The 54,260-nt window shown below is 62.7% G+C and carries 57 protein-coding genes (1 of these 57 running past the window's edge); 29 read left to right on the top strand and 28 right to left on the bottom strand.

Annotation, left to right across the window (positions count from 1 at the left end; all coding sequences use genetic code 11):
• A protein-coding gene (locus tag J2045_RS21110) for an alpha/beta fold hydrolase (RefSeq protein ID WP_307376806.1) crosses the window boundary here: on the top strand, nucleotides 1–365 show its 3' portion. The gene continues 412 nt to the left of window position 1, outside the view; 365 of the gene's 777 nt are visible here — the last part of the coding sequence; the start codon falls outside the window, past its left edge; its stop codon occupies nucleotides 363–365.
• A 2-nt stretch (nucleotides 366–367) separates the two neighbouring features.
• Here the strand turns inward: J2045_RS21110 and J2045_RS21105 are convergent, their stop codons facing one another.
• Entirely contained in the window at nucleotides 368–1,279 is a 912-nt protein-coding gene (locus J2045_RS21105; protein WP_307376803.1) for a metallophosphoesterase family protein, read from the bottom strand.
• Nucleotides 1,280–1,320: 41 nt separating this feature from the next.
• On the opposite strand from J2045_RS21105, the gene J2045_RS21100 reads away from it, so the two are divergent.
• Nucleotides 1,321–1,827 (top strand): NUDIX domain-containing protein, encoded by a 507-nt coding sequence (locus J2045_RS21100; protein ID WP_307376800.1) that lies wholly within the window; start codon nucleotides 1,321–1,323, stop codon nucleotides 1,825–1,827.
• Nucleotides 1,828–1,830: 3 nt separating this feature from the next.
• Here J2045_RS21100 and J2045_RS21095 read toward each other — a convergent pair whose 3' ends face one another.
• Nucleotides 1,831–2,814 carry a glutathione S-transferase family protein gene (locus J2045_RS21095; protein ID WP_307376797.1) on the bottom strand — a complete coding sequence of 328 codons (984 nt, stop codon included), beginning with the start codon at nucleotides 2,812–2,814 and terminating at the stop codon, nucleotides 1,831–1,833.
• 249 nt (nucleotides 2,815–3,063) lie between these two features.
• Here J2045_RS21095 and J2045_RS21090 point away from each other — a divergent pair, with 249 nt between their 5' ends.
• Nucleotides 3,064–3,633, top strand: coding sequence for a GNAT family N-acetyltransferase (locus tag J2045_RS21090; protein WP_307376792.1), 570 nt, complete (start codon nucleotides 3,064–3,066; stop codon nucleotides 3,631–3,633).
• Here J2045_RS21090 and J2045_RS21085 read toward each other — a convergent pair.
• From J2045_RS21085 to J2045_RS21045, 9 genes are all read right to left on the bottom strand, one after another.
• A complete protein-coding gene (locus J2045_RS21085) occupies nucleotides 3,618–4,073 on the bottom strand; it encodes a GNAT family N-acetyltransferase (protein ID WP_307376788.1) in 456 nt (151 codons plus the stop codon). The two genes, J2045_RS21090 and J2045_RS21085, sit on opposite strands and share 16 nt — an antisense overlap.
• A 71-nt stretch (nucleotides 4,074–4,144) precedes the next feature.
• Nucleotides 4,145–4,948, bottom strand: a complete 804-nt coding sequence (locus tag J2045_RS21080) for an endonuclease/exonuclease/phosphatase family protein (RefSeq protein WP_307376865.1) — start codon at nucleotides 4,946–4,948, stop codon at nucleotides 4,145–4,147.
• A gap of 20 nt (nucleotides 4,949–4,968) precedes the next feature.
• Nucleotides 4,969–5,178 (bottom strand): transcriptional regulator, encoded by a 210-nt coding sequence (locus J2045_RS21075; protein ID WP_307376785.1) that lies wholly within the window; start codon nucleotides 5,176–5,178, stop codon nucleotides 4,969–4,971.
• A gap of 58 nt (nucleotides 5,179–5,236) precedes the next feature.
• Entirely contained in the window at nucleotides 5,237–5,668 is a 432-nt protein-coding gene (locus tag J2045_RS21070) for a type II toxin-antitoxin system VapC family toxin (protein WP_307376782.1), read from the bottom strand.
• Between the two features lie 8 nt (nucleotides 5,669–5,676).
• Nucleotides 5,677–5,874, bottom strand: a complete 198-nt coding sequence (locus J2045_RS21065; RefSeq protein WP_307376779.1) for a hypothetical protein — start codon at nucleotides 5,872–5,874, stop codon at nucleotides 5,677–5,679.
• Between the two features lie 55 nt (nucleotides 5,875–5,929).
• The gene (locus tag J2045_RS21060; protein WP_307376775.1) at nucleotides 5,930–7,999 is read right to left on the bottom strand and encodes a hypothetical protein; all 2,070 of its coding nucleotides are present in this window, start codon (nucleotides 7,997–7,999) and stop codon (nucleotides 5,930–5,932) included.
• Nucleotides 8,000–8,003: 4 nt separating this feature from the next.
• Complete coding sequence (locus tag J2045_RS21055) at nucleotides 8,004–10,826, bottom strand: DUF4159 domain-containing protein (protein WP_307376773.1); 2,823 nt, start codon at nucleotides 10,824–10,826, stop codon at nucleotides 8,004–8,006.
• The gene (locus J2045_RS21050; RefSeq protein ID WP_307376770.1) at nucleotides 10,826–11,743 is read right to left on the bottom strand and encodes a DUF58 domain-containing protein; all 918 of its coding nucleotides are present in this window, start codon (nucleotides 11,741–11,743) and stop codon (nucleotides 10,826–10,828) included. Before J2045_RS21050 ends, J2045_RS21055 begins: the two co-directional genes overlap by 1 nt.
• A 16-nt stretch (nucleotides 11,744–11,759) precedes the next feature.
• Nucleotides 11,760–12,773, bottom strand: coding sequence for an AAA family ATPase (locus J2045_RS21045; protein WP_307376767.1), 1,014 nt, complete (start codon nucleotides 12,771–12,773; stop codon nucleotides 11,760–11,762).
• A gap of 160 nt (nucleotides 12,774–12,933) precedes the next feature.
• On the opposite strand from J2045_RS21045, the gene J2045_RS21040 reads away from it, so the two are divergent.
• The 4 genes from J2045_RS21040 to J2045_RS21025 all read left to right on the top strand — a co-directional run bounded on the left by J2045_RS21040 (nucleotide 12,934) and on the right by J2045_RS21025 (nucleotide 16,098).
• A complete protein-coding gene (locus J2045_RS21040; protein ID WP_307376764.1) occupies nucleotides 12,934–13,557 on the top strand; it encodes a DUF1285 domain-containing protein in 624 nt (207 codons plus the stop codon).
• Nucleotides 13,554–14,186, top strand: a complete 633-nt coding sequence (locus tag J2045_RS21035; RefSeq protein WP_307376762.1) for a CoA pyrophosphatase — start codon at nucleotides 13,554–13,556, stop codon at nucleotides 14,184–14,186. The genes J2045_RS21040 and J2045_RS21035 overlap by 4 nt, the downstream gene beginning before the upstream one ends.
• On the top strand, nucleotides 14,183–15,439 hold the full coding sequence (locus J2045_RS21030; RefSeq protein ID WP_307376760.1) for a CCA tRNA nucleotidyltransferase: 1,257 nt from the start codon (nucleotides 14,183–14,185) through the stop codon (nucleotides 15,437–15,439). Before J2045_RS21035 ends, J2045_RS21030 begins: the two co-directional genes overlap by 4 nt.
• 170 nt (nucleotides 15,440–15,609) lie before the next feature.
• A complete protein-coding gene (locus J2045_RS21025) occupies nucleotides 15,610–16,098 on the top strand; it encodes a fasciclin domain-containing protein (RefSeq protein WP_307376758.1) in 489 nt (162 codons plus the stop codon).
• Nucleotides 16,099–16,173: 75 nt separating this feature from the next.
• On the opposite strand, the gene J2045_RS21020 is transcribed toward J2045_RS21025, so the two are convergent.
• The 3 genes from J2045_RS21020 to hemF form a co-directional block, all read right to left on the bottom strand.
• Nucleotides 16,174–16,362, bottom strand: a complete 189-nt coding sequence (locus J2045_RS21020; RefSeq protein ID WP_307376756.1) for a DUF1059 domain-containing protein — start codon at nucleotides 16,360–16,362, stop codon at nucleotides 16,174–16,176.
• Between the two features lie 131 nt (nucleotides 16,363–16,493).
• Nucleotides 16,494–16,769 carry a hypothetical protein gene (locus J2045_RS21015; protein WP_166603255.1) on the bottom strand — a complete coding sequence of 92 codons (276 nt, stop codon included), beginning with the start codon at nucleotides 16,767–16,769 and terminating at the stop codon, nucleotides 16,494–16,496.
• A 171-nt stretch (nucleotides 16,770–16,940) separates the two neighbouring features.
• Nucleotides 16,941–17,855: an oxygen-dependent coproporphyrinogen oxidase gene (gene hemF / locus J2045_RS21010; RefSeq protein WP_307376752.1), complete on the bottom strand. Its 915-nt coding sequence runs from the start codon at nucleotides 17,853–17,855 to the stop codon at nucleotides 16,941–16,943.
• Between the two features lie 141 nt (nucleotides 17,856–17,996).
• On the opposite strand from hemF, the gene J2045_RS21005 reads away from it, so the two are divergent.
• Both J2045_RS21005 and J2045_RS21000 read left to right on the top strand, forming a co-directional pair.
• Nucleotides 17,997–18,257 carry a hypothetical protein gene (locus tag J2045_RS21005; RefSeq protein WP_307376749.1) on the top strand — a complete coding sequence of 87 codons (261 nt, stop codon included), beginning with the start codon at nucleotides 17,997–17,999 and terminating at the stop codon, nucleotides 18,255–18,257.
• Between the two features lie 187 nt (nucleotides 18,258–18,444).
• Nucleotides 18,445–19,398 (top strand): flagellin N-terminal helical domain-containing protein, encoded by a 954-nt coding sequence (locus tag J2045_RS21000; protein WP_307376746.1) that lies wholly within the window; start codon nucleotides 18,445–18,447, stop codon nucleotides 19,396–19,398.
• A 67-nt stretch (nucleotides 19,399–19,465) separates the two neighbouring features.
• On the opposite strand, the gene J2045_RS20995 is transcribed toward J2045_RS21000, so the two are convergent.
• The gene (locus tag J2045_RS20995; RefSeq protein ID WP_307376743.1) at nucleotides 19,466–20,785 is read right to left on the bottom strand and encodes a cell envelope biogenesis protein OmpA; all 1,320 of its coding nucleotides are present in this window, start codon (nucleotides 20,783–20,785) and stop codon (nucleotides 19,466–19,468) included.
• A 189-nt stretch (nucleotides 20,786–20,974) separates the two neighbouring features.
• A complete protein-coding gene (locus J2045_RS20990; RefSeq protein ID WP_307376740.1) occupies nucleotides 20,975–21,439 on the bottom strand; it encodes a tRNA (cytidine(34)-2'-O)-methyltransferase in 465 nt (154 codons plus the stop codon).
• 63 nt (nucleotides 21,440–21,502) lie between these two features.
• Between J2045_RS20990 and J2045_RS20985 the strand changes: the two genes are divergently transcribed.
• The 11 genes from J2045_RS20985 to J2045_RS20935 all read left to right on the top strand — a co-directional run bounded on the left by J2045_RS20985 (nucleotide 21,503) and on the right by J2045_RS20935 (nucleotide 33,740).
• Nucleotides 21,503–21,745 (top strand): hypothetical protein, encoded by a 243-nt coding sequence (locus J2045_RS20985; protein WP_307376737.1) that lies wholly within the window; start codon nucleotides 21,503–21,505, stop codon nucleotides 21,743–21,745.
• A gap of 62 nt (nucleotides 21,746–21,807) precedes the next feature.
• Nucleotides 21,808–23,676: an ABC transporter ATP-binding protein gene (locus J2045_RS20980; protein ID WP_307376734.1), complete on the top strand. Its 1,869-nt coding sequence runs from the start codon at nucleotides 21,808–21,810 to the stop codon at nucleotides 23,674–23,676.
• A 241-nt stretch (nucleotides 23,677–23,917) separates the two neighbouring features.
• Nucleotides 23,918–25,837, top strand: coding sequence for a HAMP domain-containing methyl-accepting chemotaxis protein (locus tag J2045_RS20975; RefSeq protein ID WP_307376731.1), 1,920 nt, complete (start codon nucleotides 23,918–23,920; stop codon nucleotides 25,835–25,837).
• A 196-nt stretch (nucleotides 25,838–26,033) separates the two neighbouring features.
• Complete coding sequence (locus J2045_RS20970; RefSeq protein ID WP_166603263.1) at nucleotides 26,034–26,498, top strand: DMT family transporter; 465 nt, start codon at nucleotides 26,034–26,036, stop codon at nucleotides 26,496–26,498.
• Nucleotides 26,499–26,500: 2 nt separating this feature from the next.
• Nucleotides 26,501–26,923, top strand: a complete 423-nt coding sequence (locus tag J2045_RS20965; protein ID WP_307376727.1) for a DMT family transporter — start codon at nucleotides 26,501–26,503, stop codon at nucleotides 26,921–26,923.
• Between the two features lie 127 nt (nucleotides 26,924–27,050).
• Nucleotides 27,051–28,067 (top strand): nucleotidyl cyclase domain-containing protein, encoded by a 1,017-nt coding sequence (locus J2045_RS20960; RefSeq protein WP_307376724.1) that lies wholly within the window; start codon nucleotides 27,051–27,053, stop codon nucleotides 28,065–28,067.
• A gap of 107 nt (nucleotides 28,068–28,174) precedes the next feature.
• Nucleotides 28,175–30,046: an ABC transporter ATP-binding protein gene (locus J2045_RS20955; protein WP_307376721.1), complete on the top strand. Its 1,872-nt coding sequence runs from the start codon at nucleotides 28,175–28,177 to the stop codon at nucleotides 30,044–30,046.
• 271 nt (nucleotides 30,047–30,317) lie between these two features.
• Entirely contained in the window at nucleotides 30,318–30,896 is a 579-nt protein-coding gene (petA, locus tag J2045_RS20950) for a ubiquinol-cytochrome c reductase iron-sulfur subunit (protein WP_166603267.1), read from the top strand.
• 14 nt (nucleotides 30,897–30,910) lie between these two features.
• A complete protein-coding gene (locus J2045_RS20945; RefSeq protein ID WP_307376718.1) occupies nucleotides 30,911–32,179 on the top strand; it encodes a cytochrome b in 1,269 nt (422 codons plus the stop codon).
• 20 nt (nucleotides 32,180–32,199) lie between these two features.
• Nucleotides 32,200–33,075 carry a cytochrome c1 gene (locus tag J2045_RS20940; protein WP_307376715.1) on the top strand — a complete coding sequence of 292 codons (876 nt, stop codon included), beginning with the start codon at nucleotides 32,200–32,202 and terminating at the stop codon, nucleotides 33,073–33,075.
• 119 nt (nucleotides 33,076–33,194) lie between these two features.
• Nucleotides 33,195–33,740 (top strand): adenine phosphoribosyltransferase, encoded by a 546-nt coding sequence (locus tag J2045_RS20935; RefSeq protein WP_166603270.1) that lies wholly within the window; start codon nucleotides 33,195–33,197, stop codon nucleotides 33,738–33,740.
• Nucleotides 33,741–33,790: 50 nt separating this feature from the next.
• Here the strand turns inward: J2045_RS20935 and J2045_RS20930 are convergent, their stop codons facing one another.
• From J2045_RS20930 to J2045_RS20910, 5 genes are read right to left on the bottom strand one after another with little or no spacing between them, the layout of a single operon-like run.
• Nucleotides 33,791–34,399 carry a LysE family translocator gene (locus J2045_RS20930; RefSeq protein ID WP_307376712.1) on the bottom strand — a complete coding sequence of 203 codons (609 nt, stop codon included), beginning with the start codon at nucleotides 34,397–34,399 and terminating at the stop codon, nucleotides 33,791–33,793.
• Between the two features lie 40 nt (nucleotides 34,400–34,439).
• Nucleotides 34,440–35,267 (bottom strand): AraC family transcriptional regulator, encoded by an 828-nt coding sequence (locus tag J2045_RS20925; protein WP_307376709.1) that lies wholly within the window; start codon nucleotides 35,265–35,267, stop codon nucleotides 34,440–34,442.
• 6 nt (nucleotides 35,268–35,273) lie between these two features.
• Nucleotides 35,274–35,750: a glutathione peroxidase gene (locus J2045_RS20920; RefSeq protein WP_307376706.1), complete on the bottom strand. Its 477-nt coding sequence runs from the start codon at nucleotides 35,748–35,750 to the stop codon at nucleotides 35,274–35,276.
• Nucleotides 35,747–36,235 carry a MaoC/PaaZ C-terminal domain-containing protein gene (locus tag J2045_RS20915; RefSeq protein WP_307376703.1) on the bottom strand — a complete coding sequence of 163 codons (489 nt, stop codon included), beginning with the start codon at nucleotides 36,233–36,235 and terminating at the stop codon, nucleotides 35,747–35,749. Before J2045_RS20915 ends, J2045_RS20920 begins: the two co-directional genes overlap by 4 nt.
• Nucleotides 36,232–36,702: a MaoC family dehydratase gene (locus J2045_RS20910; RefSeq protein WP_307376700.1), complete on the bottom strand. Its 471-nt coding sequence runs from the start codon at nucleotides 36,700–36,702 to the stop codon at nucleotides 36,232–36,234. The genes J2045_RS20915 and J2045_RS20910 overlap by 4 nt, the downstream gene beginning before the upstream one ends.
• Nucleotides 36,703–36,767: 65 nt before the next feature.
• Here J2045_RS20910 and J2045_RS20905 point away from each other — a divergent pair, with 65 nt between their 5' ends.
• Both J2045_RS20905 and J2045_RS20900 read left to right on the top strand, forming a co-directional pair.
• A complete protein-coding gene (locus tag J2045_RS20905; RefSeq protein WP_307376697.1) occupies nucleotides 36,768–37,430 on the top strand; it encodes a Crp/Fnr family transcriptional regulator in 663 nt (220 codons plus the stop codon).
• 90 nt (nucleotides 37,431–37,520) lie between these two features.
• Nucleotides 37,521–37,727 (top strand): YgaP family membrane protein, encoded by a 207-nt coding sequence (locus tag J2045_RS20900; RefSeq protein WP_307376694.1) that lies wholly within the window; start codon nucleotides 37,521–37,523, stop codon nucleotides 37,725–37,727.
• A 70-nt stretch (nucleotides 37,728–37,797) separates the two neighbouring features.
• Here the strand turns inward: J2045_RS20900 and J2045_RS20895 are convergent, their stop codons facing one another.
• Nucleotides 37,798–39,246: a hypothetical protein gene (locus J2045_RS20895; protein WP_307376691.1), complete on the bottom strand. Its 1,449-nt coding sequence runs from the start codon at nucleotides 39,244–39,246 to the stop codon at nucleotides 37,798–37,800.
• Between the two features lie 316 nt (nucleotides 39,247–39,562).
• On the opposite strand from J2045_RS20895, the gene J2045_RS20890 reads away from it, so the two are divergent.
• Nucleotides 39,563–40,555 (top strand): SLAC1 anion channel family protein, encoded by a 993-nt coding sequence (locus J2045_RS20890; RefSeq protein WP_307376688.1) that lies wholly within the window; start codon nucleotides 39,563–39,565, stop codon nucleotides 40,553–40,555.
• Between the two features lie 67 nt (nucleotides 40,556–40,622).
• Here the strand turns inward: J2045_RS20890 and ychF are convergent, their stop codons facing one another.
• The gene (gene ychF / locus J2045_RS20885; protein WP_307376686.1) at nucleotides 40,623–41,726 is read right to left on the bottom strand and encodes a redox-regulated ATPase YchF; all 1,104 of its coding nucleotides are present in this window, start codon (nucleotides 41,724–41,726) and stop codon (nucleotides 40,623–40,625) included.
• Between the two features lie 109 nt (nucleotides 41,727–41,835).
• On the opposite strand from ychF, the gene clpS reads away from it, so the two are divergent.
• The 3 genes from clpS (at nucleotide 41,836) to J2045_RS20870 (ending at nucleotide 43,077) form a co-directional block, all read left to right on the top strand.
• Nucleotides 41,836–42,144, top strand: coding sequence for an ATP-dependent Clp protease adapter ClpS (clpS, locus tag J2045_RS20880; protein ID WP_307376684.1), 309 nt, complete (start codon nucleotides 41,836–41,838; stop codon nucleotides 42,142–42,144).
• A gap of 5 nt (nucleotides 42,145–42,149) precedes the next feature.
• The gene (locus J2045_RS20875) at nucleotides 42,150–42,557 is read left to right on the top strand and encodes a hypothetical protein (RefSeq protein WP_307376681.1); all 408 of its coding nucleotides are present in this window, start codon (nucleotides 42,150–42,152) and stop codon (nucleotides 42,555–42,557) included.
• 121 nt (nucleotides 42,558–42,678) lie between these two features.
• Nucleotides 42,679–43,077 carry a hypothetical protein gene (locus J2045_RS20870; RefSeq protein WP_307376678.1) on the top strand — a complete coding sequence of 133 codons (399 nt, stop codon included), beginning with the start codon at nucleotides 42,679–42,681 and terminating at the stop codon, nucleotides 43,075–43,077.
• A 10-nt stretch (nucleotides 43,078–43,087) separates the two neighbouring features.
• Here the strand turns inward: J2045_RS20870 and prmB are convergent, their stop codons facing one another.
• The 5 genes from prmB to J2045_RS20845 all read right to left on the bottom strand — a co-directional run bounded on the left by prmB (nucleotide 43,088) and on the right by J2045_RS20845 (nucleotide 48,837).
• Nucleotides 43,088–44,017 (bottom strand): 50S ribosomal protein L3 N(5)-glutamine methyltransferase, encoded by a 930-nt coding sequence (prmB, locus tag J2045_RS20865; protein WP_307376675.1) that lies wholly within the window; start codon nucleotides 44,015–44,017, stop codon nucleotides 43,088–43,090.
• A gap of 68 nt (nucleotides 44,018–44,085) precedes the next feature.
• Entirely contained in the window at nucleotides 44,086–44,811 is a 726-nt protein-coding gene (gene pth / locus J2045_RS20860) for an aminoacyl-tRNA hydrolase (protein WP_307376672.1), read from the bottom strand.
• Nucleotides 44,812–44,889: 78 nt separating this feature from the next.
• Complete coding sequence (locus J2045_RS20855) at nucleotides 44,890–45,630, bottom strand: substrate-binding periplasmic protein (RefSeq protein ID WP_307376668.1); 741 nt, start codon at nucleotides 45,628–45,630, stop codon at nucleotides 44,890–44,892.
• Nucleotides 45,631–45,654: 24 nt separating this feature from the next.
• Nucleotides 45,655–48,033, bottom strand: coding sequence for an EAL domain-containing protein (locus J2045_RS20850; protein ID WP_307376666.1), 2,379 nt, complete (start codon nucleotides 48,031–48,033; stop codon nucleotides 45,655–45,657).
• A gap of 207 nt (nucleotides 48,034–48,240) precedes the next feature.
• Entirely contained in the window at nucleotides 48,241–48,837 is a 597-nt protein-coding gene (locus tag J2045_RS20845) for a 50S ribosomal protein L25/general stress protein Ctc (RefSeq protein WP_307376664.1), read from the bottom strand.
• 296 nt (nucleotides 48,838–49,133) lie between these two features.
• On the opposite strand from J2045_RS20845, the gene J2045_RS20840 reads away from it, so the two are divergent.
• The 3 genes from J2045_RS20840 (at nucleotide 49,134) to adh (ending at nucleotide 53,985) form a co-directional block, all read left to right on the top strand.
• Nucleotides 49,134–51,230: a putative bifunctional diguanylate cyclase/phosphodiesterase gene (locus J2045_RS20840; protein ID WP_307376661.1), complete on the top strand. Its 2,097-nt coding sequence runs from the start codon at nucleotides 49,134–49,136 to the stop codon at nucleotides 51,228–51,230.
• A 148-nt stretch (nucleotides 51,231–51,378) separates the two neighbouring features.
• Nucleotides 51,379–52,335 (top strand): helix-turn-helix domain-containing protein, encoded by a 957-nt coding sequence (locus J2045_RS20835; RefSeq protein ID WP_307376659.1) that lies wholly within the window; start codon nucleotides 51,379–51,381, stop codon nucleotides 52,333–52,335.
• Nucleotides 52,336–52,470: 135 nt separating this feature from the next.
• Nucleotides 52,471–53,985, top strand: coding sequence for an aldehyde dehydrogenase (adh, locus tag J2045_RS20830; RefSeq protein WP_307376657.1), 1,515 nt, complete (start codon nucleotides 52,471–52,473; stop codon nucleotides 53,983–53,985).
• Nucleotides 53,986–54,260: the final 275 nt, after the last annotated feature.

The following is a 54,260-nucleotide window of genomic DNA, read 5'->3' as shown; positions in this document are numbered from 1 at the left end:
CGCTGGGCTTGGCTGCGATGTCTGCTCCAGGCAGCATAGTAGATGCGGCGGTTCTCGAACGGCTTGCAGATGCTCGTCGTCTTCCCGGCGCGACTGTGCGGTTGATGGAGATCCTCAACTCATTCCTTGTGGAAACCAATGGCCGGATCGGGCAGGGGAGGCTGCCGCTTTCCTCGTTCGAGGGGTTTGGTGTGGAAACACGGCTACTCTGGGGGGCGGAAGATCCGATCCTGCCGGTCACGCAAGCCAGTTCCATCTGGAAGGCTGCCGAGGTGACCTTGATCGAAGGTGTCGGGCACATGCTGATCGACGAGGCGCCGGAGGCGGTGGCTTCAGCGATGGCAGCTGCCGTTGAGGCAGGCTGAACTCAGCCGCCGAGCAGGCGCTCGCTGTGGTCGAGCTTCAGGGGCGTGTCTTCGCTCTCGATCTTGTAGCGCTGCCAGTCGAGGCGCCAGTTGCCGGCTTCGCCATCCACCGAGAAGAGATTGTAGCCGGCAGCCGGTTTCTTGGCGCCGGGGCCCTGGCTCGCCGAGGCAATGCCGACGACGGGGACCTTCTTTTCGCGGTCTGCCAGCCAGTAGAGCGTGTTGAGATGCGTGTGGCCATGCAGCACGAGTTCGGCGCCGCCGGTGCGGATGGCGGCCGCAAAACGGCGGATGCCGATCATGCGCTTGTGCTGGGGGGCCGCACCCCGGATCGGCGGGTGGTGGATCATAACAACCCGGAAGAGACCCTCTTCGCCGGCGGCCTTCAGAAGCGCTGCGGTTTCGCGGGCCTGGCGGCCGCTGAAATAGCCCTGGGCGGAGAAGGGCGGTGTGGCGATCGAGGTGGAGCAGCCGATCAGGGCGACCGGCCCGCGGCGGCGTATATAGGGAAAGAGCTTGTGGTCGTCCTGGAAGATCAACGGATCGTCGTCGCCGCGCATGTAGTCGTACCAGGCCTGGACCACACGTTCATGGGCGCCGGGCACATAGGCGTCGTGGTTGCCGGGCACAACGGATGTGTCGAGCGGCGCGCCGGCTTCCTTCAGCCATTCGGAAACAAGGCGGATTTCGAGCTTCGAGGCGAGGTTGACGAGATCGCCGGTGATTGCGAGATGGTCCGGATTTTCGCCGCGAAGTGCCTCCAGGACCATGTCCAGCGCATTGGGGAAAAGATGCTTGCGGCGATTGCGATGCCAGTTCACATAGCCCGTAATCCGTTTCGAGGCCAGTTCCCGGATTGTCAGGTTCGGCAGCGGTCCGAGATGCACGTCGGAGATGTGGGCGAGCTTGAACATGGCGCTTCTCATAGCGGCGCTGAAACCGAGGGGCAAGGAAAATGAAGCCAGCGGATGGTGCCGGACCCGGCGCCGATAGCGAAAGGCTCGGATGGCCGAAGAGGTTCCTTGTTCGCCTTCTGCATGTCTATTTCGCCGTCAGCCGCGGCATGACGCTCGGCGTGCGGGCGGCCTGTTTCGATGAAGCGGGGCGTATCTTTCTCGTGCGCCACACTTATGTGCCGGGCTGGCATATGCCCGGCGGCGGGGTCGAGCGCGGCGAGACGGCGATCGATGCGCTGATCAAGGAGATGCGGGAAGAGGGCAACCTGGAACCGGTCGATACGCCGGAACTCTTCCATGTCTATTTCAACGCCCGGATCAGCCGGCGCGACCATGTGCTGCTCTACCGCGTCACGGTGCGGCAGACGGCGGAGCGGCCGGCAGATCGGGAGATTGCCGAGGCCGGCTTTTTCGATCTGGACAGGCTTCCCGACGGTGCGACCCAGGCGACGCTGCGGCGGATCGCGGAGCTGCGCGGGGAAATGGCCCCCGCACATCACTGGTGAGATTCAACCGCCGAGCTTTTCTCGGCCATGCGGCGCCATCAGGTCCTCATCAGGACCGACAGGAACGACACCGGTCGGATTGATCATGGTGTGGCTGCGATAATAGTGATGCTTGATGTGGCGCATCTCGACCGTCTCGGCGATATCAGGCGTCTGGTAGAGGTCGCGCAGGTAGCCTGATAGAGCCGGATAATCGGCGATGCGGCGGATGTTGCATTTGAAATGGCCGACATAGACCGGATCGAAGCGCACCAGAGTGGTGAACAGACGCCAGTCGGCTTCCGTCATACGTGTGCCGAAGAGGTAGCGCTGATCTGTCAGTCGCTCCTCCAGCCAGTCGAGGGTTTCAAACAGCGGGTAAACCGCGCTTTCATAGGCGTCCTGGGTGGTGGCGAAGCCGGCCTTGTAGACGCCGTTGTTGACGGTGTCGTAGATGCGCCTGTTGACCTCGTCGATCTCGGAATGCAGATTCTCCGGGTGCATGTCGAGCGTCGAGCCGGTCAGGTGATCAAAGGCCGAGTTGAACATGCGGATGATCTCCGAGCTCTCGTTCGAGACGATCGTGCCTTGTTGCTTGTCCCAGAGCGCCGGGACCGTCACGCGGCCGGAAAAGCTCGGGTCCGCCTTCACATAGACCTGCCAGAGATAGTCGGAGCCGAAGAGATGGTCGGCTGTCGCGCCGTCGCGGTCGTGGAATTCCCAGCCGTTCGACAGCATCAGCGGATCGACAACAGAAACCGAGATCAGGTCTTCGAGGCCCTTCAAGGCTCGGAAGATTAGGGTGCGATGCGCCCAGGGGCAGGCATAGGAGACGTAGAGGTGGTAGCGGCCGGCCTCGGCCTTGAAGTCGCCCTTGCCCGAAGGGCCGGGGGAGCCGTCTGCTGTCACCCAGTTGCGGAAGTTTGAATCGGCGCGCTTGAAGTGCCCGGAGGTCGATTTCGTATCGTACCAGACGTCCTGCCAGACGCCATCCACCAGTCTGCCCATGGTCGCTTCCTTCTCGTTTGAACTTGGTCCGGAAAATACGGTTGTTGGCTGGGATTGCGAGGGGCTGACGATTGAACAGTGCGTTTTCCGTTGGACGAGCGGAAAATTTGCTGCTATCCGAACAAAACTCAAGATTTGAAGGCCCCGATGACCATCGCACGGAACCCACGACGACGCTGAAGCTCTCGAACGCACGATACCCGTGCGCGTGAACCCTATTGCTGTCTGTCTTTTTGGTTTCTGTCATCCATGTTTCACTCTGGCCTTGTCTACCTCACTGAGGATGCGTCGCACGACGCTGTCATCGAACTCATCAATGAAGAAGCTTTCGGTCCCGGCCGGCACACGCGTGCGGCAGCCCGCATTCGCGAGCAGGGGCCGCATGACCGGTCGCTGTCTTTCATCGCAGCCGACAATGGCGAGACCATTGCCTCCGTGCGCATGACGCCGGTTCTGGCCGGGGATGTGAAGGGGCATCTGCTCGGGCCGCTCGCCGTGCGGCCTTCCCACAAGAACCGGGGCATTGGCCGCGAACTGGTGCGGATCGCCATCGAGGCGGCGCGGCGCAAGGGGTCGGAAGGCGTGATCCTGATCGGCGACCCGCCCTATTACATGCCGCTCGGCTTCGAGAAGGTGGCCTACAAGGCGCTCGACTTCCCCGGTCCCGTCGATCCGAACCGGGTGCTGATCGTGCCGCTGGCGGATGATGCGCATGCGCGGCTGAAGGGCGTGATCGCCTGGCGCGACTGCAAGGCGGTCATTGCCGAGCCCGTTTCCGCAACGGAAGAGGCGTCTGTCCGGGCCTATGCCTCGGCCTGATGTGGTGATTCAGGCGCTTCCCCGAAGCGCTTGATCAGCCAGCAGATATCGAGGCCTTTGGTGAAATTTTCGATGCGACCGAAGACCCGGTATCCCGCGCGTTCATAGGCGCGGCAGGCAACCGGATTGATCGTGTCGATATAGGCACCGATGCAACCGCGGGCCCTGGCTTCCTCCTCCGCCAGCGCCAGAAGTCTTGCCGCCATGCCCTGACCGCGCAGGCGTTCGGGGACGAAGAGCAATTCCACATAGAGCCAGCCGCGCCCAGTATAGCCGATCAGCCCGCCATCGACGTCGCCGTCTTCGCTGGTGATCGGGATGAAGACGTCCCTGCGGTCGGTCGGGCCGAGCAGGGTGTCGTTATGGCCCCGGATGCCGGAGAGGATCGCGTCGCGGGCGGTTTCGGGGACGGTGTCGGAGAGGGAGAGGGGCGTGGTCATGAGGGCTGAGACTAGGCCAGGGTGGATGGTGTGTCGAGGCCTCGGCTCGGTTGCCAAAGCTGCCCTGAGGGTCAGGTGAACTCCAGGAGGAGCGGGCAATGATCGGAGACTTCGGGGTCGCGGATGACCTCGAAGCGGGAGACATCGATCTGACGGCTCACCAGGATGTAATCCGCAAACCGTTCCGGCTTTGTATAGTAGGACGTTCGTGTCCCCGTGAAGGCGCCTGCCGTCACCAGGTCCGTCAGTCCGAGCGATTGCAGGATCTCGAAGGTGGCGCTGTCGGGCATGAGGTTCAAGTCGCCACAGACGATGAGCTTGTCATTCGGACGCCAGAGGCGATTGATCAAACCGACCAGCTGATGGGCCTGCGCCAGACGTTCCGGCGTGTCGTGCTTGCCATCCTCGCGACGCAGGCCGTGCAGGTGGGCGATGGTCGTTGGCTTTCCCGTTTCGGGGTCATGGATCCTGACGACATGGGCGTTGCGGGGGCGGGGGTGGGGTCCCCAGCCGTCGTGGCGGTATTGGTCATGGATAAAGTCCATGGCCTGGCCGATCACCGGAAGTCCTCGTCGCACGAAGGTTGCCAGGCCGAATTCTGCCCAGACGGGCCCAGTGTCTGCGCTGAGTTCGCCGCGCATGGAGGTGCAGAAGAAGGCGTCGTGATCAGGGAGAACGGCGCGCATGTCTTCAAAGAGGTTGGCGCGCTGCTGGTATTCCAAATGACCATCCCGATAGGTCACCCATTCCGCTTCGGTGGTGTCCGATCGCAGGACTTCCTGAAGGCAGATGACGTCGGCATTTTCCGACAGGATATAGTCACGGAGCGAGGGGAAGAGGCGCCCTGCCCAGCAATTCAGGGAAAGAAGCTTCAAGGGGCGGGCCTTTGCTGGCATCAGGTTGAACCGACGGAGCTTGGGGGATCGTCACTGCGCGGCGTCGCGCTCACGGATGTTCCGCCGAAGGCCATGTTGATTTGCCGCACGGCCACGAGCAATTCTCCCTGGTCGCCATCGGCAAGGATCGTGTCCAGTGTCGCTGCTGCCAATGTCGGGTCTTCGCGGAAGATGCTTGCCATCGCGTCGTTGTGGGGCTGGTCCTTCATCGGTCCTCTCCTCCCGAAAATGGAATGGCGTGGGTGCATATGTTGAGGTTTCTTCGCATCAACACCGGATGACCTCTAGGTGGCCCTTGGCGGCAAGTTTGATCAGTGTCCGATCTCGGGTAATCAGCGGTATGTTTTTGACGCGCGACGTTGCAATCAAATAACAATCGCCGGGGTCCTTGTGTCCTGTGTCGACCACCACTGTTGCGGCTTCGCAGGCAATTCTGTGGTGTATAGGTGCGACCCTTGCGCCGGTTGCGGCCTTTGCCAACGAAAACCAGCGTGAAGGCGACTTGTCATCCAGAAGTATCGGGTCTCTGTGCGCCGGCTTTAGGGCGGCCAGCGAGAGTTCCCAGGCGCTTATCGGCGATATCAAGAGCCGCTTCGATGTCTGGCTTTCGGCGATTGCCAAAAGGGCTTCCTGCGACATGGTGCTTGCTGCGGTGATCAACCAGTAGAGCGCGTGGGTGTCGAGAAGCGCTCCGGCCATAGCTGGTGCTACTTAGATTTTTGCGAGCCTGAACCGGCATCCAGAGCCTGAGCTGCGATCGGCTTGGTCAGATCGATCCCCTTCCTCAACGGCAGGTCCGAAACCTTCATGGAGTTCGCACCGCGCAGTTCGACATACTGGCCTGTGCGCGGATCGCGCAGCATCCATTGTCCTGTCTGTGTCTGCTTGAGGTCAGCTTTTGTCATGTCGCTACCATAGCGGGAAAACACGGGGGAATCCAGATGGCCCGCTTGCCAAGCCTTACCGCCCCTCGCGCCACCACATGGCGGATACCGCCAGCAGCAAGATCCCCAAGCCGGCAAAACCAGCAAACAGCGGCATTGTGTTGACGCCCTTGAGCACCGTTTCATCGGTCAGGCGGATCAGCATGCGGCGGTCGTCGGCCACGCGGACTTCGCCGCGCACCGGCAGGATATCTGGAATGCGGACGGAGCTGTCGCCGTCGTCGAGGCGGGCGGTGAGGCCACGGGTTTCCTCGCTGATGGGGACAAGCGTGTCCGTGGTCGAGATCATCGCGCGGAATTCTGGCGCGTCGACTGCGCCGACATGGACGAGGGTGGAGAAGTCGCCGTTGGTGACGGTGAAGAGGCCGGTCTCGGTCATCCGGCGCTCGCCGCGATAGAGGCCGGGCTGGATCTCGTTGAGGTTCAGCGCAATGGTTTCGCCCGAGGGCGTGGTGATCGTCGCGGGCCCTGGGGCCTCGCCGATGGTCTGGCGGGTGACTTCGAGCGTGCGACCGGTGGCGCGGGCCTTCAGCGCCTCTTCCTCAAGCTCCGGCTCCTTCATCAGCCAGTGGGCAATGCGGCGATAGAGCGAGACATGCGGGCCACCGCCTTCAAAGCCGCGCGCCCAGAGCCAGCCCTGGTCGGAGAGCAGCATGGCAACGCGGCCTTCATTGGCGCGGTTCAGCACGAGCAGCGGCCGGTCGCCATCGGCGGTCATCACGGTTTCGCCGTCGGTCCGGCCCACATCGACGCTGCGGAACCAGCGGCCCCATTGCGGCGGCTCGACGGCTGACCCATCGAGGCCACGCGTGACCGGGTGGCGCTTGCCCTGATCGGAGAGGCGTGGATAGAAGCCTGCCTGATGCACGTCGCCGGTCGGCGTGGCGGGAAGGACCGATGATAGAGGGGTCAGCGCAATCGAATCCTGGCCGGCATGTTCGGGGCCGGCTGCGATCAGAAGCGCACCGCCATTGCGCACATATTCGGCGATGTAGTCGTAATAGAGGATCGGCAGAACGCCGCGATGCTGGTAGCGGTCGAAGATGATCAGGTCGAAGTCGTTGATCTTTTCGACGAAGAGTTCGCGGGTCGGGAAGGCGATGAGCGACAGCTCGTTGATCGGCGTGCCGTCCTGCTTTTCCGGCGGGCGCAGGATGGTGAAGTGGACGAGGTCGACAGAGGCGTCCGATTTCAAGAGGTTGCGCCAGGCGCGCTCGCCGGCATGCGGTTCGCCCGAGACGAGCAGCACGCGCAGGTTCTGGCGGATGCCTTCGATCAGGTGGATGGCGCGGTTGTTGACATCGGTGACTTCGCCTGGCGTCGCGGCGACCGAGAATTCCAGGACATTGTTACCGCCACGGGGGACGCGGAAGGCAAACGAGGTTTCGGCGCCGGGAACGGCCGGGACGATGCCTAAGTCTTCGCCGTTCATCTTGACCGAGACGTCGGCCGGCTGGTTGGAGGCCTCGCCGTCGTCGAAGACGCGGAAGGTGAGTTCCTGTTCTTCATCGACGATGCCGAAGCGCGGGGCGCGCAGGATTTCGATGCGGCGGTCGAATTCGTCGGCCTTGCCGGTGATCAGGGAGTGGACCGGAGCGTCGAAGGGAAGCGCCTGATTTTCACCGGGGATGTCATGCACCTGGCCGTCGGTGATGAAGATTGCCCCGCCGACACGGGCCGGCGGAACGTCGGTGGTCGCGGCAGCCAAAGCTTCGAAGAGTTTGGTGGAGGGGGCGTCGCTGTCGCCGGGGTCGGTGACCTCGATGATCCTAGGCTCGATATTCGGGAAACGGCCAAGGCGGTCGCGGATGCCCTGCAGGGCCTGGTCGGTTTGTTCGACGCGGCCGGCGATCTGCTGGCTCTGGCTGCGGTCGACGATCACGGGCACGACCGTCGTCAGCGGATCGCGCTCTTCCTGGAGGATGAGCGGGTTGGCAAGGGCCGCAAGCACGGCGATGGAGGCGGCAAGACGGATGGCCGTGCCGCGCACGTTGCGCAGGAAACCGAGGACGGAGAGGACGACCGCGAGCACCGCGAGCGCGGCGATGGCGATCCATGGAATGAAGGGGGCGAATTCGAGCGTCATCGTCTCACTGCCCCAATCTTTCGAGCAGGGCAGGCACGTGGACCTGGTCTGCCTTGTAGTTGCCGGTCAGCATATACATCATGATGTTGACGCCGGAGCGGAAGGACATTTCGCGCTGCATCTCGTCGGCGGGCACGACGGGCAGGACGCTTGCGCCGTTGGCATCGATCGCCCAGGCGCCGAGCAGGTCGTTGCCGGTGATCATGATCGGCGTCACGCCATCGCCGGACGAGGCAACCGCGCTGTTGCTCGACTGAGCCTCCTGGCGGGACTCGACCCAGAGGGGACTGCCGCTGTAGCGGCCGGGGAAACCTTGCAAGAGGTAGAAGGCGCGGGTCAGCACGTGGTCTGAGGGGACTGGTTCCAGCGGCGGGATGTCGATATTGGCGAGGATGGCCTGCAGGCGTTCGCCGTTTGGCGAGGCGCCAGAGTCTGCGCCCAGCATCGAGCCCTGATCGCGGGTGTCAAACAGCACGGTTCCGCCGGCGCGCATATAGGCGTCGATGCGGCTGATGGCAGCCGCTGATGGCATGGGGGCGGTGGCCGAGATCGGCCAGAAGATGATCGGGTAGAAGGAGAGCTCGTCCTTCGAGATATCAACGCCAACAGGTGGCTCGGGTTCGAGCGTCGTGCGGTAGGTGAGGAAATCGGTGAGGCCAGCCAAGCCCTGTTCGGAGATGCGGTCGACGTCCTGCTCTCCGGTGATGACATAGGCGAGGTGGGTGTTGTCGAGGCGTTCGAGGATCTGTTCGTCGCCGGGCTTGGCATCGGCCGACTGGGCGAGCGCATGACCTGAGGGGGCGATGGCAGCGACCGCCACGGCGAGTGCCAGGATCGAAGCGGCGGCAGCGGGCGCACGCTTCGGCATGCGGGAGAAGGCGCCGCCCATGAAGAGCACGATCAGGCTGTCGATGACCAAAAGCAGGAAGGCGATGGTCAAAAGGCTCGGCTTCAGCGGTGTTGCGGCGGTACCGGCCATGGGGTCTCGGGTCACGGTGAGGCCTGTCGGCGAGGGGAGCGGGCGGAGCGTCGCATCTGCGGGCAACAGGTTGAGCGCGGTGAAGCCGTCTTCCGTGCCGTAAAGGCCGGGCGGGTTGTCGAAAGTCGCGGCTTCAGGGCGATCGGGGCCAAGCGAGAGGGGCTTGGCGGTGCCGGCTTCGGCTGTCAGCGCGCCGCGTTCGGTGAGCAGGCGGAAGGGGGGAAGCGAAGGGGCGGTCGCCTGGCTGCCTTCCGCTTCGGCGGCGCCGACGCGTGTGAGCTGGACGATGCGGCGGAGCATTTCGACGAAGGTGCCTGATATCGGCAGGTCGGACCAGGTGGCCTCGGCGCTCACATGGAAGAGCACGATGCGGCCGGCGCCGTTGTCCTCGACGGTTACAAGCGGGGTGCCATCGGCAAGGCTTGCCCAGGTACGGGCGGCGAGGTCAGGCGTCGGTTCGGCGAGCACCTGGCGCTTGACGAGGATGCCTTCGGGGCGCGGCATGCCGGCAAAGGGGCCAAAATCAGGGAAATCGGCAAGCGGCTGCGGCTCTGCCCAGGAAAGGGCACCGCCGAGAGCGCGTTCGCCCTGGCGCAGGATGACGGGGACAAGCGGGTCGTCCGAGGGGGCGGCGGCAAGACGCGGGCCGGCAAAGCGGATCAGCGTGCCGCCCCTGGCAATCCAGGCTTGCAGCGGATCATAGACATCTGCCGGCAGACGCCCGACATCGGCAAGCACGAGGGCAGACGGGTTCTGGGCCAGGATTTCCGGGATGGCGACGGCCAGATCGGTCTGGCCGGGCTTGACCACGTCGGCATAGGGGCCGAGTGCGCGCTCGATGTAGTAGAGCGGCGAGAGCAGCGGCTGGAAGCCGTCGCCGCTGTCGCCGGAAACAAGGGCAACCTTACGGCGGCGGAAGCCATCGTCGAGCAGGTGGGTGGCGCCGGCGGAAGCAACACCTGCGATCGAGAGGCGGGCGAAATCATTGCGCAGCTCGAAGGGCGCGGCGATCTCGCCGGAGGCTTCGGTGGTGCCGGGCGCGAAATCGACCTGACCGGAGGCGATGACGCGGCCCTGGCGGTCCTGGGCGTCGACGACAAGGCTGCGGGCATCGGACGCATTGAGGCGCGAGAGGGTGACGGTCAGCGCATCGGAGCCGTTGTTGGCGCCGGTGATGGCGACACTCGCTGCGCCGTCGCCTTCGACGATGCGGAATTCGGCGGGCGAGAGGCTGGTGAGATCGGACAGGAAGGGATCTTCCGGGTCGCGGGCGATGCCATCGGAGACATAGGCGAGCGTGCCGGGGCGTTCCGAGGAGAAGGTGGTGCGCAGCGCTTCGATGGTCCTTGCCCGATCGGGGCGCTGCGGATGGGGTGTGGCGGCGGCGAGCTTTTCCAGCGCCACGGCTGCAGTGCCGGGGATCGCGTCATGAGTCGGATCTGCGGTGAAGACGATCGATACGGGCAGGCTGCGGTCGGCGGCATCGCCGATCAGCGCGGTCGCTGTTTCGACGCGGCGATCCCAGTCGCCGACGGTTGCCCAGCCATTGTCGACGACGAGCAGCAGCGGCCCGTCACCGGAGAGGGTGGCGTTGCGCGGATTGAGCACCGGGTCGGCCAGCGCGAAGATGACGATCGCGGCCATCAGCATGCGCAGCAGCGTCAGCCACCAGGGGCTTTTCGAGGGCGTTTCTTCGCGCTTCAACACGCCGGCCAGGATCTTGAGCGGCGGGAAGACTTCCGCCTTGGGCCGCGGCGGCGTGAGCTTCAGCAGCCACCAGATCAGCGGCAGCGCGAGCAGGGCGCCGAGAATGGCGGGAGCGCCGAAGGCCAGGGGGATACCGAACATCAGCCCGCACTCCTGTTGACGGCGGGCGGCATGCCCGACAGGTGCATGTGGACGGCGACGAGGGCCTCGGAGGCGAGGCGATCGGTGCGGTTATGGGTAAAGCTCCAGCCCATGCGGCGCAGCTGGTCCGACATCGAGTCACGCCTCGCAAGATAGGCCTGCTGGTAGTCTTCGCGCAACGTTTCGGCGCGGCCGGAAGTTAGCTTTTCGCCGGTTTCGGGGTCGGTGAATTCGGTGCGGCCGGTATAGGGGAAGGTTTCTTCGGCGGGATCAGCAACCTCAACCACATGGCCGCGCAGGCCGCGACGGGCAAGCGGCGTGATGCGCTCCATCACCCGGTCGGCATCATCGAGGAAATCGCCGATCAGCACGATGTCGCTCGATCCCCGGATCATGCGGGTATCGGGCAGTCCTTCGGTGATGGGGGCATGCATGATGGCTGTCGCCAGCCGTTCGGCGGCGTTGCGGGCGGAGACCGGCTCCATGATGCCCGGGCAGCCGATGCGTTCGCCGGAGCGGGCGAGGATTTCGGCGAGTGCCAGCATCAGGACGAGCGCGCGGCTTTCCTTGGAGACTGAGGCGAGCGTCGACTTGTACATCATCGACGGCGACATGTCGGCCCAGAGCCAGACGGTGTGGGCCGCTTCCCATTCGCGGTCTCGGATATACATATGGTCGTCGCGTGCCGAGCGGCGCCAGTCGATGCGCGAGAAGCTCTCACCATCGGCATAGGGGCGGAACTGCCAGAAGTTTTCGCCGATGCCGCGCTTGCGGCGCCCATGCCAGCCGGCGATCACGGTGTTGGCGATACGCTTTGCCTCGACCATGCAATCGGGCACCAGCACGGCGCGCTGGCGGGCGCGCTTCAGCACTTCGCTTCCGGGTGTCTGCTCGACGATCTGGCCGATCGATGCCACGCGGTTAAGGCCTCCCTTACTTGCGCAGGTCGGAAACGAGGCCCGCGATCACGTCGCGGACGGTCATGCCCTCGGCGCGGGCCGGGAAGGTCAGCGCCATGCGGTGCTCGAGCACCGGTTCGGCGAGCGCATGCACGTCGTCGATGGAGGGAGCAAGGCGGCCTTCATAAAGCGCCCGGGCTCGGGCGCAGAGCATGAGGGCCTGGCCTGCGCGGGGGCCTGGACCCCAGGCGACATTTTTGTCGGTGGATGCATTGCCATGGCCGGGGCGGGCGGAGCGGACCAGCGAGAGGATGGCATCGACGACAGTATCGGAAACCGGCATCTGGCGGATCAGCTTCTGGATTTCCATCAGCCGCTCGCTTGAGATGACGGCAGTTGCGCGGCGGTCGCTGACACCAGTGGTTTCCAGCAGGATCTGCCGCTCGGCGGCGAGTTCCGGATAGAGAACGTCGACCTGCAGCAGGAAGCGGTCAAGCTGGGCTTCCGGCAGCGGATAGGTGCCTTCCTGCTCTAGGGGGTTCTGGGTCGCGAGCACGTGGAAGGGGGCGGGCAGCTGGTAGGGCTGGCCGGCGATGGTGACGTGATATTCCTGCATCGACTGCAGGAGCGCAGACTGGGTGCGGGGGCTGGCGCGGTTGATTTCGTCGGCCATCAGCAGCTGGGCGAAGACCGGACCCTTGACGAAGCGGAAGGAGCGGCGCCCCGTGTCGTCCTGGTCCATGACTTCGGTGCCGAGGATGTCCGAGGGCATGAGGTCGGGCGTGAACTGGATGCGGTTCGCGTCAAGGCCGAGAACGGTGCCGAGTGTGGTGACGAGCTTTGTCTTGGCAAGGCCGGGAACGCCGACGAGCAGCGCATGGCCGCCGGAGAGGATGGCGAGCAGGGTGTTTTCGACGACCTTTTCCTGGCCGAAGATTACCTTCGCCACTTCCTGGCGGATCGTGGCAATGTCAGCGAGCGCCTTTTCGGCCTCAGCGACAATCGCCTTCTCATCCAGTGCGACATCGGGATTTGGCATCATGCCCATGGTCTGCTCCAATTGGTGTTGGCCTGGTCCGGCGAATCGAACGGACGCGCGAGGTGCATGTTACTGAAACTAACTTATTGGCGAGAGGACGGCTGACAAGGACGTTTCGAATGACTATCTCGTGACTGTTATGGACTAAAGACAAAACCGGGACGCAAAGATGGCAGGCGACACGCTGAAGGCGACGACGGATGCGGCGGGACTGGCGGCGCTGATTTCCCGCGCGTCAGCGCAAACATCCGGCGGAAAGCCGACGCTCCCCCCGGTGGAACGCTGGGAACCGCCGTTCTGCGGCGATCTCGACATGGAAATCCGCGCCGACGGCACCTGGTTCTACATGGGGACACCGATCGGGCGTGCGCCTCTGGTGAGGCTGTTTTCGACCGTTTTGCGCAAGGATGAGGACGGCAAGACTTACCTCGTCACGCCTGTGGAAAAGGTCGGCATCCGGGTCGAGGACGCGCATTTCGTCGCCGTCGAGATGAGCGCGACCGAAGAGGCGGGTGAGTCGGTGCTGACGTTTCGCACCAATGTCGGCGATGTCGTCGAGGTCGGGCCGGAGCATGAGCTGCGCTTCGGGATTGTCGGGGACAACCACGAACTGAAGCCCTATCTCGTCGTTCGCGGGCGGCTGGAGGCTCTCGTATCGCGCGCCGTGATGTATGATCTCGTCGAGCGCGGGGAGGTGGTCGATGTCGAGGGCAAGGCGATGTTTGCCGTTCGGTCGCGCGGTGTGATCTTCCCGATCATGCCTGCCGACGAACTCGATCAACTGTTGCGATGAGATCAATGACCTTTACCGCCGATGATTTTCGCCGCCGGGCGCTCGAGCAGCTTGGCGCGCCGCTCGAGCATGCCTGGCGCGACCATGGCGACCATGTGCTCAATCCCGAAACCATCCTTAAATACGAAGAGCTGACGCTGAAGGATGCGGCCGTCTTGATCGGCGTCATCGACGATTGCGATGATGCGCGGATCATTCTGACCCAGCGTACCGACAAGCTGCGCAAGCACGCGGGCCAGATCGCCTTTCCCGGCGGTGGCATTGATGCGACGGATGCGTCGCCCGAGGAGGCGGCCTTGCGCGAGGCGGAAGAGGAGATCGGTCTCGACCGCCGTTTCGTCGAGACGGTCGGGCGGCTGCCGCAATATCTGGCGGGAACCGGTTTCCGGATCCAGCCGGTGCTGGCCGTCGTGCAGCCCGGTTTCTCGCTGACGCTCAATCCCGACGAGGTGGACAGTGTCTTCGAGGTGCCGCTGTCCTTCCTGATGGACCCGGCCAATCACCGGCAGGACAGCCGCATGTGGCAGGGCTCTGTCCGGCATTTCTACGTGATGCCCTACCGCGAACGGCATATCTGGGGCATTACGGCCGGGATCATCCGGACGCTCTATGAAAGGCTTTATGCATGACCAATCTTGCCGATCGCGACTGGTTCCAGGCGCCTGCCTTGAAGCGGGTCATGACGCTCCTGAACAGCGGTGGGGCGGAAACGCGGGTGGTCGGCGGCGCGGTGCGCAACAGCCTGATGGGACTTCCCGTGGGCGATATCGATCTTGCGACGACGCTTCTTCCGGAAGAGGTGAGCGGGCGGGCGGCGGCCAAGGGCATCAAGGCGGTGCCGACCGGCATCGAGCATGGCACGGTGACGCTTGTTGTCGATGGCAAGGGGTACGAGGTGACGACGCTGAGGCGCGACGTCGAAACCAACGGACGGCATGCGCAGGTGGCCTTCGGTGCAACGTGGCAGGAGGATGCCGATCGGCGCGACCTCACGATCAATGCGCTCTATGTCGGCGCCGACGGCGAGGTGGTCGATCTCGTCGGTGGCCTGAAGGATATCGAGACGAAGACCGTGCGCTTCATCGGCGATGCCGAGCAGCGGATCGCGGAGGACTATCTCAGGGTGCTGCGCTTCTTCCGCTTCTTTGCCCATTATGGCAGTGGTCGTCCTGATACGGATGGCCTGAAGGCCTGCGCCCGGGCGCGGACGCAGCTCAAGACGCTGTCGGCGGAGCGGGTGTGGAGCGAGATCAAGAAGCTCTTGTCCGCGCGTGATCCGGGCCGGGCGCTGCTCTGGATGCGGCAGTCGGGTGTTTTGACCGAAATCCTGCCGGAAACGGAAAAATGGGGCATCGATGCGATCCCCGGTTTGATCGCGGCCGAACAGGCGCTTGGCTGGGAGCCGGATGCGCTCTTGAGGCTTTGCTCGATCGTGCCCAAGGATGCGGCGCGGCTGGTCACACTTTCCGAGCGGCTGCGTCTTTCGAATGCCGAGGCCCTGGCGCTCGACCGCTTTGCCCGGGCGCCAAAGCCGCAGGAGACGGTGACCGATGTCGCCTTCGACCGTGATCTCTACCGCTTCGGCAAGGATGGCATGATCTCCATGCTGAAGCTTGAGCTTGCTTCGGCGCGCGCGCGCGCCGAGGGGGACCAGAAGGCGATGGCCCGCAGCGCCCGGCTGTTTTCGCTGCTCAGGCGGGCCGAGGGTTTCGTGCGGCCTGTGCTGCCGATCAAGGGCGCCGACGTGCTTGCGGCCGGCATTCCGGCGGGGCCGAAGGTCGGGGAGATTCTCGGCAAGCTCGAGGAAGGCTGGATCGCCTCGCAGTTCAACTTGAGCCGCGAGGATCTGCTGGCACGGATCAAAGCGCTGGTGGGCTCCTGAGGGCGATCACCGAAGCCGTCATTACGGTTGCCGTGTGAATTGGATTTCCGTCACATGCTCAACAAAGAGTGTCCGCCGCCGCGCAATCCGGTGGCGAGCCCTGGAACGTATCCCATCCGGCTTCACACGATCGACATGATGTCGGTCAGCCTTTCAGAGGAGGGACTTCCATGAACCGCATCGCATTCGCATTCGTCGCCGTCGGCATGACCTTCGCCGCGTCCTCGGCACATTCCGCCAACATCGTCGAGACCGCCCAGCAGGCCGGCAGCTTCAAGACGCTGCTTGCGGCCGCCCAGGCCGCAGGTCTCGTCGACGCACTCTCGGGCGGCGGCCCGCTCACGGTCTTTGCGCCGACCGACGAAGCCTTTGCAGCGCTTCCGGCGGGCACCGTCGAGAACCTCCTCAAGCCTGAAAACAAGGACCAGCTCGCTGCGATCCTCAGCTACCATGTCGTTGGCCGCGAGCTGACATCTACCATGCTGCCGGGCCGCACCATCCATGTCCGCACCCTCAAGAGTGGCGGTGACCGGACGCTGGCTGTGAGCAAGTCGGGTTCGGGCGTGACCGTCGATGGCGCCAATGTGGTTTCGGCCGACATCCGTACCGATAACGGCGTGATCCATGTGATCGACAAGGTGATGCTGCCGAGCAGCTGAGCCAGACCTTGCCATTGCGGAGCCCGGTGTTCGGGCTCCGCGTCCTGCACCCTTCCGGATGACGCGCATGGCCGGTCAGGCCGTCGTTGGCTGATCCTCGCGGATCCGTTCCTTGATGTGGTCCACCATCGAAGGTCGAATGACCTCCTCGCCATGGGTCACACGCAGATGCTCCACCGCGCGACGGACGACTTCCGCCTCTTTTTCAGCGCGGGTATGCCAGTGGCAGCCGGGAACAAGGGTTCCACATTCGAAGCGTTTCATGATCGTCTCCTCCGTGTCATGACCATCCGATCAAACGCCGGCCTTGGGGTTTTGTTCGACGGACAGCCAAAAAAGAAGCCCGCATCAAGGTGCGGGCGAGGCAGGACAACCGACGCGGTGGATAGGAATTCTCAGTCGGGCATTGCCCAGGCATGAAAGACAGAGCGCGGCTGGGTGCGCTTGCCGCGGTGGGCGCCCGACTCGATGTCATTTGCGGCAACACGGTCGGCCAGGTCCTTGCCGGCGAGACCCAGCCGGACCTGTTCGACGAAATAGGAATGGGGCAGGTCAACATCGCTCGACGCACGCAACTGTTCCGCCAGGCGATCGATCAGTTCAGGCGCTTCGATCGCACGGTCTGCGGTGGTACTCACACGGGGCATGGAAGCTGTGCTGGACGGGTTCATCGCAATCTCCTCCTCGATACTGCGTGAGGCGGCAGAATGGAGCGAGGCGCATGCGTGCGCAATGCAAACTGTCAAGTTCCAGACACACTTTGCCGTAAGCGGCGGAAATCCCCGGCCATTCTTTTTCGTGATCGGACGGGGCACCGGCGATGTCAGCGGTAACCCTTGGCCTTAGGGATAACGAACGAGCGGCGGCAACGAAGAGAGGATTGATTCGACATTGCCTCCGGTCTTCAGGCCGAAGATCGTGCCCCGGTCGTAAAGCAGGTTGAACTCGACGTAGCGGCCACGGCGAACCAGCTGCTCCTCGCGATCCTCTTCGGTCCAGGGCGTGTTGAAATTGGCCCTGACGATCTTCGGATAGACGAGATTGAAGGCCCGGCCGACGTCCTGGACAAAGGCGAAGTTTGCGTCCCAGCCGCCTTTCTCCGGATCGGCAGTCAGCCAGTCGAAGAAGATCCCGCCGATGCCACGTGCCTCGTTGCGATGGGGCAGGAAGAAGTATTCGTCGCACCACGTCTTGTAGGCGGGATAATCGGCGATCTCCGGATGCCGCTGGCAGGTGACCTCCATTGCCCGGTGGAAAAGGCGGGTGTCTGGATCCTCCTGGGTACGGCGCCGGTCGAGCACGGGCGTGAGATCGGCACCGCCACCGAACCACTGGCTGGACGTTACGACCATGCGGGTGTTCATATGCACTGTGGGAACATGGGGATTGACCGGGTGGGCGATGAGCGAAATTCCCGACGCCCAGAAGCGTGGATCTTCCTCCGCGCCCGGCATCTGCTTGCGGAATTCGGGGGAGAATTCGCCATGCACGGTCGAGGTATGTACGCCGACCTTCTCGAAGACGCGGCCATACATCATCGACATGCGACCACCGCCGCCCTTGCCCTCTTCGCGCTGCCAGTCCTTTGCCTGGAAACGACCGGGTTCGCGATCGGCCATGGGGCCGGTGACTTCGTTCTCGAGGGCCTCGAAGGAGGCACAGATCGTGTCGCGCAGACTTTCGAACCAGGCGCGGGCCGCCACCTTCTTGTCCTCGATGTCCTCGGGCAGGCCTTTCGGCAGAACCGGTCGCTCCATGTCGTCCCCCTTTAACGCTCTCAGGACAAACGAATATCAGGTGAAATCGCGGGCGACCATATCGGGGTGGGGGTGTCCCCGTAAAATCGACTCGCCTTCCGGTTTTGCCTGGATTAATCTTGGGGCCATGCGAGGGATTTCATGACGAAGATGCCCGGTCCGCCACCCTTTGCCGGCTTGAAGAAGCGCATTGCTGATCACCGCGCCGGTGTAGCCGGGCGGATCGGCGGGCAGTTCGTGCGGGAAACCTATTGCCTGACCCGCGAGGAGGCCCGTGCCAAGGCACGGGAGTGGTTCGACACCTTTCCGAAGGCCGCCTACTGGACCGAGGTGGAGAGCTGGCGGCAGCTCGACGGCGACCAGATCGAGTTCACCATGCGGCGACTGCCCTCCGCCGATTGATCCCGTCATGTTTGAGATGGCCCGAGGCGGCCTGCGATCGGCCATTTTTCGAGGAATAAGATCGGGATCGCTAAAATTCTAACATTCGGAGAAAGCCGATAACAAAACCTCGTCGCTAGAGTGTTCGATACACAGCCGGTATGACGCCGGCGCCGGATCGACATGACATGCGACACAGGGTTTTCTCATGAGTTCAGTTTGGCTCAATCCGTCTTCGGCCAATGCGGCTTCGATGGCGAGAGCGTCCGCGCCTTCGGTGGAGCGGACGGAGAGACCGGCGCCACCAGCGCCGGCGCGCGAAACCCAGACCGACAACTCCTCCTACTGGTCGATCTCCACGACGATGCGAGCCGGCAGCCTGTCGATGGGCAGCGTGCAGGAGGCAAGCGAGATTGCTGCGGCGCAGACAGACACGGCAGCACTCGGGCTCGAACAGGCCACTGAAATGGTGGCGCGGATGCAGCAGAAGCTCGTGTTCGCCAAGGCGGTCGGTGCCGATCGCGATGCCATCAACAACGACATTGCCCAGATGAAGGCCGATCTCGGTGCTCTGGTCGAGGACAGCTCCTTCAACGGCGAAAACTGGCTCAAGGTCGAGGCCGGCGGTCGCCCAAAGGTGACCTCGGTGCTGGCGTCGGTGACGGCCGCCGCCAATGGTGACCTGTCCATCAACATGGTCGATTTCGATACCGCAAAGTCAACATTGGTGTCCCGGCAGGAGGCCAGGGATGGCATGCTGACCCGCGCCTATGCCGGCACGACGATGGGCGGCACGCCCTACAATTATTTCGTGATGGATGCTCAGCCGCAGGTGCCGAACGAGCCGGGCGCGCGTGAGATCCGGATCGACAGCCGTACCACGAGCGATGAAATCGACGGCATGATCTCGACACTCAACCGCGTGCTGATCGATATGGTCGGGGCGGGTGGTGAGGTCAACATGCTGCGCGGCCAGGTCACCGGCAGCGACCTTCTGACTACGGGTCTGCAGGGGGAGGGCGAACCCGCCCTCAGCCGTCTGGTCGATCCGGAGCTGAATGAACAGGATGCGCGCCTGTCGGCGGAGAAGGTCCAGCAACAGTTGCGGGCTTCAGCGCTCAACATGGCCAATGTGTCGATGACGTCATGGTTGAAGCTCTGACGCCAAGCCTCTGAGCCGGAAACGAAAAGGCCCGCTTCGCGCGGGCCTTTTGCTCTCCGGCAGGTTTTCAGGTCTTGGCCCGGGGGCGCCTGGTCTTGCCGCGCGGCAGCGGGACCATGATCGGCGTGGCGGCTTTCTGCACCTCTGGCGCCGGTTCGGCGTCTTTCGACGGGGCGACTTCCTCCGCAATGGCGGCGGCTGCAGCCTGTGCCGCCTCCGTCTCTGCTGTTTCCAGAGCTTCCGGCAACGGGGCCGTCGGAAGCTCTGGTTCAGGTTCGATCATGACCGGGTCCGGAGCCGCCTCGACCAGTACCGGGACGGCTTCGGCTTCTGCCGGTTCTGCTGCCGGTGCCTGTGGTTCCGGTACCGCTGCTTCGACCTTGGGGACGAACGCTGGAATGGGTTCGACCGCCACCACATCTGGAGGAGCCGAGGCGGCGGGGGCCTGTCCGCTCAGGATCTGCTCCAGGATCTTCGTCACCTGCAGGGCGGTCGGCAGATCGGTGTTCGTCGAATGACCGCAGAAGGGCACCTTGATGTCGGTCGCGATCTTGGGGCGCGAGTTGATCTCGCCGAACCAGTCGAGTTCGCCGACGACGTCGATGACTTCGGTGAAAGCCTCCGGCATCTTGATGCGGCCGCCGAAGGTGACGATGCGGGCGGAGTTGGCGAGGGTTTCAAGACGAGCCTTGTCGGCGTCCTTCAGCGCATAGAGAGCATCTGCAATCACCCGGTTGCCGCGGGAATGGCCGGCGATCAGGGTGAAGGACAGCGTCGGATCGGCAAGCAGTGTCGCCACGGTGTCGGCGTCGAGTCCGGTCTTGCGGCCGCTGTCGGCGTCCTCGTCGCGCTTGCCGTAGGCGCCGAGCTTGGGGCGGCCGACGACATCATCGATCACCTCGAGATTGCTGCGGACATGGCCGAGCCAGCCGAAGAGGAAGGCGCCGCCGATGGCCTCGTTGAGGAGGTCGCCGAGGCCGTAGCCAGAGACGACGGCTGCCACCGGTGCGTCGATCGCATCGGCGACATTGCGGGCGAAGGCGGCCGCGCCAATTGCCGATCCGCCGATCCCTGCCACCGCCATGGCGCGGACTTGTCTGCCGCCGCGCAGGCGAAACTCCTCGACGCTGTCGCAGAGCGTGAGCATGCCGCCGCCGGTTGGCGGGACGATCATGATCAGGCCCTCGGAGGCAAGGCTGTCGCTGATGTAGAAGGCCTCATCAGCCGTCAGGGCCTTCACATCGTAATACAGCGCGTCCATGCCGGTGTTTCGAAGCCGCCAGGGTTCCAGCGCGGCGTTTCGGACCGGGCGCTGGCTCAAGCGCTCGGGAAAGCTCAAGGAACGGGCGAACTGGGTCAAACCCAGGGCGAATGCTGTCTCAAACATGACTCCATCTCCCATTTTTGCTGCGATGCAACATAACGGTTTTCGGATAAATAAGCAATGCGCGAAACGGTCGCGCGCGCACGCGTCATGCGGGAAGCGAAAAAGGCTGTTGACCTCAACTGCGATTGAGGTTGCATCTTGGATGCCCATCCGGGTTACGAGGGGCGGAAGATGCAGAAAACTCAATGTTCAGGACGGAAAGCCGGTTTGGCGGAGGGCCTCGCCTGTGATCATGGCGGCGGACATCGCGACGTTGATCGAGCGCTGTCCCTCGACCATCGGAATGATGACGCGATGGTCGGCTACTTCATGCACGTGCTCGGGCACACCGGCGCTTTCCCGACCGAAGAGGAGGATGTCGTTCGGCGCATAGTCGAAGGTCATGTAGGGCAGGGCGGCCTTTGTGGAGGCGAGAACCAGCCGTCGGCCTTCCGCCAGACGCCAGGCGTCGAAACGCTCCCAGTTGACGTGACGGGTCATCGCGACGCTTGCAAGATAATCCATGCCGGCGCGTTTCAGGTTCTTGTCGGAGAGCACGAAGCCGGCCGGCTCGATGATGTCGACCTTCAGCCCGAGGCAGGCAGCGAGCCGCAGGATCGTGCCGGTGTTGCCGGGGATGTCGGGCTGGTAGAGGGCGATGCGGAGCTCGGTCATGGACGGGTCTTAAGCGATCCCTCGGTGTGGCTCAAGGCGATGTGCGGCGCCAGGACGCTGCCTGTGTTCGGCGTGCAACAGTTGTGCCGGAATGTCGCTCTCGCGGCAAAAGCCGGCTGGCAAAAACATCGGCTGCCCGATAGAACAAGGCTCTTCTTAAACACAAAAAAGCGGGAGGGCCATCGATGGATCTATTCGGTATTTCGCGCCAGCCCCGATTTCTGGCTGCTGCCGCCTGAGCGCGTCACCTCCGCCTCTTTTCCCAAACTGATTCATCCTGCTGCCGCAAGCGGCCTCAATCATTGAATATTCGCGTTTTAGCGCTGCCATTTTCCGGTGCCGCCTGCGCGCCATTCTGGAGATTTTCCATGTTCTCGTGGTTCGAAAACCGCCTGAATCCGTATCCGGCCGATGAGCCGGCCCTGCCGCCCAAGGGCCTCGTCGCCTTCTGCTGGCACTATACCAAGCCCGCCGGCTGGTGGCTGGCGCTGCTCGGGCTCTGCTCGGGCCTCATCGCCGTTGCCGAAGTGTTCCTCTACCAGTTCCTCGGCAATATCGTGGACTGGTTGTCGACCGCCGAACGCGCCACTTTCCTGCAGACGGAAGGCGACACGCTCGCCTGGATGGCGGCGCTGCTGCTGATCGGTCTGCCGGTGCTGGGCGTGGTCCATACGATCACCATGCACCAGGTTCTGGCCGGCAACTTCCCGATGATTGCGCGCTGGCAAATGCACCGTTTCCTGCTGCGTCACTCGATGACCTTCTTTGCCAACGAGTTCGCCGGTCGCGTCTCGACCAAGGTGATGCAGACGGCGCTCTCCATCCGCGAGAGCGTCATGAAGATCATCGACGTCTTCATCTATGCAACGACCTTCTTCGTCTCGATGCTGGCATTGGTCGCGTCCGTCGACTGGAGGCTCGGCGTACCGCTTGTGGTCTGGCTTGCGATCTATGCGCTGATCCTGCGCCACTTCATCCCGAAGCTGCGCAAATCCTCCAGCGAGCAGGCCGATGCCCGATCGATGATGACGGGCCGGATCGTCGATAGCTACACCAACATCGCGACGGTGAAGCTGTTCTCGCATGCAGGACGCGAAGAGGTCTATGCACGCGAAGGCATGGATGCCTTCCTCGGCACGGTTCACCGGCAGATGCGGCAGATCTCGCTTCTCAACATCTGCGTCGACATCAACAACGTGCTGGTGCAGTTCTTCGTCGCGGCGCTTGGCATCTGGTTCTGGCTGAATGGCACTGTCACGGTCGGTGCGATCGCGGTCGCCATCGGTCTTTCCATGCGCATCAACGGCATGTCGCAGTGGATCATGTGGGAAGTGGCTGCCCTCTTCGAAAACATCGGCACGGTCTATGACGGCATGGGCATGATGACGAAGGGACATGACATCGTCGACAAGCCGGCCGCCAAGGCGCTGGCCGCGCCGAAGGGCGAGATCGTCTATGACGCCGTGCGCTTCCACTACGGCAAGCAGAAGGGCGTGATCGAGGATTTCTCGCTGACCATCAAGGCGGGCGAAAAGGTTGGTCTGGTCGGTCGCTCGGGTGCGGGCAAGACGACGCTGATGAACCTGCTCCTGCGCTTCTACGATCTGGAGAAGGGCAAGATCCTGGTCGATGGCCAGGATATCTCTGCGGTCAGCCAGGACAGCCTGCGGGCGCTTGTCGGCGTCGTCACGCAGGACACCTCGCTCCTGCACCGGTCGATCCGCGACAACATCGCCTATGGCCGGCCGGAGGCCACCGATGCCGAGGTTATTGAGGCGGCGAAGCGGGCCAATGCGTGGGAGTTCATCCAGTCCCTCTCCGACATGCAGGGCCGGAGCGGCCTCGACGCGCATGTCGGCGAGCGCGGCGTGAAGCTGTCGGGCGGCCAGCGGCAGCGTATCGCGATTGCCCGCGTCTTCCTCAAGGATGCACCGATCCTGGTGCTCGACGAAGCGACGTCGGCGCTCGACTCGGAAGTCGAGGCGGCGATCCAGGAAAGCCTGTTCAAGCTGATCGAGGACAAGACGGTGATTGCAATCGCGCATCGGCTCTCCACGCTGACGCAGATGGACCGGCTGATCGTGCTCGACAAGGGGCGGATCGTCGAAGAGGGCACGCATCAGCAGCTGGTCGCGAATGGCGGCATCTATGCCGATCTGTGGAACCGCCAGTCCGGTGGTTTCCTCGCCGATCAGACTGAGGTCGCGGACGAGGCGCAAGGGGCTGCGGCCGAGTAAGGCTCTGGCCATTCTGGCCGGATATCGAGCACATGGGAGATGGGGCAGTGATGCCCCATTTCGCTTTTTGTCGAGCTGTTCTGAGGCTGCGATGCGTGTGTCGGAGTGCTCACCTGTGCAGAAGGGGGCTAAGGGGCCAGATCTGCCCTTGGTGGTGTAAGGGTTTGTTAGAACAGGGCTGTCAGGCAGGACAGCGGGGTTTTCCCGCCTTCGTCCTCCTTTTCAAGCTCGGATTTCTCTCGTGAAAAATCTCAAGATCAAGTTTCTCCTGCCATTTCTGTTCGGCCTGATGGTGGTCGTTTCCCTGGGCCAGGGGGCAATCGCCGTGCGTTCCTTCACCGACATGAGCGGCCAGATGCAGGCGCTCGGTTCGCGCCTTGACCGCTCGATGATGACGGCTGAACTGGACTCGCTGTTCGGCGAAGTGCGCCGGCTCAATCTGATGGTCCTCAACGCCGGCAATGCTGCGGAAAAGCAGGCGCTTGTCGATGAGCTTGCCGTGGCCAGAGATCGTCTCGATGCAGCCGTTGCCCGCTTCGAGAGCGGTATCAGCCTGCCCGGTGTGCGCGAGCATTTCGACGTCTTCAAGTCGGCACTTGACCAGTATCAGACGCTTGACGAGAGCTTTGTCGAGCAGGCGCTGTCTTCCAAGCTCTACAAGGCCAAGGAGACCATCGCCGCGATGGTGCCCGTCGGTGCCGCTGCCGGCCAGAGCCTGAAAGAGATCGTTGCCCTTAATCACGCGGCGGGCGACGAGGTTCGTGTCGAGGCGGACGCGTCTGCAACGCTGGCGCTTCGACTGTCGCTTGCCGCCGTGATCCTTGCTGCGCTGATGGCGGTTGCCGCTGCCGTGGCATCGATCCTCCGGGTGGCCAGGCCGATCTCCGCGATCACCGACTCCATGCGGCAGCTTGCATCGGGGGACACGGCTGCGGCGATCCCCTTCGCCGACCGCAGGGACGAGATCGGCGACATGGCGGCTGCCGTCGCCGTCTTCCGCAACAACGCAATCGAGCGCGGGGCGCTTGAACGGCAGGCCGAGGAACACCGCAGCCTGAGCGACACCGAGCGCCTGCAGCGCGAGGAGCAGAGGGCGCGTGAGGCCGCCGACGTGCAATTTGCCGTCGAGCGTTTGGCCGGCGGACTGCAGAAGCTCTCCGACGGCGATCTGGCTGTCGAGATCCGCGAGAGCTTTGTCGACCATCTCGACCCGCTGCGCGTCAATTTCAACCACTCTGTCGAGCGGCTGCGTGATGCGATGCAGGCCGTTGGCGAGAATGCCCGGGCGATCGATGCCGGCGCCAGCGAGATGCTTGCGGGTTCTGAAGACCTCGCCAAGCGGACGGAGCAGCAGGCAGCCTCGGTCGAGGAGACTGCTGCCGCGCTGGAGCAGGTCACCACCGCCGTCAAGGACAGCGCGGTCCGCGCAGAAGAGGCGGGTGCCCTCGTCGGACGGACGCGTGTCGGTGCCGAACGCTCCGGCGAGGTCGTGCGGCGTGCCGTCGAGGCCATGCAGGCGATCGAGAAGTCTTCGAGCGAGATCTCGAACATTATCGGCGTGATCGACGAGATCGCGTTCCAGACCAATCTGCTGGCGCTCAATGCCGGGGTCGAAGCGGCACGTGCCGGCGACGCGGGCAAGGGCTTCGCCGTCGTCGCACAGGAGGTTCGCGAACTGGCCCAGCGTTCGGCCCATGCGGCGAAGGAGATCAAGGGTCTCATCACGGCTTCGGGGGATCAGGTGCGCACCGGCGTCGCTCTCGTCGGAGAAACGGGGCAGGCGCTGGAAGCGATCGTGCGCGAGGTGCAGGAGATCAACCAGAACGTTGCGGCGATCGTCACCTCGGCGCGTGAGCAGTCCACCGGGCTTGCCGAGATCAATTCGGCGGTCAACCTGATGGACCAGGGCACGCAGAAGAATGCGGCCATGGTGGAGCAGTCGACGGCGGCAAGCCACACGCTTCACCAGCAGGCGAACGCGCTGATGCAGCTTCTGGGGCAGTTCCGCCTCGGCGGTCAGGCGCATTCGCCCGTGGCCGTGCGCGGCCCATCTGCCGCCGCCCGCCCGCCGCAGGCCTCGCCGGCCCGCGCGCTCGGGCAGAAGGTCGCCAACGCGTTCCGGGGCAATGCGGCGGCCGCTGCCGAGTGGTCGGAGTTCTGATACAGATCTCGCCTTCGGGCTTCAGTCTGACGAAACGGGGCAGCAATGCCCCGTTTCGCGTTGCAGGCATATCCGGCCACATTCATGCCGCTGATCGGTTCATCTGCCGAATTGGCTTGTCGCCGATGCGGGCAGGCGGCTATGGCGTGGCTGCGGGCCACAGGATCTCGTCCGTGGCGGACATCTGCGGAGCGATATGCTGAAATATCTCGATTGGTTCTGGGCGGTTCTGGCCGGGGCGCTGCTGGCGGTGATGGTAACCATCAACAGCGGACTTGCGGCCCATACCACGCCTTTTACCGCCTCTTGGGTGGTGCATGGCGTCGGAGGCCTTGCCGCCTTCGTCCTGCTGATCGCCAATGTCGTCCTGGCGCAGCGTTCTGGGCGGATCGCCAGTGGTGCCAAGGCGCCGTTCTGGTCCTATCTCGGTGGTGCGCCGGGGGCTTTCGCGGTGGCGCTGAGTTCCATCGCGGTCAATTCGGAACTGGCGCTGGCTGGCGGTCTGTCATTGCTGCTCGTCGGGCAGATCCTGTTCGGCCTGGTGTCCGACCAGTTCGGCCTGTTCGGGACGCCGAAGCGGATGCTGAACCGTTTCGACCTGCTGGCGACCATCTGTGTGATCGGTGGCAGCGCGCTGCTCATCTTTTCGAAGGGGGGCTGAACATGTTCGGTGCCGTTCTCATCGCGCTTGCCGGCGGGGCTGCGGTTGGCATGAGCCGCTCGCTCAACGGGCGCCTGACCATGGACCGCGGGCCGTTCACCGCCTCAGCCTGGAACCACTGGGTCGGCTTCCTGCTGCTGAGCGTCTACATCGCCTTTCTGCATCGGACCGGGCTGCCGCTGCTTGCCGAAACCCCTTTCTTCTACCTGACCGGTGGCGTCATCGGCGCCGTCTTCGTCGTGATCAGTTCGCATGTTTTCCCGCGGATCGGCGCGGCCCGCTCCGGGCTTTTGATCATCGGCGGCCAGATGATCACCGGCCTTCTCATCGACCTCCTTAGGGGAACGGCGCAGTTCCATGTCGGCCAGCTGGCGGGCGTGGCGCTGATCCTGGTCGGAATCTACCTCACGCGATATACGCGCTGAGCTTTCCTCGCGCCGACGTCCTCACGCCGATCGAACGAGACGGTGCATTTTAGCGATCTTCGAAAGGAAGGGTTTGCGTTTCAGGCGTAGCCTTGAATGACCGGAACACCCATCGAAGGTGCATTCCATGACAGAGGCTGTTCATCATCCTGTGACCCATGCCAGGGAGGCCGAGATCATCGGCCGGAAGGCCGTCGACTTTCTCGGCAAAAACCGGCTGGCGCTCACGCCCCGCAATTTCGAGCTGATCTGCGCCGTCCTGGACGGTCGCGATCCAGCATTGCGGGAGGCCTTTGTTGGTCTCCAGAGACCTGTCAGCCAGATGGCGCTCTCGGCGCTTGCGCAGCGGTTTCTGCCCGAACGCCCGACGCTCGATGCGTTGAAGACCACGAGCGAGGCGGCGCTGGGTGCGCTCGAAGCGTTCCGACGGACGCTTGAAAGTGGCACAGTCTCGGTGGTGGAGGCGCATGGCGGTGCGAGCGAGGTGCTTGCCGATCTCGATGCGCAGATCGGCCGTTGCGTCACAGCGCTTCAGGGCGTGTTCAACCTTGCAGCGCCGGTCCCGCAGGACATGCCCGGCCAGGATCACCTCACAGCGCAGCTGAGTTTCGGGTTGCCGGGCTATGGAGCGCTTGAAGAGCGGCTCGAAGCGCTCTTTTCCGACGGGGAACCGGAAGGCGGCGTGAGCCTCATGCTCTGCCGGATCGAGGGGCTGGAACCCCTTGGCCGTGTCGGTCTCGCCAAGGTCGGAGACTACATGAAGAACACGCTGGCGCGTTTCACCCATCGCCTGATCGACAAGACGGACACGGCCTATTGGACTTCGAGCGATGAGCTCGGTCTTCTGGTCGGTGCGACGAGCGAAAGCTATCTGGCGCAACTCGGCGAGAAGATTGCACGCGTGGTGGCGGATGCGGAAACAATCGCGCGCCGCTCGATCAAGACCATGCCGCCGCTTGCCTGCCGTTTCGGATGCGCGCGCACCTATCGGCGTGTGTTGCCGGCGCAGCTCTACGGGGCCGCGCGCCAGTCGCTGCAACGGGCGGAACTGACGGAAAGCCTGGTTCCTGTCTTCACGGAAGTGTCGGCGGACCTTGCAACGCTCCGGCGCTACGAGGCGCTCTATGGTCGGCGGATGCGTTAAGCTGCAGCGGTCGTTCCTGATGGGGCTACAGCATCTGACCAAATTGTAATGCGGTTCGGCGGCGCAAATGCTTTGCCGTCCCGGGCAAACCGCCTATATCGCTTTTCATGTTCCAAGCTGTTGCCCGATATTTCGAAAACTGGCTCGATCCCTTCGCCCGCACGGACAATCTGCGTCCGCCCGAGAAGATCTGGGCTTTCGTGTGGTTCTATGTCCGCCAGGCCAAGCTCGCCTTCTTCCTGATGGCTGTTTTTGGCGGGGCCGTGGCCATGCTGGAGGCAGGGCTGTTCTGGTTTGTCGGGCGGCTGGTCGATCTTCTTGATACGGTGCCGAAGGAGGCCGGCTGGGAGGGGCTGATTGCCGCGCATGGCGGTGAATTGCTCGCAATGGCGCTGATCGTCCTCGTTGGGCGCTTCATCGTCGTGACGGTGGGCGCTCTGGTCGAGGAGCAGGTGATCGTCCTCAACTTCTTCAACCTGGTGCGATGGCAGGCTCATGCGCATGTGGCGCGCCAGTCGCTCTCCTTCTTCCAGAACGACTTTGCCGGGCGCATCGTGACCAAGGTCTGGTCGGCGGGGCAATCGACCGGGGATCTGCTGACGTCGCTGCTGCAGGTCGTGTGGTTCATGGTGATCTACACCATTTCGACCATGGCGCTGGTTGCACAGCTCGACTGGCGGTTGGCCGCGATCATCGGCGCCTGGGTGGCGATTTTCCTCGTGCTCGCGAGGTATTTCGTGCCGAAGATCCGCCATCATGCACGGGAGACGGCCGAGGCGTCGTCGATGCTGAATGGCCGGCTTGTCGACAGCTATTCCAACATCCAGACGCTGAAGCTTTTTGCCCGCGAGCGGCAGAACGACCATTATATCCGCGCCGGTTTCGACCGGTTTCAGGACACGCTGCGCCCGTTCGCGCGGTTGCTGACCGGCGTGCGGGCTTCGCTTGCCATCCTGTCCGGCTTCATGATTCTGATGGTGGCGCTTCTGTCGGTCGATCTGTGGTTCACCGGTGCGGTGACGGCGGGTGGCGTTGCCTTCACGCTCGGCCTCGTTTTGCGCCTCAACATGCTGCTGGGGCGGATGATGACGCAGTTGAACGGCATCATGCGTAATATCGGCGCCATCCAGAATTCCGCCGAGCTGGTCGCCAAGCCGATCGGACTGACGGACAGGCCGGATGCGACGAAGCTTGAGGTGAAGTCGCCGGAGATCCGCTTCGAGGACGTTACCTTCCATTATGGCCGCAAGACGGGTGCGATCGATCATTTGACACTGACGATAGAGCCTGGCGAGAAGGTCGGCATTGTCGGCCGCTCCGGGGCGGGCAAGTCGACGCTCGTCAACCTGCTCCTGCGCTTCTATGACCTTGAGGGCGGACGCATTCTCATCGACGGACAGGACATTTCGGGAGTCACCCAGGAGAGCCTGCGTTCGCAGATCGGCATGGTAACGCAGGACACGGCGCTTCTGCATCGTTCGATCCGGGACAATATTCTCTTCGGTCGTGAGGATGCGAGTGAGGCGCAGCTGATCAAGGCAGCGGAGCGCGCCGAGGCACTCGACTTCATCCAGCGGCTGGAAGACCAGCGCGGGCGCAAGGGCTTTGACGCGCATGTCGGCGAGCGCGGGGTGAAGCTTTCGGGTGGCCAGCGACAACGCATCGCGATTGCCCGGGTAATGCTGAAGGATGCGCCGATCCTGGTGCTGGACGAGGCGACGTCTGCGCTCGACTCGGAGGTCGAAGCCGCGATCCAGTCCAATCTCGACCGTCTGATGCAGGGCAAGACCGTGCTTGCCATCGCCCACCGCCTGTCGACCATTGCGGCGCTTGACCGGCTGGTGGTCATGGACAAGGGCCGGATCATCGAGCAGGGCACCCATCAGCAATTGGTCGAACGCGGTGGCCTCTATTCCGAGCTCTGGACCCGGCAATCCGGCGGTTTTCTCGATACGGCTGCGGAGACATCAACGGCGTGAGCCGGACCACCTGCCGGTACGGTCGCTCAACTTGCTGCATTGCTTGATAAACTGCCTCTCACACTTGCGTTAAATCAAGCAATTGGGGATGGTACCCATGAAATCCGCGACAACGTGGCTCGTTGTCTGCGGAAGACTGGACAGAATAGATTATCGGGCTTAGAACGCGCCAATCTGGCGGGGAATCTGTGGCTGCACAGTGGCCGGATTGTGATTCCCGCTGCGGGGGCAAATGCGGTGTGTCGCAGGATTGCGAGAGGAAAAAGTGACCGTGAGCGAACACGAGACAACGACAGAACATGCGGGCGAGCCTACGCGCCGCGACTTTCTCTATATGGTGACCGGGATGGCCGGTGCCGTCGGTGCGGGTGCGGTCGCATGGCCGTTCATCGACCAGATGCGTCCGGATGCATCGACGCTCGCGCTCGCTTCGATCGAAGTGGACGTGTCTGCGCTTGAGCCGGGCATGTCGCTGACCGTCAAGTGGCGTGGCAAGCCTGTGTTCATCCGCAACCGAACCGACAAGGAAGTCGAAGAGGCAAAGGCCGTTCAGCTGGCTGACCTCAAGGACCCGGTGGCGCGCAACGCCAATGTCGACGCTGCTGCCGATGCGACGGACCTCGCGCGTTCGGCCGGTGAAGGCAAGGAAAACTGGATCGTCATGATCGGCTCCTGCACCCATCTGGGCTGCGTCCCGCTTGGTCAGGCCGGAGACTTCGGCGGGTGGTTCTGTCCCTGCCACGGCTCGCACTACGATACGGCGGGCCGTATCCGCAAGGGTCCCGCACCGACCAACCTGCCGGTGCCGACCTTTGCATTCACATCCGACACTGTCATCGCGATCGGCTGAGGGGATAAGACACAATGAGTGGCCATTCGAGTTACCAGCCGTCCACCGGCGTCGAGAAGTGGATCGATGCGCGCCTGCCGCTGCCGCGTCTGATGTATGACAGCTTCGTTGCCTATCCGGTTCCCCGCAACCTGAACTATGCCTATACCTTCGGTGGCATGCTTTCTGTCATGCTGATCGTGCAGATCCTGACCGGCGTCGTGCTGGCCATGCACTATGCCGCTGAAACGACCGTTGCCTTCAACTCGGTCGAAAAGATCATGCGTGACGTCAACAATGGTTGGCTCTTGCGCTATATGCATGCCAACGGCGCGTCGTTCTTCTTCATCGCCGTCTACCTGCATATTGCCCGTGGTCTCTACTACGGTTCCTACAAGGCGCCGCGCGAAATCCTCTGGATCCTCGGCGTGGTGATCTTCCTTCTGATGATGGCAACCGCCTTCATGGGCTATGTTCTGCCCTGGGGTCAGATGTCCTTCTGGGGCGCGACCGTCATCACCGGCTTCTTCACAGCCTTCCCGTTTGTCGGCGAAACCATCCAGCAGTTCCTGCTCGGCGGCTTTGCGGTCGACAATCCGACGCTGAACCGCTTCTTTGCGCTGCACTACCTGCTGCCGTTCATGATCGCCGGCGTCGTCATCCTGCACGTCTGGGCGCTGCATGTGACCGGTCAGACCAACCCGACCGGCGTCGAAGTGAAGTCCAAGACCGACACGGTACCGTTCACGCCCTATGCAACGCTGAAGGATGCGCTTGGCCTGTCCGTCTTCCTGCTGGTCTTCGCCTACTTCGTCTTCTACATGCCGAACTACCTCGGCCATCCGGACAACTACATCCCGGCCGACTCGCTGAAGACCCCGGCGCATATCGTCCCGGAATGGTACTTCCTGCCGTTCTACGCGATGCTGCGTGCGATCACCTTCGACGTTCTCTTCATCGACTCGAAGCTCGGCGGCGTTCTCGTGATGTTCGGCGCGATCATCGTCCTGTTCTTCCTGCCCTGGCTCGACACGTCGAAGGTTCGTTCGGCTGTCTACCGTCCGTGGTACAAGCTGTTCTTCTGGCTCTTCGTTGCCAACTCGATCCTGCTTGGCTGGCTCGGTGCGATGCCGGCGGAAGGCATCTATGTCGTGCTGTCGCAGGCCGGAACCGCCTACTACTTCGGCTTCTTCCTCGTGATCATGCCGTTGCTCGGTCTGTTCGAGACGCCAAGGCGTATCCCGAACTCGATCACCGAAGCGGTTCTCGAAAAGAGCGGCAAGTCTGCTGCTGCCCAAGCCTGAGCGCGTGAGAGGAAGATAAAATGAAAAAGCTTGTCACGAGCATTGCGCTGATCGCCGCCTTGGCCGGGTTCTCCGGTCAGGCGCTGGCGGCGGAAGGTGGCGACCTGGCCGAGATGACGCATCATGCTGCGCAGACCGGTCACTACCCGATCCTGAAGCCCGAGCAGATGGACTGGTCGTTTGCCGGCCCGTTCGGCAAATATGACAAGGGCCAGTTGCAGCGCGGCCTGAAGGTTTTCACCGAAGTCTGTGCCGCCTGTCACTCGATGAGCCTGGTTGCCTTCCGCACGCTGGAAGACCTGGGTTACTCCGAGGCGCAGGTGAAGGCCTTTGCTGCGAACTATGAAGTGACCGACGGTCCGAATGCGGACGGTGAAATGTTCACCCGTGCAGCGGTTCCGTCTGATCGCTTCCCGTCGCCGTTCCCGAACAAGGAAGCTGCTGCGGCTGCCAACAACGGTGCGGCTCCGCCGGACTTTTCGCTGATCGCGAAGGCCCGTGGCGTCACCCGCGGTTTCCCGACCTTCGTCTTCGACATCTTCACCCAGTATCAGCAGGGCGGTCCGGATTATATCCATGCGCTTCTGACGGGGTACCAGGAGCCGCCGGAAGGCATCGAGGTTGCCGAAGGTACGCACTTCAACCCGTACTTCATCGCTGGCCAGTCGCTCGCCATGGCAGCGCCGCTGTCTGACGGTCAGGTGACCTACGATGATGGCGCGCCGGAAACGCTGGAGCAGTATTCGCTCGACGTGTCCGCCTTCCTGATGTGGGCCGCCGAGCCGCATCTCGAAGATCGCAAGCGCATGGGCTTCATGGTCATGGTGTTCCTGGCGATCTTCACCGCGCTGATCTACCTGACGAAGAAGTCGGTCTACGCGAACAAGGAACACTGATCCCCTGGGATCACGTTTCACGGAAAAGGCGGTCTTCGGATCGCCTTTTTTTGTTGGGGGACCATACCAATCTTGGTACAGTCCCTTGCAACTCCCTTCCGCTCTCAATCGGATGATACATGACGCCCGAAAGCCAGAACTACCTCCTCAGCTCGATCCGCTCGATTCCCGACTATCCGAAGCCCGGGATCATCTTCCGCGACATCACCACACTGCTTGGGGACGCGCGGGCGTTTCGGCGCGCGGTGGATGAGCTTGTTCAACCCTATGTGGGGCTCAAGGTCGACAAGATCGCCGGCATGGAAGCGCGTGGCTTCATCCTGGGCGGTGCCGTCGCGCATCAGCTGTCTGCCGGCTTCGTGCCGATCCGCAAGAAGGGGAAGCTGCCGCATGAGACCGTGCGGATTGCCTACAGCCTGGAATATGGCGTGGACGAGATGGAGATCCACATGGACGCGGTCAAGCCCGGCGAGAAGGTGATCCTGGTCGACGACCTGATCGCCACCGGCGGCACGGCTGTCGGTGCAGTTCAGCTGCTCCGCCAGATCGGGGCCGATGTCGTCTCGGCTTGCTTTGTCATCGATCTGCCGGAACTCGGTGGCCGCAAGAAGCTGGAGGCGCTTGGCGTCGAGGTTCGCACGCTTGTGGAATTCGAGGGGCACTGAGCTCCTTCCGGCGACCGGGGATCCCCCCGGTCGATCGCTTTTCTGGCGTGCTACCTTTGTGCCAGCGCCAGTCTTCCCGCCATCAGCAGAAAGCCTGCCGAGAGCAGCCGGTTGACGACACGCATCCTGTCAGGGCGCGTGACGAGCCGCTGTCGCATGCTGGCAGCTGCAAGTCCGTAGATCGCGAAGACGACGAAGGTCACGGCCATGAAGACGAGGCTCAAGGTCGCCATGGTGGCGAGCGGACGGGCATCTGCCGGATCGACGAATTGCGGCAGGAAGGCCAGGAAGAAGAGCGAGAGCTTGGGATTCAGAAGGTTGATCAGCACCGCCTTGCGGATGATCCGTGAGGCACGCTGTTTCGGTTCGGCTGTCATATCCCCCGCCAGTCCGCTTCTCCAGAGGCCGACCGCCATCCAGACGAGATAGGCAATGCCGGCATAGCGGATCGCCTCGAAGAGGCGCGGCTCGGCGGCGACGAGCGCGGCGAGGCCGAGGGCTGCGGCCAGCATGTGCGGGATGATGCCGAGCGTGCAGCCGAAGGCGGCGACAAGCGCATCACGCCGGCCACCGCCCAGGGCTGCGGCCAGCGTGTAGAGTGCGCCGGTTCCGGGTGTGGCGACGATGATCAGGGTGGTCAGAAGGAAGTCGAGGGTCATCGGAGGTCTCCTGCTTTTTGGCAGGGCAACCATGGGAGGCTCAGGCACGTCCGTCTTGTACAGGATTGCGGCAGATACGGGCGCTTCGATAAGCACCGGGCGTCAGGCCAAAGCGGCGACGGAATTCGCGGTGCATGTGGCTCTGGTCGACATAGCCGCAGGCCGCGGCCACTTCGGCCGGTGCAAGGCCGGTCGCAAGCAGGCTGCGGCTCAGGAGTGCCCGGCGCTGCATCAGATAGGCGTGCGGCGTCAGGCCCGTGTGGCGCAGGAAGGAGCGGATCAGCTGGTAGCGGCTGAGGCCGGCGTCACGGGCGAGGTCCTTGAGGTCCGCCGGGCTTGCCGGGTCATCGTCGAGGCGCTCGCGCACCCGCTGCAGGGATGCGGGCATGGGAGCCGGGGCGCCCCTGCGGCGGGTCAGCGTCCTGCCGAGGAGGAGGATGAGGGCTTCGCGAAAGCTCTCGGTAACCTCGCTTCCCTCAGCGGTCTCCAGGCGATGGTGAAGCGATCCCAGCACGGTGCGGACCGAAGGATCGACGAAGACCGGATGTTCGAATTCGAGATCTGCCGAGGTCGATACGAGATCGCTGACGCTCTCGGCTGCGAGGGCCGGTGTCAGATAGAGCATGTGCCAGCTGCGCGGCGTCTGCCCGATCGGCGCGCCGTCATGCACCTCGCCGGGATTGACCGTGATCAGTTGACCGGCCTCTGCCTGCACCTGACCACGTCCGGAGGCCGAGATCTGACCTCCGGCAGAGAGGAAACCGATGCCATAGGTGTCGTGTGTGTGCTTGGGAAAGACATGGGCGCTTGTTGCCGAAACCGCTTCCAGGCCGGCCAAAGGTGTCGGATGGAAGCGGAAACCGGTCATGGCGCGTCAGCCGGCGATGGCGCTGGCAATGTCGGCTGCGATGTCAGACGGCGCCGTGCGCGGCGCATAACGGGCGATCGGCTTGCCGTTGCGACCGACCAGGAACTTGGCGAAGTTCCAGCCGATCTCAGCGCCCTGTTCGGCGCCGGGCGTCTGTGCCTTCAGATAGGCGTAGAGCGGATCGCTGCCTTCGCCATTGACCTCGATCTTGGCGAAGAGCGGAAAGGTCACAGCGAACTGGGTCTCGCAGAAGAGGGCGATTTCCTTTTCGGTGCCAGGTTCCTGGGCGCCGAACTGGTTGCAGGGGAAGCCAAGCACGACGAGATCCGGATTGGCCTTGTAGAGGGCTTCCAGGCCCTCGTATTGCGGGGTAAGGCCACAGGCGCTGGCCGTGTTGACGATCAGCAGGACCTTGCCAGCATAGTCAGACAGCGGTTTTGCCGTGCCGTCGATGGTGCTCATGGTAAAGTCGTGGACGCTCATGCTGGTTGCTCCTCGTCGGGGAAGAATTCGATCATCTGGCTTCTGAAGCGCAGCACGGTCTCGCCGTGCTGGTTGACACCCTCGGAGAGGGCGGAATTCAGGATGTAGTGCAGGCGTCCCTTTACATTGCGGCTTTCCAGCGGCGTCATGAAATAGGTGATCGTATGGCCGACAAAGACGGGTTTCAGCCACTGCAGTTCGGCGAAACCGGGGGAGGGGCCGAGCTTCGGCGGCGCGATGCCATCGGCGTGCAGGCGGTCGCTCTCCTTGCCCCAGAAGGTGATGAAGCTCTTCATCCAGTTGGCGCAGGTGTGCCAGCCAGAGGCGCAGAGCGCGCCAAAGACATAGGCCTTCGCCGCCTCGGCATCGACATGGAAGGGCTGGGGATCGAACTTCTCGGCAAAGCGGATGATGTCGTCGGCGGTAAAGGTGACGCTGCCGAGTTCGAGCCGGGTGCCGGCGGGATAGAGGTCGAGCATCTTCATGCGCCGGCCTCCACGCTCTCGCGGCGGCGGACCATGACGGCGTTGCGGGCGGAAAGAACCAGTTCGCCGCGTTGATTGCGGAGTTCGTGGCCAAAGGTGACGATTCCGAGATGCGGACGCGAGCGCATCGGGCGAGCTTCCTCGACAACCGAGCGGCCGGACAGCGTGTCGCCGGCGAGCACCGGTTTGCGCCATTGCATGAATTCGATGCCGGGGGCTCCCTCCGAGGCGGCTTTGAGCACATAGGCGTCGATCATCATGCGCATGAACAGGCTCGATGTATGCCAGCCGGAGGCGGAGAGGCCGCCGAGGATGCTCTGCTTGCCGGCCTCTTCGGAGAGATGCATGGGCTGGGGATCGAACTCACTGGCGAAGTCGATGATTTCCTCGGCCGTCACGGTCCGCGGTCCGAGTTCGAACTGGCGGCCTTGTGTGAAATCCTCGTAGTGAAGCCTGTCAGGCTGCATGCGCGCTGTTCTCCCATGCCGTTGTCTGTGATTATGGTTCATAAGCGGAAATCGGGAGGTGGTCCATGGCGGCTTGGGTCGATGAGACGGGCTTTCTGGCGTCATTGGATGCCGATGCCAGGCATGTGCTGGAGGGGTTGACACCTGTCCATGTGCCCCACCGCGCGACGCTGTTCAGGCCCGGTGACCAGGCCCGGAGTTTCGTCGTCTTGCTCTCGGGGCGGATTGGTGTCTATCTCACCGGGCGCAACGGGCGCGAATTGTTGCTCTATGCGGTCACGCCGGGAGAGACCTGCGTGCAGACGACACTCGGCGTGCTCGGCGGTGCGCCCTATAGTGGCGAGGCGATTGCCGAGAGCGACCTGGTTGTCGTCATGGTGCCGCCTGATGTCTTCGAACGGCTGATGGCGGAATCGGCTGCCTTTCGCGGGTTTGTCTTCAAGGCCTTTGCCGACCGTCTCGGTGATCTGATGTTCGTGCTGGAGCAGGTGGCCTTCGTCAAGGTCGAGCAGCGGCTGGCCCATGCACTGGTGGAGCGGGCTGACGAGGCGGGGCAGGTCTCCCTGACGCATCAGGAACTCGCCGTCATCATCGGCACTGCGCGCGAGGTGATCTCCCGACGGCTGGAGGCGCTGGCCTCGAAGGGCGTGCTCTCCAACGAGCGCGGGCAGATCCGGATCATCGCGCGCAAGGAACTCGCCCGGATGGCAAGGATGGGAGAGGGTTAAGACTTCGCAAAGCCCGTGACTAAGTCACCGACGGCTGAGTGCGACACCGCTAGTCTGGCCCCATTGTCAAACCAAACGGAGGGAAAGACCATGTTTGCCAAGAATGTCGGCTCCATCGATCGCATCCTGAGAATCGTCGCGGGCCTCGCGCTGCTGTCGCTCTTCTTCATCTATCCGGGTGCCTGGTGGCGCTATTACACGCTGATCGGCGTGGTGCCGCTTGCAACCGGCCTGATGTCGACCTGCCCGCTCTATTCGATTTTCGGACTCTCGACCTGCCCGGTGAAGCGGGCCTGAGGTCAGACTGTGAGATCGGCGGCCCTTCGGGTGTTTCCCGGTGGCCGCCGGCTTCAGTCGCGGGTTGCTTTCACAACCGGGGCGGCGCGAAGTCGCGGCCGTTGATCGTGAGGCGACCATCTGCGTCCAACACGACATCCCAAGACATTGCCCCGTCTGCCGTCCTGCCGGCGAAGCCCTGTGCCATCAGGGCGAAGAACGCATATTGGCCGAACTGCGGGAAGCGCTTGGTATTCTCCTGCAGGTACTTCACAAGCGGATCAAGGTCAGCTGTCGTTATCCTGAGAGCGAAGGATGGTCGCGCGCCGTTGCGGTCAACGCTCATCGTTCCTGTCGCCGTCACCTGATAGAGCGCTGTTTCAAGCTCGAGCTCATCTACCGTCACATCGACCGTGCGTTTCGGGACGAGATAATTGATCGCCAGCTGTCGCTGGTTTTCGTTCAGCCACTGTCTCGCACCGAAATTGGCGCCGTCGACGATGTATTCCCACGGCTTCTGGAAGTTCAGCCCATCAATGGTGAAAGACAGCTTGGCCCGTTCGGGTACAAGCTTGGCCATGCTGGGCGTCAGCCGCCCTCTCGTATCGATCCCTGAGACGTTCACTTCTGTGTGGATGGTGGGCTCCGTGGCGAGATTCGAGGCTTCCAGGCTGTAGCCAAGATTGTCGACGCCCATTTCCCATCCGTCTACTGCCCATATCGCGTCCTCAATGGAGCCGGTTTGTTTCAGCTCCGCCGCAATCGGCATGAGGGCCTGCAGGCCGGGACGTAGCTGATCTGCGATCGCAGCAGCTTCCTGCTTGCCTTGCACAAGCGAAAGCCATTCGGCAAAGAGGTCCTGTACGGCGCGATAGCGAGCATCCGTTGCCACCACTTTGGTGGTCATCTTCCTTGCGGATATCTCTCCGAGCCGATCGCCATCTCTCACTCGCAATTCAGTGGTGTTGATCTCCAGATCGGCGTGCTCTGGCGTCACGTCCTTCATCGTCTGATCAAGATACAAAGTGCCGACCGTGCGCGAGCGGAAGCTACGCTCCGTCCAGAGGGAGACCTCAAGGTCGCTGATGGTGGACTTGAGCTGTGGCTGGGTGCGTAAATCGTCCGAAAGTTGCGCCTCCGTCGCAGTCGTTGCAGCCCTGTAGATCAAGCGTGGTGCGGAGGGGCCGCTGCCGAGTTGAGCCTTGATGTCGTAGGAACCGTATTGCTCGAAGCCCCAGGTCCCTGCGGGCTGTCGCGTGAAATTCAGAATGAAGGGGTCAAGGCCAGAGACGGTCAGGCCGGTATGCGCGAGTTCCCGAAAAAGGAGAGGCGGATCGACGCGCACCTCGTATTCGTAGCCCCGCCACGTCTGTTTGACGGTGACGAAACGCGCGAGCTCGCCTCCGAGCGGAAGCAAGGCGTCAAAGGCCTTCTTGAGGGCTTCAGCTGGTACCGTTTCCTCGGCCGCAGCATCTGCCCATCCCGCGAGCGGCAGGATCAGGCAGGCAGCCAGGCCGATGCGCTTCAGTCTCTGGTTCATCTAGCCTCCGAATCAAACCGCTCCGGGGTTGCGTTCAGGGCAGTAAACGCGATCAGGTGTTGAAGCGGAAGTAGATGACGTCACCCGTCGTGGACGACATGTTGCTCGCCTTCGTCGCGGCCCTTGCTGGCTTGCCTGGCCAGACTTCGGCCTAAAAAGGGGCGTGCTTCTGGCAACCTTGCTGATGGCGAGCTGCCCCGTTTATTCGATTTCTGCATTTCCAGCTGCCCGATGATGAAGATCTGAGTATAGGATAAAACGATCAGGGTGGGGCGGCGTGCCGCTTTGCCCTGTTTCCCTGTTTGACGAGATTTTCATGACCAGCATTCAGCATTCCTCTCCGGCTCTTGTGCCGTCCGAAACGGCTCCGGGCTTGCGCCATCTTCCGCTGCCACTTTTTGCCGTGCCGATGGGGCTTGGCGGTCTCGCCATGACCTGGCGGGAGGCCTCTGTCATGCTGGGTGCGCCGGCTGTGATCGGCGAGGGGCTGATGCTGGCGACCGGTGTCTTCTGGTGCATCATCTTCATCGGTCATGCCCTGCGGGTCCTGCGTCATCCCGAGGCGCTGGTTTCGGATCTCAAACATCCGATCCGCAGTGCCTTTGCCGGGGGGCTGTCGATCGGCCTGATGATCATTGCCGGTGGATTTTTGCCCTATTCTTTCGATCTTGCTGCGGTGATCTGGGGTGTGGCGGTCGCCATTCATCTGACGATCGGGGCCTATATCGTGCGCGGACTTCTCGTCAGTCCGCGCGAGGCAGCCACGCTCACACCGCCTCTGCTGCTGCCGCTGGTCGGCAATGTGCTCGCACCTGTCATCGGAGCCAAGCTGGGCTTCATCACCGTGTCCTGGATGCTGTTCGGGCTGGGTGCGCTGCTCTGGGTGATCGTGCAGCCGCTGATCCTCTACCGGATCTCGACCGGCCCGATCCTGCCGGCCAAGATGTGGCCGACGCTTGTCATCCTGCTTGCGCCGCCGGCCGTAGGCAGCCTGGCGCTGGCACTCCTGACTGATGGCTTCGGGCCGGGGCCGCTTGCCATCTATGGCTATGCCGTGCTTGTCGCTGCCGTCATGCTGCTGATGATGTCGAAGTTTCGCAGCGTGCCCTTCGCCATGTCCTGGTGGGGCTATACGTTCCCGAGTGCTGCCTTTGTCACCGCGAGCATGAAGGCGGCGCATGCGCATCCATTCCCGCTGATGGAGCCGGCGCTCTGGCTGCTTGTCGCCTTTATCACGGTCGTCGTGACGCTGGTGTTTGCAGCCACGCTCAAGGCCTTCTTCGCCGGCCATCTGTTCCTGCCGGAGTGAGAGCAGGCATAGAAAAGGGCGCCGTGCTTGCCGCAGGCGCCCTTTTTAGAATCTGGAAATCTTGGGATCAGGTGTTGAAGCGGAAGTGGATGACGTCGCCGTCATGCACGACATATTCCTTGCCTTCGTCTCGGCCCTTGCCGGCTTCCTTGGCGCCGACTTCGCCCTTGAAGGCGATGTAGTCGTCATAGGAAATGGTGAAGGCGCGGATGAAGCCGCGTTCGAAATCGGTGTGGATCACGCCGGCGGCTTGGGGCGCCTTGGTGCCGCGGACGATGGTCCAGGCGCGGCATTCCTTCGGACCGACGGTGAAATAGGTGATCAGATCCAGCAGATGGTAACCGGCGCGGATCAGGCGGTCGAGGCCGGCTTCGTCGAGGCCGAGTGCGGAGAGGAATTCGGTGGCTTCCTCTTCCGGCAGCTGGGCCACTTCGGCTTCGATGGCAGCCGAGATGATGACGCATTCCGCACCCTGTTCCGTTGCCATCTTGGCGACGGCTTCGGTGTGCTTGTTGCCGGTTGCGGCGTCACCTTCGGCGACGTTGCAGACATAGAGGACCGGATGCGAGGTAAGGAGGTTGAGGCCCTTGAGGATCTCGATCTCGTCGGGGGCAAGCGTCTTCAGGAGAAGGCGGGCTGGCTTGCCTTCGTTGAGGAGCTTCACCACCTGCTCCATGATCGGCAGCTGGGCGGTCGATTCCTTGTCCTTGGAGGCGGCCCGCTTGCGGGTCTGTTCGACGCGGCGTTCCAGGCTTTCGAGGTCGGCGAGCATCAGCTCGGTCTCGATGGTGTCGGCGTCACCGACCGGGTCGATCTTGCCTTCGACATGGGTGATGTCATCGTCTTCGAAGCAGCGCAGCACGTGGACCACGGCATCGACTTCGCGGATGTTGGCGAGGAACTTGTTGCCGAGGCCTTCACCCTTGGACGCGCCGCGCACGAGGCCGGCGATGTCGACGAAGGAGATGCGGGTCGGGATGATTTCCTTCGAGCCGGCGATGTCGGCCAGCTTCTTCATGCGCGGATCGGGAACGGCCACTTCACCGGTGTTCGGCTCGATCGTGCAGAAGGGATAGTTGGCTGCCTGGGCGGCGGCCGTCTTGGTCAGCGCGTTGAAGAGGGTGGACTTGCCGACATTCGGAAGCCCGACGATACCGCATTTGAAGCCCATGGCTCTGAATACCTGCTCGGGATGGATTTTCGTTGCCCACGCCTATGGGGTATAGGAGGGGCAGGGTCAAGTGTTGCGGGCATTGAGTGCCGCAGTTGCCGGAGGAATCATGGCGAAGGATACGGTGCTGACGCCGAAGACGGTGACCAAGCCGAAGCTGGAAAAGCCCCGGCTCTACAAGGTGCTGCTGCACAATGACGACTACACGCCGCGCGACTTCGTTACGATCGTCTTGAAGGTCGTGTTCCGGATGAGCGAGGAGACGGGCTACCGCGTCATGATGACGGCGCACAAGTTCGGCTCGGCGGTGGTCGTGGTCTGCACGCGCGAGATTGCCGAGACGAAGGTGACGGAAGCCATGGACCTGGCCAAGGAAGCGGGCATGCCGCTGTTGTTTACGGCTGAACCGGAGGAGTGAGCGATATGGCGAATGCATCTGCGCAGACCGACTGGGCTCTTGTCAGGCGGATGATGCTGGCTTCCATCGACTTCTGCGAAGAGGTCGAGACTGCTGGGTATCGTGAGACCGATCGCGGTGCGACGACTGTCGTCAACGGGCAGGCCGTCAGCGTACAGGATGTGCTGACGAGCGCATGGACCTATCCGGAGACCATGCGTTACGCCATCATCCGCAAGCGTCATGAAGCCAATGACGATCTCGCCTATGTGCCGGAGACTGCCCGAGTTATGACCGCGATGGCTGCTGCGTGTGCTGAGCTCTGTGGCGCGAAGCCCGGTACGGGAGAAGCAGTCGGGATGTCTGACATGCTTCGTTGGTTCGAGACACATGCGGGCGAGACCCTCAGAGCTGCGTTGGCAGCACGACCTTAAGGGTGTTGGCGGCTCTCCAGTTTCGGTCGGGCCGGGGAGGGGTGGCTCTCAGCCTATGCCATCCCGTGTGTCACGAGAAGCCGAAACCAATTGATTACGTGTGCGGGCATAGACTTTGGCCATGAGTCCTGACCTGCAGACACTCCCCGAGGCGGCTACCTGGCACTATGTCGTGGCGGTCGGGATCTTTGCGATCATGGGCGCAATCGGCCATGTGGTGCGCGCCGTTTTCAACATCCTGCCGGATCGGCTGTCGGATCGGCCGATGATGGATCTTGCCATCAGCGACGGCTTCAGTTGGCACGACCTGATCTTCAAGACCGAATATGACGAGGCGGGCTATTATCGTCTCGACAGCCTGCACAATCTGCGGCTTGCGGTTGGCTGGGCCATGTTCAGCGGCTTTCTCATCCTGCTTTTGGGGCGGGACGCATCACGGCTTGCTGCCTACTTTATAGACTGGGGGCTTGCCGCACTCGTCGATCTCTTCTGGTATCGGGTCGAAACCTTCACCTGGTGAGGCTTGCGCCTCACTTGCCCTTCTTCGCCTTCACGCCGAGCGCTTCCGCCGAGATCCAGAACACCGCGTCTTCTTCTTCCGTCGTCTCGACCCAGAGGAAATCGAGGTCGGGGAATTCGGCTTCGAGGATGTCGCGACCGCGGCCGATTTCGCAGAGCATGCCGCCGCCGGGATTGAGGTGCTTCGGGGCCTCAATGAGCAGCGTGCGGACGAGGTCGAGGCCGTCTTCGCCGCCGTCATGGGCCATGGCGGGTTCGGCGCGGTATTCGGCCGGGAAGGCGTCCATGGCTTCGTGGTCGACATAGGGCGGGTTGGTGATAATGAGGTCGAACTTCCGGCCTGACAGTGGCGCAAAGAGATCGCCCTGGTGCAGCGTCAGCTGGTCTTCGAGGCCATAGGCCTGGCGATTCTTTTCCGCAACCTCCAGCGCATAGGCGGAGAGATCCACGGCATCCACCGATGCGTGCGGGAAGAATTTCGAGGCGAGGATGGCGAGGCAGCCGGAGCCGGTGCAGATGTCGACGACGCTTTCGACCGCGAAGGGATCGGGCAGGAAGGTGGAGCCGAATTCGCCGCCATATTCGTTGAACAGGATCTCGCCGATATGCGAGCGCGGCACGATCACGCGCTCGTCGACGAAGAAGCGCATGCCCTGGATGTAGGAGCGGCCGGTGAGATAGGCCGAGGGCTTGCGGGTCGCGACGCGTGTCTCGATGCGGTCGGCGAGCAGGCGGCGCTCGGCGGGGAGCAGCTTTGCATCGAGGAAGGGATCGAGCGTGTCGATCGGGAGATCAAGGCTGTCGAGCACGAGGAAGGCGGCATCATCGACGGCGGTATGGGTGCCGTGGCCATAGCTCAGTTCCGCAGCATTGAAGCGGGAGATGGCATAACGCCAGTAGTCGCGCAGGGTGACGAGGTCGGTGGTGATGTCGTGGCTCATGGTCGTCTTCCGGTCGTTTTGCGCGGGATTTGTAAGCCGGGCAGGGGAGGTGCCCGACAAGATCGGTGTCAGTCGCCCTTGGGACCGAACATCTTCTTCAGCTTCTCGGCCATGGGGCCGGTCTCGGGAAGCTTCTTCGGCTGGTTGAAATTGCGGGCCTGGTGGATGTGGGACTGGGCGGGTTTGGGTGCCTTGGGTGCCTTGGCCGGCTTCTCGTCCTCGGCCTTGGCCCCGGTTGCCAGCGCCAGCTTGTTCATCAGCTGCGAATCCTCACCACGCACCAGCATCTCGGCATTGTCGGCGAGCGCTTCGAGCAGCGGATCGAGCCATTCGGCGTCCAGCTTGGCAAAATCGCCGAGCACGTGGTTGTGGACTTTGGACTTGTCGCCGGGATGGCCGATGCCGAGGCGCAGGCGCCGGTAGTTCAGGCCGCAATGGGCGTCGATCGACTTGATCCCGTTGTGGCCGCCATGGCCGCCGCCGGTCTTGATGCGGGCCTTGCCGGGCAGGAGATCGAGTTCGTCATAGATTGCGACGATGTCTTCGGGCCCAAGCTTGTAGAAGCGCATGGCCTCGCCGACGCTTTCGCCCGAGAGGTTCATGAAGGTCTGCGGCTTGATCAGCATAACCTTTTCGCCGGCGAGTGTTCCCTCGGAGATCTCCGCCTTGAACTTCTTCGCCCACGGCGAAAAGCCGTGGCGGCGCTGGATCGCGTCCACAGCCATGAAGCCGATATTGTGCCGGTTCTTCTGATATTGCGCACCGGGATTGCCGAGGCCGGCCAGGATGATCATTGCCCGAGATCCGTCTTGAGGTTCTTTGCCTTTCCGGACAGCGAAACGGCACGAAAGTCAAGACTGATGTCTGAGCCGTCAGGGTTTGGCGGCGATCATCCCGAAGTTCGAGTAGCGCAGATTGTAGGTCTCGAAGATCTCGGCCTGGGTGCCGTCGGCGATCAGCTTGTCGAGTGCGCCCTGCATGCGGGCAAGGAGATCCTCAGGGAAATTCGCGTTGCAGGCGATGGCGAATTTCTGCTCCGAGAAGACGAACTGCGCTTCCAGTTCCTCACCCTTTTCCTGGAGCTCCATGTAATGCTGTTCTGAGATCGGCATCAGGTCGATGCGCTTGCTCTGCAATTTCTTCAGAGTGAGCTTCAGGTCGGTGGCGAGATCGATCTTGGAGAAGCCTTCGTTTTCCAGCAGCGTCTGGGTGTAGTCGTTGCGCTGGGTGCCGACGATGTAGGTCTTGGCTTCCTCTATGTTTGCAACCTTGATGCCCGACCCCTTGTGGGCGACCATGAAGTTGCGGCCGACGGCAATCGGTTCCACCCATCTGAACAGCTTGTCGCGCTCTGGGATATGGGCAGTTGTAAAGACGCAATGCATCGGCTCGCTCTGCGCCAGCGCGATGGCCCGGGCCCAAGGCATCATCTCCAGGGTATAGGGGATCTTGAGCTCCTCCATCATCAGAAGGACCTGATCATAGCCGGCGCCGCGGATTTCGCTGCCGACCCTGAAGTTGTAGGGCGGGTAGTCTTCCGTCGTGAAGTGGACGATGTCTGCGGCGGCGACCGGGGCCGCCGCAAGTGAAAGTATAAGGCTCAAGACTTTCATTGCGGTTCCCTCTCTCTATTGATGTCAGCCGGCGGATAGCTTCGCTCGGCGAGCCGGCTTGGCGGATGCCTGTTCAATCAGAGCCGAAAGCGCCTGCGGTCGGGCGAAGTGATAGCCCTGGCCATAGTCGACGCCGAACTCCTCCAGGATGTGGCGCTGCTCCTCGGTCTCAATGCCTTCGGCGACCACGGTGCACTGCATCTTGTGCGAGATTGCAGTGATGCCCTCGACGAGCATGCGGCTCTTGTGGCGCAGTTCCGGCTCGTCCTCCGTCAGCGAGCGGATGAAGGACTGGTCGATCTTGACGATGTCGACAGGAAAACGGTTGAGGTAGCTGAGCGACGAGTAACCCGTGCCGAAATCGTCGAGGGCCAGGCGATAGCCGTGGTGGTTGAACTCGTCGAGGATCGTGCGGATCTGCGGATTGTCGTGCAGGAGCGTCGCCTCGGTGATCTCGATGACGATCCGGCTCGGTGCGATGTCGAAATGCGCGGAGAGGGCGGCGAGCCGGACGGGCAGGGAGGCGTCGAACTGAAGCGGCGAGAAGTTCACTGCCAGATAGGCATCGTGGTCACCGGTCATGGCGCTCAGGCGGGCGAGGTTCGACAGGGCCTTTTCAAGCACCTGGCCGCCGAGCCGACTGATCGCGCCGGTTTCCTCGGCGACACCGATGAGCTCCGCAGGTGGCACGATGCCGCGCTCGGGGTGGACGAGGCGCATCAGGGCCTCGTAGCCGACCGTACGGCCAGTGCCCACTTCAACGATCGGCTGGAAGAAGGCGTCGAACCAGTCCTCGGCCAGGCCTTCTTCGATGTCGCGCTCGATTTCGGCGCGGCGGCGGGTGTGATCCTGGATCTGCGGGTCGTAGAGCTGGGCGCCGTTCTTGCCATCGCGCTTCTTGCTGTACATCGCCATGTCGGATTTCTGCAGCAGTTCGGCGGCATTGGCGGCATGGCGGGGATAGAGGGCAATCCCGATACTGGCGCTGAGGCGAACCGTGGAGCTTTCGATGGCCATCGGTTCAACGAAGATGTCGCAGAGGCTGTGGCTGAGTTCGGTCGCCACCGTTTCGATATTGCGCCCGCGCAGCAAGACCGCGAACTCATCTCCGCCGAGGCGGGCTGCAACCGCGCCCTTGGGAAGGCGTTCCTTCATGCGCTCGACGAAACGGCAGAGCACGAGGTCACCGGCCTGATGGCCGAGATTGTCGTTGATCCACTTGAAGCGGTCGAGGTCAACGAAGATGCAGGCGAGTTCCTCGCCGGCGGCATCTGTCGCAGCAATCTCGCCGTCGAGCGCCGTCTCGAAGCCCTTGCGGTTGCGCAGACCCGTCAGATGATCGGTGATCGCCTGACGATGGTTGCGCTCTTCCGACTGCTTCAGCGCCGTTACATCCGTCATGACGCTGAGCGACAGATCCTCCTCGGCGCCTTCGATCTTGCGATCGGCCTCGGCGATCAGCACGTCCATGACTGTGCCGTCGGCGCAGGCAAAGCGTGTCGTGGCCTCAAGTACGTCGGCGATGGAACGGGTCTTCTTGCCTTCCAGGTAATCGGCGCGCGCCTCGGTCGGAACCAACTCGATGAACTTGCGCCCGATGATCTCGTGGCGCTGGTAGCCGGTGGCGACGAGCCAGTAGTCGCTGACCCCGGTAATGCGATCTTCCTCGTCGAGCGAGAACAGCATGGCGGGCGTCGTGTTGTAGATGTCGGTCGACCGGCGATGGGCGAGGCGCAATTCCCCTTCTTCCTGCTCAAGCTTGATCTGCATGGCATTGAAGCTGCGGGCGAGCCGACCGATCTCGTCGTTCGACTGCCAGTCGACATGATGGCGGGAGCCGAGCCGGCGCGTCGCCTCGATGGCGGCCGTCAGCTTGAGGAGCGGCTTCATGACCATCAACCGGTTGCCGGCCACGGCTGCGCCGACGACGCCCATCACCGCCAGCATGAAGATGCCAATCAGCATGACCTCTGCCTGGCGCAGGGAGGAGAACATGTCGATGCGGCTGTAGTAGATGGTGATGGTGCCGACGAGCTTGGGGCCTTCGACGGCGCGATAGAAGATCTCGCGGCTGATCGATTCCAGTCCGTTCTTCGGCCATTTGGGCAGGGCCGGCATGGAAACGGCGATGCCGCCGGACATGTCCTTGACATTGACGCGGCTGACCGTCGCGTTGGACACGATCGTGGCGGTGATCTGCTCGACGCTTTCCTGGTCGAAATCCCAGAGCGGCTTGGCAAGCGCCTGGGCATTGGCGGCAATCAGAATTTCGAGATTTTGTTGCAACTCGCTGGAGGCGCGTTCGGTTGCCAAAGACAGGAACAGCGCAAAGAGCGGCACCACGAGAATCGAGATCGTGATCCCCACGATTGCAAGGAAACGGCTCTCGACGGAGCGGGTCATCAGCAGTTGGCCTCACGCGGCTCTGGATGATGCGGCATGATCCTCTGGGGCTCCCTCACGCAAGAATTGAGAGGCGAAGGCTTTCACGAAATACTTTAAATCTAACTAAAGGAACATGGTCGAATTCGACCTTTGCGTGTAAACGCGGATACGAAAAAACCCACCCTCGTGAGGGTGGGTTCCAATCGATGCGACTGATCGGAACGATCAGGCTTCAGCAGCCTCGTCAGCCATGCCGCCAGCCGGAGCAACGATCGTGGCGATGGTGAAATCGCGATCGCCGATGACCGGTGTGGTGCCAGCCGGAAGCTTGACAGCCGAGATGTGCACGCTGTCGCCGACCTTCAGGCCAGCGAGGTCAACGGTCAGGAATTCCGGGATGTCGGAAGCCGGGCAGTGCAGTTCAACTTCGTGACGAACGATGTTGAGAACGGCGCCGGTCTTGATGGCCGACTTCTCTTCGTTGATGAAGTGAACCGGAACTTCGACGGTGACCTTGCTGTCGGCCGAGATGCGCAGGAAGTCGACATGCATCGTGAAGTCACGAACGACGTCGAGCTGGTAGTCCTTCGGCAGAACGCTGATCTTCTGGCCATCGATGTCGATGATGGCGACGGTGGTCATGAAACCGCCGGCGTGGATGCGCTTGGTGATCTCGTTGGTGTTGATCGAGATCGAAATCGGGGCCTGCTTGTCACCATAGATGACAGCCGGAATCAAACCGTTGCGGCGAAGTTCGCGGGAGGACCCCTTACCTACCCGTTCGCGTGCTACGGCCTTGAGCTCGTAAGAAGCGTGGCTCATGGCTTTACCTTTCAAGTTACTGGAGAGCCCTGGCGACACATCTTGGTCATGCCAGAACCGGAGACCGTTGCCGGTCCCATCCACATTGCCTCCAAGGGTGTCTGTGCGGATCGGGCGCCTATAGACCAGATGATGCGGAATGGCAAGGATTTCCGGGCTGTGGACCATGATTACGCGTTTGTGATCGCTTTCTGGGTTCCAGCGGGTGCGGAGGCGAATTGCTAACCATTCCGGTCAAGCCCTTTGAAATTGCCCGATGCTAAATCAGTACTGTCTTTGCAATATGGGCGAACTTCATGCTCGAAATCCTTACCTGTATCGCTGTCGAACACGACCCGCTTTCTCTGATTGCTGCCGTCACCGTCTGTGTTCTCGGCTCCCTCCTGACCATGCGGCTCTTCGGGCGGGTGCGCAACACGCGGGGTGTGGCACGGGCGAGCTGGATTTCTCTGACCAGCGTGATCGGTGGGGCGTCCATCTGGACCACGCATTTCGTCGCGATGATGGGATACGAGGCCGATGTGCTCGCGGGCTATGAGCCGGCGGCGACACTCACCTCCCTGTTGCTGGCCATCACCGCTACCGGGATCGGCTTGCTGATCGCAGCGATGACGCAGCGCAGCCTGCTGATCGAGGCCGGTGGTGCGATCGTCGGCGCCGGGATTGCCGCCATGCATTATGTCGGCATGGCTGGCTATCAGGTGCAGGGGTACCTGGAATGGAACGCATCTTATGTCGTCTGGTCGCTGGTCGCCGGGGCTGCCTTCGGGGCGCTGGCCACCAACCGTGTTGCCCGTCCCGTTACCCGATTCTGCCGCTATGGCGGCGGCGTGGCCCTCGTCCTTGCGATTGCCTCCACCCATTTCATCGGCATGACGGCCGTGACCGTGGTGCCGGATCCTTCGGCTGCACTGCCTGATCACATGCTGCCGGAAAGCGTTCTGACCGTCGTGCTGATGCTGGTGACCGTGCTGATCCTGTCGATCGGCTCAATGACCTATGTCATCGACCGGCAGTCGACCCGCTCTGCGGTCGAGCGCTATCGTCAGCTGTCGTTGCATGACGCCCTGACGGGACTTCCGAACCGGAGCGCCTTCGTCGAGCGGCTTGGCCACATGATGGAGGCACCCGTGAACAGGACCGAGCGCATCTACATGCTCTGCTTCGACCTCGACCGGTTCAAGGAAGTCAACGATGTGCATGGTCATGCCGCGGGTGACCATGTTTTGCGGGTGGCTGCCGAACGGATGGGACGCAGGCTGCGCGAGGGCGAGTTCGTTGCGCGCATCGGCGGAGACGAGTTCATTGCTGTCACCTCGCGCGTCTTCACCCATTCCGAGGCCGAGCAGATGGCGACGCGGATCATCCGCGATCTCGGTGAGCCGATCGCCTGGGAGGACGTGACACTCGGCATCGGCGCCAGCATCGGGATTTCGGTTTTCCCCGACGGTGCCGGCACGATCGATGATCTGCTGGCGCAGGCGGATATCGCCATGTACCGGGCCAAGTCCATGGGGTCGAACCAGGTCTGCTTCTACGACCAGTCGATGGACCAGGTTGCACGGGAGCGCAGTGCGCTGGCGATGGACATGCGCACCGGCTTTGACCGAGGTGAGTTCGAACTGTATTTCCAGAAGCAGAACAATACGATGACGGGCGAGGTGATCGGTTTCGAGGTGTTGCTGCGCTGGCGGCATCCCCGCCGTGGCATGGTCTCGCCGGTCGAGTTCATTCCGATTGCAGAGCGCACCGGCTTTATCATGGATCTCGGCGACTGGGTGTTGCGCCAGGCCTGCGCTGAGGCTGTCCAGTGGCGCAATCCGCTGCGCATTGCCGTCAATGTCGCGCCGAAGCAGCTCGCCAATGCCAATCTTCCACAGCGGATCCGCGAGATTCTTGCCGAAACCGGCCTTGCCCCGGAGCGGCTGGAACTGGAGATCACCGAATCGGGCATCATCGCCGACCAGCAGCATGCGCTCTCGATCATCCGGCAACTCAAAGCGCTCGGCGTCAAGATTGCCATGGATGACTACGGTACCGGATATTCCTCGCTGTCGACTTTGCAGCTCTTCCCCTTCGACAAAATCAAGATCGATCGGGGCTTCATCGACAGCGTCGTCGAAAGCCGCCAGTCGGCGGCGATCGTTCGCTCGACGCTCATTCTGGCGCAGAGCCTCGACATCCCCGTGCTGGCGGAGGGGGTGGAGAGTGCCGAACATCTGAGGTTCCTGCAGGACGAGGGCTGTGAACAGGTGCAGGGCTATTTCTACGGTCGCCCGGCTCCAATTTCTGATCTGCAGGACGTGGTCAATCCGGTCGTGGATGCTGAAGCTGCGGAGCCTGCAGCCGACACAACACCCGCTGCGCCGAAGAGGTCCGGGCTGGCGGCCTGAGCATCCGGCACTTTTGTCCTGTGAAGTGTCGCAGAATTGCGCCACTCGGCCTCCGCCTCGTTGCTGGGGGCTGTGCGCCTCGTCCGATTGGCCGATTGCCAAGGTCGGCAGAAGGCGCATACTGCTCACTGTGCTTTGGGAGGAGCCGATGCGTCAGGATCTCAGACATTCCGATCTCGTCTATTCGACGACGCAGAAGGCGTCGGCGGCGGTGACCTCACCGGTCGCCGCATCCTGGAGTCGTTGTCTCAACCTCTATCGTTTGCAGCCGGAAGAGGCGCGCAAGCCCGCTCAGGTGGACGAGGCGACCTTCCGCGAGGCGCGGGAGCGCATGGAGCGGTTGATCGGCAGCTCTGCGGACGAGGTGGACCGGCTCTATCAAATGGTTGGACGGTCGGGCTGCTGCATCATTCTCGCGGATCATAGCGGCATCGTGGTCGACCGGCGTGGTGCGCCGGGGGATGATGTCGAGTTTCGGGCGCTGGGCCTCTGGCAGCAGACGCTGTGGAGCGAGGCGAGTGTCGGGACCAACGGCATCGGCACGGCACTGGCCGATGAACGCGCGGTCGTCATCCATCGCGACCAGCATTTCATGAGCGCCAATATCGAGCTGTCCTGTGCCACCGCACCGATCCGCGATCATCTCGGTCGCGTTACGGCGGCCCTCGACGTGTCCACATGCCGCAACGATGTCTCCGACATGACGCTGGCGGTTCTGTCGCAGGCGGTGCGCGATGCCGCTGCGCGGGTGGAGAGCAACCTGTTCCGTCAGGCCTATGCTGGCGCGCGGATCGTCGTGGTGCCGCAAGCCAATTCGCTGTCGGCGCTGATCGCGGTCGATGCCGACGACCTGATCCTGGGTGCCACCAAGGCCGCCCGGCTCACTCTGAAGCTTGATGACGGTTTGATCGCGCAGGGGATGCCCGCTGCCGATGCGCTGCGCGAGACGCGGGGCGAGAGTACAAGCGATCTCGATGATGCCGAGCGTGCGGCGCTGCGTCGCGTGCTGTCTCGGGCCAATGGCAATGTCTCGCAGGCCGCCCAGATCCTCGGCATCAGCCGGGCGACGCTGCACCGGAAGATGAAGCGCTTCCAGCTGCACTGATCTCCCACATGTGTCGCAAGACTGAAACACTGTGCGCTGCAGCACTGTTTCGCGGCACTGTTCCTGAAGAGAGAAGGCAGCAATCATCCTGTCATCGGGACCCGAGGAGGGGTCCCTTCACAGGGAGGATGACAGATGAACATTCAGGTCCAGACGATCGCGGCTTCGCCGTTCAAGCTGAAATACGGCAACTTCATCGGCGGTGAATTCCGCGAGCCCGTGAACGGGCGCTATTTCGCAAACACCACACCGGTGACTGGCGGCAAGCTCTGCGACATCGCCCGTTCGGATGAAGCTGATATCAATCTCGCGCTCGATGCAGCGCATGCCGCCAAGGACAAGTGGGGCCGCACTTCCGCGACCGAACGCGCCAATATCCTGAACCGGGTCGCCGACCGGATGGAAGCCAATCTCGAGCTTCTGGCGCGGGCCGAGACCTGGGACAATGGCAAGCCGCTGCGCGAGACCATGGTGGCCGATATTCCGCTGGCCATCGACCACTTCCGCTACTTCGCCGCCTGCGTGCGCTCTCAGGAAGGCACGATCGGCGAGGTCGACCATGACACGATCGCCTATCATTTCCACGAGCCGCTCGGCGTCGTCGGCCAGATCATTCCGTGGAATTTCCCGATCCTGATGGCGGCCTGGAAGGTGGCCCCGGCGCTGGCTGCCGGCAACTGCGTGGTGCTGAAGCCGGCCGAGCAGACCCCGGCCTCGATCCTGGTGCTGGCCGAACTGATCGGCGATCTGCTTCCGCCGGGTGTGCTCAACATCGTCAATGGCTTTGGTCTGGAAGCAGGCAAGCCGCTCGCGACCAGCCCGCGGATTGCCAAGATCGCCTTTACCGGCGAGACCTCGACCGGTCGTCTGATCATGCAATATGCCAGCCAGAACCTCATCCCGGTGACGTTGGAGCTTGGCGGCAAATCGCCGAACATCTTCTTTGAAGACGTTATGCGCGAGGACGACGACTATCTCGACAAGGCGCTGGAAGGTTTTGCGATGTTCGCGCTCAATCAGGGCGAGGTTTGCACCTGCCCGAGCCGCGCGCTGGTGCATGAGAAGATCTATGACCGCTTCATGGAGAAGGCGATCAAGCGTGTCGAGGCCGTGATCCAGGGCGATCCGCTTGCCATGTCGACGATGATCGGCGCGCAGGCCTCTTCCGAACAGCTCGAAAAGATCCTGTCCTATATCGACATCGGCAAACAGGAAGGCGCCGAGGTTCTGACCGGCGGCTATCGCAACGAACTGGGCGGCGATCTCTCGGGCGGTTACTACGTCAAGCCGACGGTCTTCCGTGGTCACAATAAGATGCGGGTGTTCCAGGAAGAGATCTTTGGTCCTGTCGTATCCGTAACCACCTTCAAGGACGAGGCAGAGGCACTCGAAATCGCCAATGACACGCTTTACGGCCTCGGCGCCGGCGTGTGGAGCCGCGATGCCAATACCTGCTACCACTTCGGCCGCAACATCCAGGCCGGTCGTGTGTGGACCAATTGCTACCACGCCTATCCGGCGCATGCCGCCTTCGGTGGCTACAAACAGTCGGGCATCGGACGCGAGACGCACAAGATGATGCTCGATCACTACCAGCAGACCAAGAACATGCTGGTCAGCTATAGCCCGAAGGCATTGGGTTTCTTCTGAGATCCGCACCTCCCCCTTGAGGGGGGAGGTCGCAGCGAAGCTGCGGGTGGGGGTGATCGTTTTGACGCCGAACGGGTCACCCCACCCCGGCACTGCGTGCCGACCCTCCCCCTTAAGGGGAGGGTGCTTCGCTGACAACACCTCTGATCAATCCCTCCCCCTAACCCTCTCTCCGCTCGCGGGGAGAGCGACTGTCTTGGCAGTCAAGCGTTTTGCCATGGTTTTTCGTCCCGGATGATGGCGTTGAGGATGGTGAGCAGTTTGCGCATCGTGGC

Origin of the sequence: Peteryoungia aggregata LMG 23059 (assembly GCF_030814435.1) — a bacterium.
GTDB lineage: Bacteria > Pseudomonadota > Alphaproteobacteria > Rhizobiales > Rhizobiaceae > Allorhizobium > Allorhizobium aggregatum.
This window is presented reverse-complemented; position numbering and strand designations above follow the sequence as displayed.

Excerpts from the sequence above, each read along its gene's own strand:
- J2045_RS20850 (WP_307376666.1), bottom strand. The coding sequence starts at position 48,033 with ATGACCCGCTCCGTCGAGAGCCGTTTCCTTGCAATCGTGGGGATCACG.
- J2045_RS21090 (WP_307376792.1), top strand. The coding sequence starts at position 3,064 with ATGTTTCACTCTGGCCTTGTCTACCTCACTGAGGATGCGTCGCACGAC.
- J2045_RS21100 (WP_307376800.1), top strand. The coding sequence starts at position 1,321 with ATGAAGCCAGCGGATGGTGCCGGACCCGGCGCCGATAGCGAAAGGCTC.
- J2045_RS21060 (WP_307376775.1), bottom strand. The coding sequence starts at position 7,999 with ATGACGCTCGAATTCGCCCCCTTCATTCCATGGATCGCCATCGCCGCG.
- J2045_RS20990 (WP_307376740.1), bottom strand. The coding sequence starts at position 21,439 with ATGACCGAGCTCCGCATCGCCCTCTACCAGCCCGACATCCCCGGCAAC.
- J2045_RS20875 (WP_307376681.1), top strand. The coding sequence starts at position 42,150 with ATGGCGAATGCATCTGCGCAGACCGACTGGGCTCTTGTCAGGCGGATG.
- J2045_RS20920 (WP_307376706.1), bottom strand. The coding sequence starts at position 35,750 with ATGAGCGTCCACGACTTTACCATGAGCACCATCGACGGCACGGCAAAA.
- J2045_RS21030 (WP_307376760.1), top strand. The coding sequence starts at position 14,183 with ATGACCAATCTTGCCGATCGCGACTGGTTCCAGGCGCCTGCCTTGAAG.
- J2045_RS20955 (WP_307376721.1), top strand. The coding sequence starts at position 28,175 with ATGTTCCAAGCTGTTGCCCGATATTTCGAAAACTGGCTCGATCCCTTC.
- J2045_RS20855 (WP_307376668.1), bottom strand. The coding sequence starts at position 45,630 with ATGAAAGTCTTGAGCCTTATACTTTCACTTGCGGCGGCCCCGGTCGCC.
- J2045_RS21045 (WP_307376767.1), bottom strand. The coding sequence starts at position 12,773 with ATGGGCATGATGCCAAATCCCGATGTCGCACTGGATGAGAAGGCGATT.
- J2045_RS20835 (WP_307376659.1), top strand. The coding sequence starts at position 51,379 with ATGCGTCAGGATCTCAGACATTCCGATCTCGTCTATTCGACGACGCAG.
- J2045_RS20870 (WP_307376678.1), top strand. The coding sequence starts at position 42,679 with ATGAGTCCTGACCTGCAGACACTCCCCGAGGCGGCTACCTGGCACTAT.
- J2045_RS21000 (WP_307376746.1), top strand. The coding sequence starts at position 18,445 with ATGAGTTCAGTTTGGCTCAATCCGTCTTCGGCCAATGCGGCTTCGATG.
- J2045_RS20935 (WP_166603270.1), top strand. The coding sequence starts at position 33,195 with ATGACGCCCGAAAGCCAGAACTACCTCCTCAGCTCGATCCGCTCGATT.
- J2045_RS21055 (WP_307376773.1), bottom strand. The coding sequence starts at position 10,826 with ATGTTCGGTATCCCCCTGGCCTTCGGCGCTCCCGCCATTCTCGGCGCC.
- J2045_RS20910 (WP_307376700.1), bottom strand. The coding sequence starts at position 36,702 with ATGCAGCCTGACAGGCTTCACTACGAGGATTTCACACAAGGCCGCCAG.
- J2045_RS20940 (WP_307376715.1), top strand. The coding sequence starts at position 32,200 with ATGAAAAAGCTTGTCACGAGCATTGCGCTGATCGCCGCCTTGGCCGGG.
- J2045_RS20915 (WP_307376703.1), bottom strand. The coding sequence starts at position 36,235 with ATGAAGATGCTCGACCTCTATCCCGCCGGCACCCGGCTCGAACTCGGC.
- J2045_RS21105 (WP_307376803.1), bottom strand. The coding sequence starts at position 1,279 with ATGTTCAAGCTCGCCCACATCTCCGACGTGCATCTCGGACCGCTGCCG.
- J2045_RS21040 (WP_307376764.1), top strand. The coding sequence starts at position 12,934 with ATGGCAGGCGACACGCTGAAGGCGACGACGGATGCGGCGGGACTGGCG.
- prmB (WP_307376675.1), bottom strand. The coding sequence starts at position 44,017 with ATGAGCCACGACATCACCACCGACCTCGTCACCCTGCGCGACTACTGG.
- adh (WP_307376657.1), top strand. The coding sequence starts at position 52,471 with ATGAACATTCAGGTCCAGACGATCGCGGCTTCGCCGTTCAAGCTGAAA.
- J2045_RS21085 (WP_307376788.1), bottom strand. The coding sequence starts at position 4,073 with ATGACCACGCCCCTCTCCCTCTCCGACACCGTCCCCGAAACCGCCCGC.
- J2045_RS20845 (WP_307376664.1), bottom strand. The coding sequence starts at position 48,837 with ATGAGCCACGCTTCTTACGAGCTCAAGGCCGTAGCACGCGAACGGGTA.
- ychF (WP_307376686.1), bottom strand. The coding sequence starts at position 41,726 with ATGGGCTTCAAATGCGGTATCGTCGGGCTTCCGAATGTCGGCAAGTCC.
- J2045_RS20930 (WP_307376712.1), bottom strand. The coding sequence starts at position 34,399 with ATGACCCTCGACTTCCTTCTGACCACCCTGATCATCGTCGCCACACCC.
- J2045_RS20905 (WP_307376697.1), top strand. The coding sequence starts at position 36,768 with ATGGCGGCTTGGGTCGATGAGACGGGCTTTCTGGCGTCATTGGATGCC.
- J2045_RS21020 (WP_307376756.1), bottom strand. The coding sequence starts at position 16,362 with ATGAAACGCTTCGAATGTGGAACCCTTGTTCCCGGCTGCCACTGGCAT.
- J2045_RS20900 (WP_307376694.1), top strand. The coding sequence starts at position 37,521 with ATGTTTGCCAAGAATGTCGGCTCCATCGATCGCATCCTGAGAATCGTC.
- J2045_RS20970 (WP_166603263.1), top strand. The coding sequence starts at position 26,034 with ATGCTGAAATATCTCGATTGGTTCTGGGCGGTTCTGGCCGGGGCGCTG.
- J2045_RS20995 (WP_307376743.1), bottom strand. The coding sequence starts at position 20,785 with ATGTTTGAGACAGCATTCGCCCTGGGTTTGACCCAGTTCGCCCGTTCC.
- J2045_RS21015 (WP_166603255.1), bottom strand. The coding sequence starts at position 16,769 with ATGAACCCGTCCAGCACAGCTTCCATGCCCCGTGTGAGTACCACCGCA.
- J2045_RS21095 (WP_307376797.1), bottom strand. The coding sequence starts at position 2,814 with ATGGGCAGACTGGTGGATGGCGTCTGGCAGGACGTCTGGTACGATACG.
- J2045_RS21025 (WP_307376758.1), top strand. The coding sequence starts at position 15,610 with ATGAACCGCATCGCATTCGCATTCGTCGCCGTCGGCATGACCTTCGCC.
- J2045_RS20945 (WP_307376718.1), top strand. The coding sequence starts at position 30,911 with ATGAGTGGCCATTCGAGTTACCAGCCGTCCACCGGCGTCGAGAAGTGG.
- J2045_RS21035 (WP_307376762.1), top strand. The coding sequence starts at position 13,554 with ATGAGATCAATGACCTTTACCGCCGATGATTTTCGCCGCCGGGCGCTC.
- J2045_RS21005 (WP_307376749.1), top strand. The coding sequence starts at position 17,997 with ATGACGAAGATGCCCGGTCCGCCACCCTTTGCCGGCTTGAAGAAGCGC.
- J2045_RS21065 (WP_307376779.1), bottom strand. The coding sequence starts at position 5,874 with ATGACAAAAGCTGACCTCAAGCAGACACAGACAGGACAATGGATGCTG.
- J2045_RS20965 (WP_307376727.1), top strand. The coding sequence starts at position 26,501 with ATGTTCGGTGCCGTTCTCATCGCGCTTGCCGGCGGGGCTGCGGTTGGC.
- clpS (WP_307376684.1), top strand. The coding sequence starts at position 41,836 with ATGGCGAAGGATACGGTGCTGACGCCGAAGACGGTGACCAAGCCGAAG.
- J2045_RS20960 (WP_307376724.1), top strand. The coding sequence starts at position 27,051 with ATGACAGAGGCTGTTCATCATCCTGTGACCCATGCCAGGGAGGCCGAG.
- hemF (WP_307376752.1), bottom strand. The coding sequence starts at position 17,855 with ATGGAGCGACCGGTTCTGCCGAAAGGCCTGCCCGAGGACATCGAGGAC.
- J2045_RS20980 (WP_307376734.1), top strand. The coding sequence starts at position 21,808 with ATGTTCTCGTGGTTCGAAAACCGCCTGAATCCGTATCCGGCCGATGAG.
- J2045_RS20895 (WP_307376691.1), bottom strand. The coding sequence starts at position 39,246 with ATGAACCAGAGACTGAAGCGCATCGGCCTGGCTGCCTGCCTGATCCTG.
- J2045_RS20840 (WP_307376661.1), top strand. The coding sequence starts at position 49,134 with ATGCTCGAAATCCTTACCTGTATCGCTGTCGAACACGACCCGCTTTCT.
- pth (WP_307376672.1), bottom strand. The coding sequence starts at position 44,811 with ATGATCATCCTGGCCGGCCTCGGCAATCCCGGTGCGCAATATCAGAAG.
- J2045_RS20890 (WP_307376688.1), top strand. The coding sequence starts at position 39,563 with ATGACCAGCATTCAGCATTCCTCTCCGGCTCTTGTGCCGTCCGAAACG.
- J2045_RS20925 (WP_307376709.1), bottom strand. The coding sequence starts at position 35,267 with ATGACCGGTTTCCGCTTCCATCCGACACCTTTGGCCGGCCTGGAAGCG.
- J2045_RS21075 (WP_307376785.1), bottom strand. The coding sequence starts at position 5,178 with ATGAAGGACCAGCCCCACAACGACGCGATGGCAAGCATCTTCCGCGAA.
- J2045_RS21070 (WP_307376782.1), bottom strand. The coding sequence starts at position 5,668 with ATGGCCGGAGCGCTTCTCGACACCCACGCGCTCTACTGGTTGATCACC.